General features: G+C 65.0%; 34 protein-coding genes and 1 riboswitch (1 of these 35 only partly in view). Of the genes, 17 read left to right on the forward strand and 17 right to left on the reverse strand.

Features of this window, described 5'->3' with window-relative positions:
- A protein-coding gene (locus FJ956_RS21330; protein ID WP_140678926.1) for an ABC-F family ATP-binding cassette domain-containing protein crosses the window boundary here: on the reverse strand, positions 1 to 151 show its 5' portion. It extends 1,664 nt beyond the left edge of the window; only the first 151 of its 1,815 coding nucleotides appear in the window; the start codon lies at positions 149 to 151; its stop codon lies beyond the left edge, outside the window.
- Position 152: 1 nt separating this feature from the next.
- Positions 153 to 797, reverse strand: a complete 645-nt coding sequence (locus FJ956_RS21335) for a thiamine diphosphokinase (RefSeq protein ID WP_140678928.1) — start codon at positions 795 to 797, stop codon at positions 153 to 155.
- A gap of 137 nt (positions 798 to 934) precedes the next feature.
- Positions 935 to 1,040: riboswitch (TPP riboswitch) on the forward strand.
- 43 nt (positions 1,041 to 1,083) lie between these two features.
- Between FJ956_RS21335 and thiB the strand changes: the two genes are divergently transcribed.
- The 4 genes from thiB to FJ956_RS21360 all read left to right on the forward strand — a co-directional run bounded on the left by thiB (position 1,084) and on the right by FJ956_RS21360 (position 6,360).
- Positions 1,084 to 2,094, forward strand: coding sequence for a thiamine ABC transporter substrate binding subunit (thiB, locus tag FJ956_RS21340; protein WP_140678930.1), 1,011 nt, complete (start codon positions 1,084 to 1,086; stop codon positions 2,092 to 2,094).
- 238 nt (positions 2,095 to 2,332) lie between these two features.
- Positions 2,333 to 3,961, forward strand: coding sequence for a thiamine/thiamine pyrophosphate ABC transporter permease (thiP, locus tag FJ956_RS21350; RefSeq protein ID WP_140678932.1), 1,629 nt, complete (start codon positions 2,333 to 2,335; stop codon positions 3,959 to 3,961).
- Positions 3,958 to 4,740, forward strand: a complete 783-nt coding sequence (thiQ, locus tag FJ956_RS21355; protein WP_140678934.1) for a thiamine ABC transporter ATP-binding protein — start codon at positions 3,958 to 3,960, stop codon at positions 4,738 to 4,740. The genes thiP and thiQ overlap by 4 nt, the downstream gene beginning before the upstream one ends.
- Positions 4,741 to 4,893: 153 nt before the next feature.
- Entirely contained in the window at positions 4,894 to 6,360 is a 1,467-nt protein-coding gene (locus tag FJ956_RS21360) for a M48 family metalloprotease (RefSeq protein ID WP_140678936.1), read from the forward strand.
- A 72-nt stretch (positions 6,361 to 6,432) separates the two neighbouring features.
- Here FJ956_RS21360 and FJ956_RS21365 read toward each other — a convergent pair whose 3' ends face one another.
- Positions 6,433 to 8,418 carry a caspase family protein gene (locus tag FJ956_RS21365; RefSeq protein WP_140678938.1) on the reverse strand — a complete coding sequence of 662 codons (1,986 nt, stop codon included), beginning with the start codon at positions 8,416 to 8,418 and terminating at the stop codon, positions 6,433 to 6,435.
- Positions 8,419 to 8,587: 169 nt separating this feature from the next.
- Complete coding sequence (locus FJ956_RS21370) at positions 8,588 to 9,451, reverse strand: RNA polymerase factor sigma-32 (protein ID WP_140678940.1); 864 nt, start codon at positions 9,449 to 9,451, stop codon at positions 8,588 to 8,590.
- A 304-nt stretch (positions 9,452 to 9,755) separates the two neighbouring features.
- Here FJ956_RS21370 and FJ956_RS21375 point away from each other — a divergent pair, with 304 nt between their 5' ends.
- The 3 genes from FJ956_RS21375 to FJ956_RS21385 all read left to right on the forward strand — a co-directional run bounded on the left by FJ956_RS21375 (position 9,756) and on the right by FJ956_RS21385 (position 12,180).
- Entirely contained in the window at positions 9,756 to 10,529 is a 774-nt protein-coding gene (locus FJ956_RS21375; RefSeq protein WP_140678942.1) for an amino acid ABC transporter substrate-binding protein, read from the forward strand.
- 206 nt (positions 10,530 to 10,735) lie between these two features.
- Entirely contained in the window at positions 10,736 to 11,416 is a 681-nt protein-coding gene (locus tag FJ956_RS21380) for an ABC transporter permease subunit (protein ID WP_140645830.1), read from the forward strand.
- The gene (locus FJ956_RS21385; RefSeq protein WP_140678944.1) at positions 11,413 to 12,180 is read left to right on the forward strand and encodes an amino acid ABC transporter ATP-binding protein; all 768 of its coding nucleotides are present in this window, start codon (positions 11,413 to 11,415) and stop codon (positions 12,178 to 12,180) included. Before FJ956_RS21380 ends, FJ956_RS21385 begins: the two co-directional genes overlap by 4 nt.
- A 273-nt stretch (positions 12,181 to 12,453) precedes the next feature.
- Here the strand turns inward: FJ956_RS21385 and FJ956_RS21390 are convergent, their stop codons facing one another.
- The 6 genes from FJ956_RS21390 to FJ956_RS21415 form a co-directional block, all read right to left on the reverse strand.
- The gene (locus tag FJ956_RS21390) at positions 12,454 to 13,035 is read right to left on the reverse strand and encodes a CarD family transcriptional regulator (RefSeq protein ID WP_140678946.1); all 582 of its coding nucleotides are present in this window, start codon (positions 13,033 to 13,035) and stop codon (positions 12,454 to 12,456) included.
- A 372-nt stretch (positions 13,036 to 13,407) separates the two neighbouring features.
- Entirely contained in the window at positions 13,408 to 13,746 is a 339-nt protein-coding gene (fdxA, locus tag FJ956_RS21395) for a ferredoxin FdxA (protein WP_112101550.1), read from the reverse strand.
- A 151-nt stretch (positions 13,747 to 13,897) separates the two neighbouring features.
- Positions 13,898 to 14,284, reverse strand: coding sequence for an RNA-binding S4 domain-containing protein (locus FJ956_RS21400; protein ID WP_140678948.1), 387 nt, complete (start codon positions 14,282 to 14,284; stop codon positions 13,898 to 13,900).
- 151 nt (positions 14,285 to 14,435) lie between these two features.
- Positions 14,436 to 17,966: a helicase-related protein gene (locus FJ956_RS21405; protein ID WP_140679018.1), complete on the reverse strand. Its 3,531-nt coding sequence runs from the start codon at positions 17,964 to 17,966 to the stop codon at positions 14,436 to 14,438.
- A 714-nt stretch (positions 17,967 to 18,680) separates the two neighbouring features.
- On the reverse strand, positions 18,681 to 19,406 hold the full coding sequence (gene phbB / locus FJ956_RS21410; RefSeq protein WP_140678950.1) for an acetoacetyl-CoA reductase: 726 nt from the start codon (positions 19,404 to 19,406) through the stop codon (positions 18,681 to 18,683).
- A gap of 109 nt (positions 19,407 to 19,515) precedes the next feature.
- The gene (locus FJ956_RS21415) at positions 19,516 to 20,700 is read right to left on the reverse strand and encodes an acetyl-CoA C-acetyltransferase (protein ID WP_140678952.1); all 1,185 of its coding nucleotides are present in this window, start codon (positions 20,698 to 20,700) and stop codon (positions 19,516 to 19,518) included.
- A gap of 305 nt (positions 20,701 to 21,005) precedes the next feature.
- Between FJ956_RS21415 and phaR the strand changes: the two genes are divergently transcribed.
- Positions 21,006 to 21,599, forward strand: coding sequence for a polyhydroxyalkanoate synthesis repressor PhaR (phaR, locus tag FJ956_RS21420; protein WP_140678957.1), 594 nt, complete (start codon positions 21,006 to 21,008; stop codon positions 21,597 to 21,599).
- A 152-nt stretch (positions 21,600 to 21,751) separates the two neighbouring features.
- Here the strand turns inward: phaR and FJ956_RS21425 are convergent, their stop codons facing one another.
- Positions 21,752 to 22,909 (reverse strand): citrate synthase, encoded by a 1,158-nt coding sequence (locus FJ956_RS21425; protein WP_140678966.1) that lies wholly within the window; start codon positions 22,907 to 22,909, stop codon positions 21,752 to 21,754.
- An 89-nt stretch (positions 22,910 to 22,998) separates the two neighbouring features.
- Here FJ956_RS21425 and FJ956_RS21430 point away from each other — a divergent pair, with 89 nt between their 5' ends.
- From FJ956_RS21430 to FJ956_RS21455, 6 genes are all read left to right on the forward strand, one after another.
- Positions 22,999 to 24,099, forward strand: coding sequence for a citrate synthase/methylcitrate synthase (locus FJ956_RS21430; RefSeq protein WP_140678982.1), 1,101 nt, complete (start codon positions 22,999 to 23,001; stop codon positions 24,097 to 24,099).
- A gap of 455 nt (positions 24,100 to 24,554) precedes the next feature.
- Positions 24,555 to 25,685 (forward strand): patatin-like phospholipase family protein, encoded by a 1,131-nt coding sequence (locus FJ956_RS21435; protein WP_140678984.1) that lies wholly within the window; start codon positions 24,555 to 24,557, stop codon positions 25,683 to 25,685.
- Positions 25,686 to 25,807: 122 nt separating this feature from the next.
- Positions 25,808 to 27,229 (forward strand): coniferyl aldehyde dehydrogenase, encoded by a 1,422-nt coding sequence (locus tag FJ956_RS21440; protein ID WP_140678986.1) that lies wholly within the window; start codon positions 25,808 to 25,810, stop codon positions 27,227 to 27,229.
- 343 nt (positions 27,230 to 27,572) lie between these two features.
- Complete coding sequence (locus tag FJ956_RS21445; protein WP_140678988.1) at positions 27,573 to 28,775, forward strand: efflux RND transporter periplasmic adaptor subunit; 1,203 nt, start codon at positions 27,573 to 27,575, stop codon at positions 28,773 to 28,775.
- Between the two features lie 73 nt (positions 28,776 to 28,848).
- Positions 28,849 to 32,025: an efflux RND transporter permease subunit gene (locus FJ956_RS21450; protein WP_140678991.1), complete on the forward strand. Its 3,177-nt coding sequence runs from the start codon at positions 28,849 to 28,851 to the stop codon at positions 32,023 to 32,025.
- A 198-nt stretch (positions 32,026 to 32,223) separates the two neighbouring features.
- A complete protein-coding gene (locus FJ956_RS21455) occupies positions 32,224 to 32,382 on the forward strand; it encodes a DUF3309 family protein (RefSeq protein ID WP_140678993.1) in 159 nt (52 codons plus the stop codon).
- A 357-nt stretch (positions 32,383 to 32,739) separates the two neighbouring features.
- Here FJ956_RS21455 and FJ956_RS21460 read toward each other — a convergent pair whose 3' ends face one another.
- Positions 32,740 to 33,696: an SDR family oxidoreductase gene (locus FJ956_RS21460; RefSeq protein ID WP_140678995.1), complete on the reverse strand. Its 957-nt coding sequence runs from the start codon at positions 33,694 to 33,696 to the stop codon at positions 32,740 to 32,742.
- Between the two features lie 97 nt (positions 33,697 to 33,793).
- On the opposite strand from FJ956_RS21460, the gene FJ956_RS21465 reads away from it, so the two are divergent.
- Positions 33,794 to 34,708 carry a LysR family transcriptional regulator gene (locus FJ956_RS21465; RefSeq protein WP_140678997.1) on the forward strand — a complete coding sequence of 305 codons (915 nt, stop codon included), beginning with the start codon at positions 33,794 to 33,796 and terminating at the stop codon, positions 34,706 to 34,708.
- On the opposite strand, the gene FJ956_RS21470 is transcribed toward FJ956_RS21465, so the two are convergent.
- The 3 genes from FJ956_RS21470 to FJ956_RS21480 all read right to left on the reverse strand — a co-directional run bounded on the left by FJ956_RS21470 (position 34,666) and on the right by FJ956_RS21480 (position 37,358).
- A complete protein-coding gene (locus FJ956_RS21470; protein ID WP_140678999.1) occupies positions 34,666 to 35,847 on the reverse strand; it encodes an MFS transporter in 1,182 nt (393 codons plus the stop codon). The genes FJ956_RS21465 and FJ956_RS21470 overlap by 43 nt on opposite strands.
- A gap of 376 nt (positions 35,848 to 36,223) precedes the next feature.
- On the reverse strand, positions 36,224 to 36,532 hold the full coding sequence (locus FJ956_RS21475; protein WP_140679001.1) for a DUF1244 domain-containing protein: 309 nt from the start codon (positions 36,530 to 36,532) through the stop codon (positions 36,224 to 36,226).
- Positions 36,533 to 36,560: 28 nt separating this feature from the next.
- Positions 36,561 to 37,358, reverse strand: coding sequence for an N-formylglutamate amidohydrolase (locus FJ956_RS21480; RefSeq protein ID WP_140679003.1), 798 nt, complete (start codon positions 37,356 to 37,358; stop codon positions 36,561 to 36,563).
- A gap of 235 nt (positions 37,359 to 37,593) precedes the next feature.
- On the opposite strand from FJ956_RS21480, the gene FJ956_RS21485 reads away from it, so the two are divergent.
- Both FJ956_RS21485 and pyk read left to right on the forward strand, forming a co-directional pair.
- The gene (locus FJ956_RS21485; RefSeq protein ID WP_095767317.1) at positions 37,594 to 38,082 is read left to right on the forward strand and encodes a DUF1036 domain-containing protein; all 489 of its coding nucleotides are present in this window, start codon (positions 37,594 to 37,596) and stop codon (positions 38,080 to 38,082) included.
- The gene (pyk, locus tag FJ956_RS21490) at positions 38,079 to 39,506 is read left to right on the forward strand and encodes a pyruvate kinase (RefSeq protein WP_140679005.1); all 1,428 of its coding nucleotides are present in this window, start codon (positions 38,079 to 38,081) and stop codon (positions 39,504 to 39,506) included. Before FJ956_RS21485 ends, pyk begins: the two co-directional genes overlap by 4 nt.
- Before the next feature lie 16 nt (positions 39,507 to 39,522).
- On the opposite strand, the gene FJ956_RS21495 is transcribed toward pyk, so the two are convergent.
- Positions 39,523 to 40,005 (reverse strand): hypothetical protein, encoded by a 483-nt coding sequence (locus tag FJ956_RS21495; protein WP_140679007.1) that lies wholly within the window; start codon positions 40,003 to 40,005, stop codon positions 39,523 to 39,525.
- Complete coding sequence (locus tag FJ956_RS21500; protein WP_140679009.1) at positions 40,005 to 41,066, reverse strand: alpha/beta hydrolase; 1,062 nt, start codon at positions 41,064 to 41,066, stop codon at positions 40,005 to 40,007. The genes FJ956_RS21495 and FJ956_RS21500 overlap by 1 nt, the downstream gene beginning before the upstream one ends.
- Between the last annotated feature and the right edge of the window lie 39 nt (positions 41,067 to 41,105).

Genomic DNA, 41,105 nt, shown 5'->3' on the forward strand with positions numbered 1-41,105 from the left:
CGATCTTGAGCAGCGTCGACTTGCCCGAGCCGTTGCGTCCGACCAGCGCGATCTTCTCGCCGGCGGATGCGCTAAGCGCCGCGCCGTCGAGCAGCGGGGTGCCGCCGAAGGTCAGTTTAATGCCGTCGAGATTGAGGAGTGGCGGCGCCATGTCAGCTTTCGGGAAGAGGATAGGGGTGGGCCAGAAGCAGCGCTCGGCCGCGCTCCAGCGCGATGCCGAGCCGCCCTTTGACCTCGTTTGATATAGTGAGCGAGGAGCCGAACGCCACCTCGACGCGGTCGAGCGGCCATTTGGCGCCGGTCACCGTCAGGCCGGCGAGATCGGAGAAGCCGAGCACCGAAAACAAGGTGCCGTCGGCATAGTCGAAGGCGGCTCCGCCCGGCAGGATGGGAACGCCTTCCTGCGCGCCGCTGGTCAGCAAGACCTCGGTGCCGGCCTCTGCCAGCCGAAGCGCAAGCGCCAGGTGCAGGAAAGCATGGTCGGCGCGCTTGCCGCCGAAGGCGCCGGCCAACACCAGGCTGGTGGCGCCGCGCTGGAGCGCTTCCGCTATGGCGAGCTCGCCATCGGTCATGTCCTTCTCGGCCGGAAAGACTTTTCGCGGCACGGCGGCGAGATCATCCGGCAGGTTCGCCGGCACCGAGTCGAAATCGCCGACCCAAAGCTCCGGCACCAGGCCAAGCATCCGGGCATGGCCGATGCCGGCGTCGGCGGCGATGACGCGCGAACCTTCGATCTGGCGTTCGAGCCGGGGTGTGCGGGTAAGCTCGCCGCCAAGCAGGATGGTGAATGTGCCCATGGCCGTGGCCCTTACCAGCCCTCCAAGCGAAACGGAAGCCGGACGGCCCGCGCTTCGGTTGCGCGCCTGCTGCCGCGAACATTAGCTGCCCGGCAAACTTCCGCTTGCGCGCCGCTTCGGCGGGGCCTATCTGTCGAAACGCTCTAACGGGGTGCCGGACGTGATCCGGCTGAGAGGCGATCAAGCCAACCCGCTGAACCTGATCCGGTTTGTACCGGCGGAGGGATTAGACGTTTCGGACCATCCGGCGCCTCAATTCCTTGTCACTCGAACGAAGGAGGCGCCGATGCGCTCGATACTGTCTCGTCTAGTTCTGGCAACCGGTCTTGTCTCGCTTCTGGCGGGCGTCGCGCCTGCCGAGGCCAAGGACAAGCTCACCGTCTATACCTATGAGAGCTTCACCGCCGATTGGGGGCCCGGCCCGGCCGTCAAGAAGGAGTTCGAGGCCGAATGCGGCTGCGATCTCGAATTCGTCTCGGTCGCCGACGGTGTCGCCCTGCTCAACCGCGTCAAGCTCGAAGGCGCCGGCACCAAGGCCGATATCGTGCTCGGCCTCGACACCAACCTGACGGCGGACGCCAAGGCGAGCGGCCTGTTCGCGCCGCATGGCGAAGTCTCCGGCATCAGTGTGCCTGGCGGCTGGAGCGACGACACTTTTGTGCCCTTCGACTATGGCTACTTCGCCGTCGTCTATGACACACAAAAACTGAAGACCCCGCCCAAGAGCCTGAAGGACCTGGTGGAGGGCGCCGACACGGACAAGATCGTCATCCAGGATCCGCGCACCTCGACGCCCGGCCTAGGCCTGCTCTTGTGGGTGAAGTCCGTCTATGGCGACAAGGCGCCGGAGGCCTGGGCAAAGCTCAAGACGAAGGTGCTGACGGTGACACCGGGCTGGAGCGAGGCCTATGGCCTGTTCACCAAAGGCGAGGCGCCGATGGTGCTCTCCTACACCACCTCGCCGGCCTATCACATGGTGGCCGAGAACACCGAGCGCTACCAGGCGGCCTCGTTCGAGGAAGGCGAGTACCTGCAGATCGAGGTTGCCGGCATCACCACGACGGGCGCGAAGAACCCGCTGGCGCAAAAATTCATCGCCTTCATGACCGGACCGAAATTCCAGGACGTCATTCCGGAGACCAACTGGATGTTCCCGGCCGGCAAGACGGACAAGCCGCTCAACCCGGCCTTCGACAAGCTGGTCAAGCCGACCAAGACCTTGCTGTTCAGCCCGCAGGAGGTTGCCGCCAACCGCAAGGCGTGGGTGGATGAGTGGCTGGGTGTGATGAGCAAGTAGGCTGCGAGATGGCGCTTGAACACCCCCCTCTGGCCTGCCGGCCATCTCCCCCGCAGGGGGGGAGATCAAGCGCTCTGTCGGTTTCGCCAAACTCCCACGCTGCAAGAGTGGCGCGGCGATCGAAGCTGCCAATCTCCCCCCTTGCGGGGGAGATTGCCGGCAGGCCAGAGGGGGGTGGGCGGGAACACGACGCCGATAATCGTTCCGTTCAAACCAAACTGCTGTTTGGTTAGGCGGAATGCCATCGCCTCATCTCAGGGACTCCCGCGTCAACGCCGGCGTCATCGCACTAGCAGCCATTGCCATCCTCATTGGCGGCGCCTTCGCCGGCCTCGTCCTCGAAGGCGCGCAGGATCTCTCCGGCGCTGCCGCCGCCTTCGACAGTTATCTCTTGCGCGTCGCCCGCTTCACGCTGTGGCAGGCGGCTCTCTCGACGCTGCTGTCGGTCGCGCCCGCGCTGCTGGTCGCGCGCGCATTGTCGAGACATCCGGCTTTTCCCGGGCGTCGCCTTATCCTGCAATTGTTCACCGTGCCGCTGGCCTTGCCGGCGATCGTCGCCGCGCTCGGCATATTGGCGCTCTATGGTCGCGCCGGGTACTTTGCCGGCGTCTTCGCCGGGCTTGGCGGCGGGGATTGGCCGGGGATCTACGGCCTCTCCGGCATCCTTGTGGCGCATGTCTTCTTCAACCTGCCCTTGGCTACGCGCCTCTTCCTCGAGGCGCTGGGCACCGTTCCCGCCGACCAGTGGCGGCTGGCGAGTCAGCTCGGCATGGGCGCCCGGCCGGCCTTCCGGCTGGTCGAATGGCCGGTGCTGCGCGCGGCTTTGCCGGGGATCGCCGGGCTGGTCTTCATGCTCTGCACCACCTCCTTCACCATCGTGCTGACGCTGGGCGGAGGTCCGGCCGCGACGACGCTGGAGGTCGCCATCTACCAGGCGCTGCGCTTCGATTTCGATCCCGCGCGCGCCGTGGTGCTGACGCTGCTGCAGATCGCGCTCACCTTCGTCGTGGTGGTCGCGCTCACGCGGCTCGGCGCCAACACAGTCGGCGATGCCAATCTGCCGGTGGCGCCACGCCGCTACCTTTCGGCGGGACGGACCGAAAGCGTGCTGAACGCCGGCCTCATCGCGCTGGCCCTGTTGTTCGTCGCCGGACCGATGCTGGCGATCGTGCTTTCGGGCTTTCAGGCCGATCTCGGCCGATTGGCGGGTGAAGCGGCGGTGCGCCGCGCGACGTTGACCAGCGCGGGCCTCGCCCTGCTTGCGGCGCTGCTCAGCGTGACGTTGTCGCTGGCGCTGATCGCGGCGCGGCGCGCGCTGGCCCTGCGGCGCCAGGCAGGCGGCGCCGTGGGCCTGCTCGAACATGCCGCCGACACCGGTGCCGGCTTCGTGCTGGTCGTGCCGCCGATCGTCCTTGGCGCCGGCTGGTTCCTGGCGCTGCGCCACGTCACCGATGTCTTCGCCGTCGCGCCGGCCATGGTCGTCGCCGTCAACGCGGTGATGGCGATGCCTTTCGCCATCCGCGCCATTCGCCCGGCCTATGACGCGGCGAGCGAGCGCCACGAGCGGCTTTGCCTGGCGCTCGGCATATCCGGCTGGACCCGGCTCAGCCTGGTCGACTGGCCGTCGCTTAGGCGGCCCCTGGCCACCGGCTTTGCCTTCGCCATGGCGCTGTCGCTCGGCGATCTCGGCGTGATCGCGCTGTTCGGCAGCGATTCCGTGCAGACCTTGCCCTATCTGCTTTTGGCGCGCATGGGCAGCTACCGGACAGCCGACGCCGCGGGACTTGCCTTGCTGCTCGGCCTCGTCTGCCTGATGCTGGTGGTCGCCGCCGACTGGCTGGGGCGGGAAGGAAAGTCACGACAATGAGCATCGACGGCGCCGCCGCGCAAAAGGGCCTTACCGTCGCTCTGGATGGCGTCTCGTTCAGCTATGGCGAATCCTCCTTCAGTTTCGACGCCGAATTCGCGGCCGGCAGGATCACCGCCATCATGGGACCGAGCGGCTCCGGCAAGTCGACGCTGCTCAATCTGATAGCCGGCTTCGAAACGCCCGATGCGGGCAAGGTGCTGATCGGCGGCGCCGATCTCGGCAACTCGCCGCCTTCGGCGCGGCCGGTGTCGATGGTGTTCCAGGAAAACAATTTGTTCGCGCATCTTTCGGTCGAAGCCAATGTCGGGCTCGGCCGCTCGCCATCACTCAAACTCGGCGATGCCGATCGCGCCGCCGTCGCCAAGGCGCTGGCGCGGGTCGGTCTTGCGGGCAAGGAAAGGCGGCTGCCGCGCGAGCTCTCCGGCGGCGAGCGGCAACGCGTGGCGCTGGCGCGGGTGCTGCTGCGCGACCGGCCCGTCTTGCTGCTCGACGAACCTTTCGCGTCGCTCGGTCCGGCGCTGCGCGACGACATGCTCGACCTCATGGCCGGCATCCATGCCGAGCGCGACATGACGGTGCTGTTCGTCACCCATCAGCCGGAAGATGCGCGCCGCATCGGCCAGGACGTGGCATTTCTCGACGAAGGCACGATCGCGGCAACCGGGCCGGCCGATGATTTCTTCGATCGGTCTGGACCGGACGCCTTCCGGCGCTATATCGGCGATCGAGGCGGCACCGTTGCCGGATCACAACATATTGCCCGGAAGCGGACATAATTTACGGCCAAACCGGCTGCGGGCGATCCGGCGTTTGCTTGCCTTGTCCGGGGGAGTGTGGCTAGGTCCGGCCATGCTGGTCCGGCTGGGCCGCGATTTGCCGAAAGAGTTCGAAAGGAAGCCGATCTGTCGACCGGCGCTGAGAAGGTTTGGATGAGGCCGCTGGCACGATTTCTCGCGCTGGCGAGCGTTGCCGTGCTGGCCAGCTGCCAGATGTTCACGCCGCCGGACGTGCAGGAGAGCGGCTTCCAGCCTTCCGACAAGCCGATCACCGTCGACAATGTCGTCGCCAACGCCAAGCTCGCCGAGATGGCGAAGGCGCAGCATCCGCGGATTCTCGCCACCTATGGCGGCGAATATTCCGACCCCCGGCTCGAACGCATGGTGGCCAAGGTCGTCGGCAATCTGACGGTGGTGTCGGCGAACCCTACCCAGACCTATCGCATCACCATCCTCAACTCACCCAACGTCAACGCCTTCGCGCTGCCGGGCGGCTATCTCTATGTGACGCGCGGCTTGCTGGCGCTGGCCAACGATTCCTCGGAGCTTGCCGCCGTCATCGCGCATGAGATGGGCCACGTCACCGCGAATCACGGCCTGCAGCGGCAGCAGCTCGAAGCCGAGGAAGGCCTGGCGACCAAGGTGGTCTCCGATGTGCTCGGCGACAGCCCGACGGCCAAGGCGGCGCTCATCCGCGGCAAGCTCAGGCTCGCGCAATTCTCGCGCAACCAGGAACTGCAGGCCGACGCCATCGGCATCAAGTCGATCGGCGAGGCGGGCTACGATCCCTATGCGGCGGGTCGCTTCCTGCAGTCGATGTCGGCCTATACGGATTTCCGCTCGGTCAGCGGTGCCACCGACGCCAGCCTCGACTTCCTGGCGACGCATCCCAACACGCCGCAGCGCATCGAGCTGGCGCAGCGCCTCGCCCGCAATTTCGGCCCGCCCGGCTTCGGCACGCGCGACCGCGACGCATTTCTGGCCGGCATTGACGGCCTGCTTTACGGCGACACGCCGGAAGAAGGCTATGTGCGCGGCCAGACCTTCATGCATCCCAATCTCGGGGTGTCCTTCACCGTGCCGGACGGTTTCGTCATCGACAATTCGGCGGCCGCCGTCACCGCGACCGGGCCGGGCGACATCGCCATCCGTTTCGACGGCGTGGCGATCGACAAGTCGGTATCGCTCACCGATTACATCCGCAGCGGCTGGGTGGCGGGTCTCGAAGACGCCAGCGTGCGTCAGGAGACGGTCAACGGCAACGAGGCGGCGATGGCGCATGCCAGCGCGCAAGGCTGGCAGTTCGACATCGCGGTGATCCGCGCCGGCGGGCAGGTCTACAGGCTGCTGACGGCCGCGCCGTCGGCCAGCACCGCGCTGGACCCGGTGGCGCGCTCGGTCAGCGGTTCCTTCCGCGTGCTGAGCCCAGCCGAGAAGGCGGCGCTGAAGCCGCTGCATATCAGGGTCGTCACGGTCCAGGCCGGCCAGACCATGGGCTCGCTCGCCGCGCAGATGGTCGGCGTCGACCGCAAGCTCGACCTGTTCCGCGTGCTCAACGCCATGTCGCCGGGCGCGACAGTGTCGTCCGGCGACAAGGTCAAGATCGTCACCGACAGGTAGGGGCCCGCGAATTCGGACCAACCAGGCGCCGTCGGCTATTTGAACAATCGCCCGGGCCGGGAGCCGTTGTCCTCACAAGCCGTCACTACCGGTGTCGCCACCGTCACCTTCGCCATCGCCATCGCCGGTATTGCCGCCGCCGGTGGGGGCAGCGTGGCTGCTGCCAGTCCAGGATGCCCTCCCGGTTTCCGTCGGCATCGGCTTGACCTTTGGTGCTTTCGGAATTGTCCGTATGACGGTCTTCGGTTTCGACACGGGCACGCGGACCACTTTTATCTTCGTGATGACCTTCGGGGCCTTGCACGCCATGACCACGGGGGTGGTGCGCGCGGGAAGACCGAGAATGCCCATCGAATAGACGTCTTGCCGCTCCATGCCGGCTTTGAGGAAAGCCAGGGCGCGGGCCGGGTCGGCGGGCACGCCGTTGCGGCCTTCCTTGAAGATCACGGCGAGCTCCTTCATGGCGTCGACATTCCCCATCGCCGCTGCCTGGAGCAGCAGGTCGAGGCCCTTGCCGGTGTCGCGCTCGACGCCGAGGCCATTGAACAAGGCGCGTCCCCAGGAGGCCAGGGCGTAGGGGTCTCCCTTGTCCGACGCCTTCGAATAGAGGTCGTTCGCCTTCGATGTATCGACAGCCGTCCCTGTTCCGGACGAGGCGATGGAGCCGAGCGCGAACAGGGCGCGGATATGTCCCTTGTCCGCGGCTTCCTGGATCGCTTGCCTGGCCTCGTCGATCCTGCCCGCAGCCAGCAGCGCCCGCCCGAGCTCGTAACGGAAGCGCGCAATGTCGGGGTAGGACTTCACCGCCGCCTCGCAGGTATCGAGAGCCCCGCCACCGATCTCGTTCGACAACCGTCCGGGGACGACGCCTTGCAGGTCGAGCGGCTCGCCGGCGGCCTGGTCGCAAGGGTCGACATCCGGCGACAGTTTAATCGTCGCCCGCTTCGCGGCGTTGCCCACGCGGACCTCGAAGCCGACTTCGACGGGAGCTGCCGAGCCGATCTGCGGCTCGTAGCGCAGATTGTCGGCCTCGGCGGCCATCAGGCTCGATTGCGGCGACAGGACGCGACCGGGCAAGGACAGCGTTCCGGTCGCCGGGTAGCTCGCAAGCTTGAGGCTGATCGATGCATTCTTGGCCGGAAGCTCCAGTTTCAATGGAACCGGGCCGACGCCGACCGGGACGCGGATGTCACGACTTCCAATCGCTTCGGCGGCATCGGCAACCTGGATTCCGCGCTCCGCCGCCTGCTCGTTCTGCTGCGCGTCGGGCGGCGACGGCTCTGGTTGCTCCGTCCCGCGCATCAGCACGACATCGTCGAGCAGCGAGGAGTTCTCCCACGGGACCTGCTTGCCGTTGGTGGCCTTGACCACGTCGCGGCGCACGGCCGCCATGACCGAGCGTATCTCCTGGTCCGGCGCCAGCGCGCGGCGGGAAAAGGACGACGAGAACGGGCTGAGATCGCCTGAGCCGTCATAGGCGACCGCCCCCGGCTCGGTGGCATAGGCAATCAGCGTGTTCTGCGAACCTGTTAACTGCGCAAGTCCGCTGTCGCCGGCGACGATCAACTGGTCGCGCAGCCAATAGTCCTTGCGCGGGAAGGGATTGTTGCGACAAGCGTCGAGGATGATCATCTGGATCTTCGATCTCGAGCGCAGTTGCCGCAGTATGTCGTCGACCTTGATGGCCTGGACCTCCATGTCGGCCGAATCTTTCAGCGACGCATCGACCGGAATCAGGAAATTCTCCCCGCCGATCTGAAAGCCATGTCCCGAATAGTAGACGACCGCGAGATCGGCACCGTCGGCTGCCGCCAGATAGTTGCGGAACCGCTCTTCGAACTGAAGCCTGGTCAGGTCCTTGGCGGCGAACACCTCGAAGCCGGCCAGCCGGAACGTGTTGGACACGTCGTCCGCGTCCTTGTCCGGATTCTTGAGCGCCGGGATCTCGCGATACTCGGAATTGCCGATGACGAGGGCAACCCTTCGATCGGCGTGCGCTTCGAATGTCGTGAGGCCCATGAAGAACAGAGCTGCAAGGAGCGCGCAGCATCGCAGCATGGCAAATCCCCCATATGTTGTGATCTGGAGGCGTCAAAAAGCCCGATTGCGGCGCAGCGGTCTGTTAAAGAGCTCACAATCAATACGCATTATCGAGGAAAGATAGCCTCGACGGCGATATATTCTTATTTAATTAATTTCTCATCTTTGATTTTTGATTACATTGACTTCAGGCCGCTTCCGCCAAAAATTCCGGGTTCTGCTTCACAAGGGCCAGCTTCAGCTTTTCCATGGCGCGGGCCTCTATCTGGCGGACGCGCTCCTTGGAGATGCCGAGCTGCTCGCCAAGCGATTCCAGCGTGGCGCCGTCGTCGCTCAGCCTGCGCTCCTCGATGATGCGAAGCTCGCGGGCGTTAAGCGCGCCGAGCGCGCTCTTCAGCCAGACGGCCCGGCGCTGGATATCGATCCGGTCGCCGACGATCTCGTCGGGGAGCGGGTCCTCGGAGACCAGGAAATCCATCCGCTCGGCGGCGCCGTTCTCGTCGGCCAAAGGCGCGTTGAGCGAGCTGTCGGGCGAGGACAGGCGTGAATCCATCATCGCCACGTCGGCTTCCGGAACGCCGAGCGCGGCCGAGACCTCGCGGTAGAGCGAGGCGTTTGAGAGCGGCTCGGCGCCGTTGGCGAGACGGGCGCGCAGACGCCGCAGGTTAAAGAACAGCGCCTTCTGCGCCGAACTCGTGCCGCCGCGCACGATCGACCAATTGCGCAGGATGTAATCCTGCATGGAGGCGCGGATCCACCAGGTGGCATAGGTCGAGAAGCGCACTTCGCGCGCGGGCTCGAAGCGGGCGGCAGCCTCGAGCAGGCCGACATGGCCCTCCTGGATAAGATCGCCGAGCGGCAGGCCGTAATGGCGGAATTTCGAGGCCATCGAGATGACCAGGCGCATATGGGCGACGGTGATCCTGTGCAACGCGTGCTGGTCGTTCTCTTCCTTCCAGCGCAAGGCGAGGACATGCTCCTCGTCGCGCTCGAGATAAGGAGCCTTCATTGCCGCCCGGACCAGTGTCCGTCCTGCCGCGTCCTCGATCATGCCGGCTCCTTTTGGCGGTGAGTGCGCTTACGGCAGTTGAAAAGACGCCGCCGCGCCCTACAACTGCCATGCAACGTGTCAGGCGCATCGATGGTTCCGCCGCCCGCGGGACCGATGCTGCCGGCGGGAACATTTTGTTATCGGCCCGGAAATGTCGCTTGGCGGATTGTCGGGTGATTTGAGAATCAGATTTCTGGCAGAGCCGATTTTTGAAATCTGGTTCCTTATTTCGTGGCCTTCTATCTGTCAGTTTCCGGCTCTCACAATCGCGCCGGGGCACCGGTCAAAACGGGATCACAGAAAAATGAAATGGCTCAAATCGCTCCTTGTCGCTGGAACGTTGCAGATTCTGGCGGTCACGGCCGGGCATGCCGGCGCCAATCTCGACCAGATCAAGCAGGCGGGCGTCATCAAGGTCGGCACCGAAGGCACCTACGCGCCCTTCACCTATCATGACGAATCCAACGCCCTGGTCGGCTTCGATGTCGAGATCGCCAAGGCCATCGCCGAAAAGCTCGGCGTCAAGGTCGAGTTCCTCGAAGGCAAGTGGGACGGGCTGATCGCCGGCCTCGACGCCAACCGCTACGACGCCGTCATCAACGAGGTCGGCATCACCGATGCGCGCAAGGCCAAGTATGACTTCTCCGATCCCTACATCGCCTCGAAGGCGGTGCTGATCGTGCGCGGCGACAACACCGACATCAAGACCTTCGCCGACCTCAAGGGCAAGAAGTCGGCGCAGTCGCTGACCTCCAACTTCGGCAAGCTCGCCGAGTCCAATGGCGCCGAGCTCGTCGGCACCGACGGCTTCGACCAGTCGATCCAGCTTCTGCTCACCGGCCGCGCCGACGCCACCATCAACGACAGCCTGTCCTTCCTCGACTTCAAGAAGCACAAGCCGGACGCCAATGTGAAGATCGCCGCGCAGGAAGAGAATGCCGACTATTCCGGCGTCATCGTGCGCAAGGGCGATCCGGAGCTGGTCGCGGCCATCAACAAGGCGCTGGCCGACATCAAGGCCGACGGCACCTACCAGAAGATCGCCGACAAATATTTCGGCCAGGACGTTTCGAAGTAAGGCAATCGTCCTCTTGTTCGGAAACCGGCGGGCCGTCTTTGACGGCCTGCCTTTGTTGCGTGGTATCCATGGGGGCCGTCAAAGACGGCCCGTTGTTTTTTGCACGATATTCGTGCGCCGCCGTCTTTGACGGCCCGCCGGGTTTTGCATGATAGTCAGTCCATACGGGGGAACGCGCCGCCGTATCTGGAAGGGAGAAGCGCTCCGTGCCGCACTGGCTGCAATTGATGCTGGAATCGTTGCCGACGCTGTTGTGGGCGGCGCTGATCTTCACCGTGCCGCTGACGCTCCTGTCCTTCGCGCTCGGGCTCATCGCCGGACTGGCGACGGCGCTGATCCGGCTGTTCGGTCCAAAGCCGCTGGTCGCGCTGGTTCGCTTCTATGTCTGGATCTTTCGCGGCACGCCGCTGCTCGTCCAGTTGTTCCTGATCTTCTATGGCCTGCCGTCGGTCGGCATCCTGCTCGATGCCTTTCCCGCCGCGCTGATCGGCTTCACGCTGAACATCGGCGCCTACACGTCGGAGATCATCCGGGCCGTCATCGGCTCGGTGCCGAAGGGGCAGTGGGAAGCTTCCTATTCGATCGGCATGACCTGGAGCCAGGCGATGCGGCGCACCATCCTGCCGCAAGCCGGCCGCGTCGCGGTGCCGCCGCTTTCCAACACCTTCATCTCGCTGGTCAAGGATACCTCGCTGGCGGCGGCGATCACGGTGCCCGAGATGTTCCAGGCGGCGCAGCGCATCGTGGCCACCACCTATGAGCCGCTGATCCTCTATGTCGAGGCGGCGGCGCTCTATCTCGCATTGAGCTCGGTGCTGTCGGCGCTGCAGGCGCGGCTAGAGGTGCGGCTCAACCGCTATGGCGGGTTCCTGGAGGCCAACGCATGATCGGCCTCACCGACATCGAAAAGCGGTTCGGCGACAATCTGGTGCTGAAGGGTGTCACCGTCAGCCTGGACGAGGGCAGCGTGACGGCGCTGGTCGGCCCTTCGGGCGGCGGCAAGAGCACGCTCTTGCGCTGCATCAACCTGTTGGAGATCCCGACCTCCGGTTCCTTGCGCATCGGTGAGGAAGCGCTCGACTTCCATCCGGGCGGCAAGGTGCCGGCCAAGGACATCCAGCGCATCCGCCTGCAGACCGGCATGGTGTTCCAGAATTTCCAGCTCTTCCCGCACCGCACTGCGATCGAGAATGTCATGGAAGGGCTGGTGACGGTGCTGAAGTGGCCGGAGCCAAGGGCGCGCGAGCGGGCGCTGGCGCTGCTCGAAAAGGTCGGCATGGCGCACAAGGCCGATGCCTGGCCGGCGACGCTGTCGGGCGGTCAGCAGCAGCGCGTGGCGATCGCCCGGGCGCTGGCGCCGTCGCCGCGCGTGCTGCTCTGCGACGAGCCGACCTCTGCGCTCGATCCGGAACTGGCACAGGAGGTGGTAGACGTGCTTGGACAGCTTGCACGCGAAGGCACGACCATGGTGATGGCCACGCATGATCTCAGGCTCGCCTCCAAGATCGCGCAGGAGGTGGTGTTCCTGGACGCCGGCGCCATCGTCGAGAAAGGCCCGGCTTCGGTGATGTTCGACAATCCGGAGCGCGAGCGGACGAAGCGGTTTATAGCTTCGCTGAGGCAAGAGGCAGCACGCGAAGGCGGCGGGTGAGTTGTTACCTTCCTTAAGGGGGAAGACAGCCCGAAGGGCCAGCTGATAACGCAACCCGCGCCGCCGTCATTCTCGGGCTTGTCCCGAGAATCTGCCGAGTTACCCGGACTGACGGCGATCCTGTTTCATGAGGCGGTAGATCCTCGGGACAAGCCCGAGGATGACGGCGCGGGATGGGGAAGCTGAAAAGGTGCCCCAATGGCCTCGCAAGCCGCGGGAGACAAAAAACCCGGCGCGAGGCCGGGTTCTTCGTAAACTCAAAAGCGAAAAAGCTCAGGCAGCTTCTTCCTGCTCGGCTTCCTCGTTGTCGGCCTTGGCGCCGCGCTTCGGACCCTTGTTGAGGTTGACCTCGATGAGGCGAACCGCTTCGGTCTCCGACATGCGGTTTACCGCGGCGATCTCGCGGGCCATGCGGTCGAGCGCGGCTTCATAGAGCTGACGCTCGGAATAGGACTGCTCCGGCTGGTTGTCGGCGCGGTAAAGGTCGCGCACCACTTCCGAGATCGAGATCAGGTCGCCGGAATTGATCTTGGCATCATATTCCTGGGCGCGGCGCGACCACATGGTGCGCTTGACGCGGGCGCGGCCCTGCACGACCTTCAGCGCGCGGTCGACATAGTCCTCTTCCGACAGCTTGCGCATGCCGATCGAGGTCGCCTTGGCGACCGGCACCTTCAGCCGCATCTTGTCCTTCTGGAAATCGATGACGAACAGTTCCAGCTTGTGACCCGCAACTTCCTGCTCGTCGATCGCCACGATCTGGCCGACGCCATGCGCCGGATAGACGATGAACTCGCCGGTCTTGAACCCGTGGCGGGCCGCGTTGGACTTCTTCTGCGGGGTGATCGTTGCCATTACGCCCTGAACTCCTTAGTTGTGCAGCCGGCATCATGCCGGCTCGAACCGATGGGGTCGGCAATAGCCGACCATTAGCCGCGCAACAGGATGAACCCACCGGAAAAGCAGGGACCGGCATACCGCACGAATGCGACCGCCTGCCCCAGATCGCTCTGGTCCGGATCTAAAAGCTCACCTTTCAGTGATTTGGGGCGTTAGCGCCATAAATCGACGTTGTGTCACCGGCATGTTTCGCTGATGTAACACAAAAAGTCGGAAGAATCAAGGTTTTGCTGCGTTCGCTAACGTCAAACGGGGTCGCTGCCTGTCAAGACAGCAATTGTATCGGTCGCGTTACGTCGCGTCATGCCGGCGTCGCCGGCGCCAGCATCAATCGCCTTCACCGGGCTCCGCCGAGAAATATTTCTCGAACTTCCCGGTCTCGCCGTCGAAGGTCTTGGCGTCCGCGGGCGGCTCTTTCTTGGCGGTGATGTTGGGCCACTTCTCGGCGTATTCGGAATTGACCTGCAACCATTTGTCGAGGCCGCCCTCGGTGTCCGGCTTGATCGCGTCGGCCGGGCATTCGGGCTCGCACACGCCGCAGTCGATGCACTCGTCGGGGTGGATGACGAGCATGTTCTCGCCCTCGTAGAAACAGTCGACCGGACAGACCTCGATGCAGTCCATGTATTTGCATTTGATGCAATTGTCGGTCACGACGTAGGTCATTGCAGGCTCCGGAACGTCCCGATTTGCTCGGCTTTTTCACGTTGAGGTAACGCCTTTGCCGGCTGCTTGCAAGGGCAGGGCATTCGGGCACTGCCGGCCCCGGGGAATAGAATTCCAGCGGTCTCGCCACTGGCGGTCCGGCTGGCCCAATTCAATCATCGCCGAGCAGACGGTCGGTCTGCCGCCGCTCGCGTTTGGTCGGGCGCCCGCTGCCGGCCTCGCGCAGGGCTGGAATGGCATCCGGAACCGCCTCGCCCTTGGGTGTTGGCGCAGGCGACATATCCTCGTAAAGCAGCCGCGCCTCGTCGGCCGGACCGCGTCGCGTGCCGCAATTCAGCACCTTCCAGACCAGGATACGGCCCTCGAGCGTGATGGTGAGAACGTCGCCGGGCTTGACCAGATCGGAGGCCTGCGCTGCTTTGTCGCGATTGATGCGGACGCGCCCGGCGACGACGACTTTCGCCGCCAGGGACCGCGATTTCACCGCGCGCGAGAAGAACAGCCATTTGTCGATGCGCTGGCGGCCCTCTCCAACCATCGGGGCTAGCTTTGTTGGAGCATGATCTCGCCCGAAAATCGGTTCCCACTTTTCGCTGACGCGGTCCTTCGGTTCGGGATCATGCTGTCTCTTTGTTGGAGCATGATCTCGCCCGAAAACCGGTTCCCACTTTTCGGGATCATGCTCCAGCCTATTTCTTCAGCTGGTCGCGCAAGGCGGCGAGCTTGGCGAAGGGCGAATCCGGATCGAAGCGCTGCGGGCGTTCCTCGCGCGGCTTACCCTGGAAGGCCGGCTTGCCGCCCTGGGCGTTGCCCTTGCCATCCTGCCTGTTGCCCTTCCAGTCGGGCCGGCCCTCGCGGCGGTCCGGCCGCTCGCCTTGCGGTCTGCCTTCGCGCCGGTCGCCTGTCTCCGGCCTGGGCTTGAACTTCGAGCGGTCGAAGCGCGGCTTGCCGGCGCCGTCGCGCTGCTCGCGGCGGCCTTCCTGGGCCGGCCGATCGCCGGGCTGGCCGGTAGCGGCGCCGGGCTGGCCATCGCGCGCGGGCTGGCCGCCGCGCGGGCGATTGTCGCGACGGTTGTCGTGGCGATGGCGCGGACGCTGATGATCGAAGCGCGCCTGGCGCCACAGAAGGACAGGCTTCGGCTCTTCAGCCTCGGCCGCGGTTTCGCCGGTGGCGGCTTCCGTCGTCATTTCGGTCGATGCAGGGGTCTCGCTCGTGGCCGGGGTTTCGGTCTGCAAGGACTCGGCCTGAGCTGAGGGCACGCCTTCCTTCGTCACGGCCTCGCCGGCCGGCTCATCGCTTTGCACTGCCGGTTCGCTTGCCGCGGCGGTTTCCGTGGCCACGGTCTCCTGTCCAGCTGTGTCGTCGACAGGCTCCGCCGCGCTCGTGGCCGGGGTTTCGGTCTGCGAGGACTCGGCCTGAGCCAAGGGCAGGCCTTCCTCCGTCACGGCCTCGCCGGCCGGCTCATCGCCTTGCGCTGCCGGTTCGCTTGCCGCCGCGGTTTCCGTGGCTTCCGCGGCCAGTGTCTCTTGTCCGCTTGTTCCGTCGACAACCTCAGCCGCGCTCTCGGCCGGGGTCTCCGCGGCATGGATTTCGGTGCTGTCCGTCTCCGGGCTCTCGCCGGACGTTGCCAAGGTGGTGGCCTCGGGGGCGGGCGCCTCCTTCGCCTGCGCGGCGCGAGCGGCCTCTTCCGCGGCGAGCTTGGCCACGGCCGCTTCGCTGGCGGCGTCGTCCAGCGCGTCGAGCTTCGCCTTCACCTCGGCGGCCGGCTTCGCCTCGGAGCGATAACCGAGACCCTTGAGGATCTCCTCCATGTCGTCGGCCGTGGCGCCGAGGATCGACATCATCGGCGGCGTCACCATGAAGGCGTGGCCGTCATAGGCGCCGTCCGGACGCTGGCCGAGGCCGGGCTTCCAGTTGGTCGCCGGGCGGATGAGGTCGGCGAGCCTTTCCAGGATGTCGACGCGCACGGCGCGGCGGCCGAGATTGCGGTAGCCGGCGAGCTTGTAGAAGGTCTTGTCGAAGGCCGGGTCGATGACCACGGAGGTGCGGCCAGAAGCCAGCGCATGCACCACGTCGCCGAAGCCGGGCTTGTCCTTGCCGTCATTCTTCAACGCCCAGAGCAAGGTCACCAGGCCCGCCGGTGCCGGCTTGATCAGCGCCGGCACGAAGACATGGTAGGCGCCGAAGCGCACGCCGAGGCGGCGAAGCGCTGCGCGGCCTTCCTGGTCGAGCGACTTCATCTCCTCCGCGATGTCGCGGCGATTGATCAGGCCGAAATGCTCGACCAGCTGGAAGGCGATGCCGCGCGCGATGCCGGCGAGCTGGTCGGCATTCTTCAAATCGACCAGCGGCTTCAAAAGCGTTTCGATCTGGAAATTGACGAAACGCTCGGCGCGCGCCGCGACCTTGTCGCGGGCAGGGCCCGTCAGCTGCTCGTCGGCAAGCAGGACCAGGCGCGGCTTCAACGCCTCGTCGCCGGTGACCAGCGTGCCGATCGGCGCGCCGATCCAGCGCAGGACGCCGTCCGAGCCCAAAGCCAGGTCGCCATTGGCGCAAGCGGCAAAGCGCTCGGCGCGCGCCTCGAACTCGGCCGCGAGCGCCTTCTGGGCGGCGGTGCGCACCGCCTTGGCGTCCTCGCCGCCGGCGCTTTGGTCGGCAGTGAAGCGGAACCCTTGCAATTCGCCGACATGATGGCCTTCGACGAGGACGGTTCCGGTAGGGCTGATTTCGGCTTCAGGCATGGTATTTTCTCTAAGGCGCCGCATGAGGACGGAAGTCCTGCGGTCTACGAAGCGTTTCGTCAACCGCTCATGCAGCGCATCCGACAATCTGTCTTCGATTTCGCGCGTCTTTTCCTGCCAGTGTAGCTGATCGGCCAGCCAGCCAGGCCGGTTGGAGACGAAAGTCCATGTGCGGATCTGCGCGATCCGGTGCGAGAGCGTGTCGATATCGCCGTCGGTCGTGTCGGCGCGCCGCACCTGCTCGGCCATGTAATTCTCATCGACATGGCCATGGCGCGCAAGGTCCATATAGATAGAGGCGACAAGGTCGGCATGCTGGGCCGGCGCGATCTTGCGGTAGTCGGGCAGCGCGCAGGCTTCCCACAGCAGTGCCACGCGCTCCTTGCCGGCGGCCAGAGCGCGGATCTCGCCATCGCGCGACAGCTGCTCCAGCGCCTGCGCGTCCACGGCCGGCAGCGCGCGGGTCAGCCCTTCGACCGGCGCATTGGCCTCGATCGAGCGCTTCAGCGCATCGAGGCTGGAAAAGTCGAAATCGGCGGTGCGCCACTGCAGCACCTTCACCGGGTCGAAGTCGTGTCCCTCGATCTTGGCGACCAGATCCTCGTCGAACGGATCGACCTGGCCGGTGACGCCGAACGTGCCGTCGCGCAGGTGCCGGCCGGCACGACCGGCGATCTGGCCAAGCTCGGCGGCGGTCAGGTTGCGGTATTGGTAACCGTCGAATTTGCGGTTCTGGGCGAAGGCGACATGGTCGAGGTCGAGGTTCAGTCCCATGCCGATGGCGTCGGTGGCGATGAGATAGTCGACATCGCCGGACTGGAAGATCTCCACCTGCGCGTTGCGGGTGCGCGGCGAGAGCGCGCCGAGGACGACGGCGGCGCCGCCCTGCTGGCGGCGGATCAGCTCGGCGATGGCATAGACCTCGTCGGCGGAGAAAGCGACGATGGCGGTGCGCCGCGGCAGCCGGGTGAGCTTCTTCGAGCCGGCATAGGCAAGGTGCGAAAGCCGCGGCCGCGTCACCACCGACACGCCCTTCAACAGGCGCTGCAGGATGCCGTGCATGGTGGCGGCGCCCAGCAGCAGCGTCTCCTGGCGGCCGCGCAGATGCAGGATGCGGTCGGTGAAGATATGGCCGCGCTCGAGATCGCCGGCGAGCTGCACCTCATCAATGGCGACGAAGGCGGCGTCGGTTTCGCGCGGCATCGCCTCGACGGTGCAGACCGAATATTTCGCGCCGGCCGGCACGATCTTTTCCTCGCCGGTGATCAGCGCCACCTTGTGGGCGCCGACCTTCTCGCAGACCCGGGCATAGACCTCGCGGGCGAGCAGCCTGAGCGGCAGGCCGATGACGCCGGTCTCATGCGCGACCATGCGCTCGATGGCGAGATGGGTCTTGCCAGTGTTGGTGGGGCCCAGCACGGCCGTCACGTCGCGGCCCGAAAGGATCAGCGGCTGGGAGTGTTTCGGCTGGATGTTCATCGGCTCGGAAATAAGGTTTCTGCCGCTTGTAGTCTGAAGCACGGCGGTGCCGCCGCGTGTGACAGGCGACACATAGGGACTTCGGGCGTGAAGCGAAAGCGGAATGTTCCTTTGGGAACAGGCTGAGCGGCCGGGGTGGCCAAAATCGGGTCGTTGTTAACGGCTGGAACGAGTCTGGAACGAATCGGCGACGAATCGCTTACTCGCTCTGATTCAGGTTTTGTTCACGGCTATATGTGGGTTTTTTGACGGTGAGTCTCACCACATGCTGAATCGCTGAATTGGCCCGATTCCTGCCTGGCCCCGTCGGGCCGAGATCGTCGTTAACTTTTGCCGGGCAACGGTCGCGGTCGACTTGAGCCCTGTCCTCAAAGTTATGAAATTGTTTATTTTTCTTAATCGCCTTTAACGAATTCGGTGACGTTTGCGCTGTCCGCCGTTAACTTTCCGGCCAAAGCCAGAACGAATCGGCGACGAATCAGCGATCCGGTTATTTTCCCGGTTTGTTCACCCCTAGATATGGTGTTATCCACAGCTTGCCCACCGAGAATTCACAGCTTGTTGGCGGAGTTGCGCACAAGGGGGCCGTTGCCGTTAACCTTTGCGTGCCGAATTGAGGCAAGGTGTCGCGCCGAGCTTGTCGACGGTGGCAAAAAGGCGGCTCCGATGTCGGGGCCGCCTCAGCGCAAAAAGGGTATCAGGCGAAGTTGGGTATCAGGCGAAGTACTGGCCGCCATTGGCGGTAATGGTCGAGCCGGTGATGAAGCCGGCCTCGTCGGAAGCCAGGAAGACGACGCAGCGCGCGATCTCGTCCGGCTCGCCGAGGCGGCCAACCGGGATCTGCGGGATGATGCGCTCGTTGAGCACCTTTTCGTCGATCGCCTTGACCATCTCGGTCGCGATATAGCCGGGGCAGATGACGTTGACGGTGATGCCCGCGCGAGCGCCTTCTTGGGCAAGAGCCTTACTGAAGCCGATGTCGCCGGCCTTGGCGGCCGAGTAGTTGACCTGGCCGGCCTGGCCCTTCTGGCCATTGATGGAGGAAATGGTGATGACGCGGCCGAACTTGCGGTCGCGCATGCCGCTCCACAGAGGATGCGTCATGTTGAAGACGCCGGAGAGGTTGGTGTCGATGACTTCCTTCCACTGCGCGGGCGTCATCTTGTGGAACATGGCGTCGCGGGTGATGCCGGCATTGTTGACCAGCACCCCGACCGGGCCGAGATCGGCTTCGACCTGCTTGATGCCGGCGGCGCAGGCCTCGTAGTCGGCGACCGACCATTTGTAGACCGGGATACCTGTCTCGGCCTTGAATTTCTGGGCCGCCTCGTCATTGCCGGCATAGTTCGCCGCGACGGAATAGCCGGCGTTCTTCAAGGCGATCGATATCGCCGCGCCGATGCCGCGCGATCCGCCGGTGACGATTGCTACCTTGGTCATTGGGTTCCTCCTCCCTGTTCTGGTGAATGGTCAATCGTGAATGGTGAATGGTCGAAGAGGGTCGGCTATCCGGCCATTCACCATTTGCCATTCACCATTCACTCTTTTTTCAGAGCGCTTCCACGCACATGGCGACGCCCATGCCGCCGCCGATGCACAGCGTGGCGAGGCCCTTCTTGGCGCCACGGCGGCGCATCTCGTGGACCAGCGTGTTGAAGACGCGGGCGCCCGAAGCGCCGATCGGATGGCCGATGGCGATGGCGCCGCCATTGACGTTGACGATCGAGGGATCCCAGCCCATGCCCTTGTTGACGGCGCAGGCCTGCGCGGCGAACGCCTCGTTGGCCTCGACGAGGTCGAGGTCCTTGACCGACCAGCCGGCCTTCTCCAGCGCCCGCTTCGAGGCAGGGATCGGCCCCGTGCCCATGATCGCCGGATCGACGCCGGCGGTCGCCCAGGAGGCAATGCGCACCAGCGGGGTGATGCCGCGGCGGGCAGCCTCGGCCTCGGTCATCAGCAGCGCGCCGGCGGCGCCATCATTGATGCCGGACGCGTTGGCGGCGGTGACCGTGCCGTCCTTGTCGAAAGCGGGCTTCAGCTTGGTCATGGCGTCGAGCGTCGCGCCGTGGCGGATGTACTCGTCCTGGTCGACGACGGTGTCGCCCTTCTTGCCCTTGATGGTGAAGGCGACGATCTCGTCCTTGAACCTGCCGGCCTTCTGCGCGGCCTCGGCCTTGTTCTGCGAGGCCAAGGCGAACTCGTCCTGGGTTTCGCGGGTGATCTGGAACTGGCGGGCGACGTTCTCGGCGGTGTTGCCCATATGATAGCCGTTGAAGGCATCCCACAGGCCGTCCTTGATCATGGTGTCGATCATCTTGTAGTCGCCCATCTTGACGCCGGCGCGCAGGTGCTCGGCGTGCGGCGACATCGACATCGATTCCTGACCGCCCGCGACGATCACCTTGGCGTCGCCGGTGGCAATCTGCTGCATGCCGAGCGCAATCGCCCGCAGGCCCGAGCCGCAAACCTGGTTGAGGCCCCAGGCGGTGGTCTCCTTCGGCAGGCCGGCATTGATCGAGGCCTGGCGGGCCGGGTTCTGCCCTTGCGCGGCGGTCAGCACCTGGCCGAGGATGACCTCGTCGACTTCCGTCGCCTCGACGTTCGCACGCGCGAGCAATTCCCTGATGACGACGGCACCGAGCTCATGCGCCGGCGTGGCGGCGAAACTGCCGTTGAAGGATCCGACCGCGGTGCGGGCGGCGCTGGCGACGACGATGGAATTGGAAGCGGACATTTTCTTCTCCAGACTTCGAGGTGTCGTATTTTCGAGATCGCTTTAGGACTTTCTTGCCCGTTCGAAACCCTGAGTCAAACCGGAAATGGGCATGACCGCCATGCGCGGCAAGCAGAGCGCGCGCCAGTCGCGGCAACGTGACGTTGGCCGTACAGCGGATTTTGCGATGGCTGTGCAGCATTAATTGATGCCGCAGTGCACAAACCGCTTGGAATTGTGACGCTTTTGCGCGTATCCTCGATAAAGGGCGCAATCGTTACCGGCCGCTTACTCCTAAAGGTGCCGGTGTCCTGGGGAGGATACGGATGGCCGCAAAAGACGACCCGATCGTCATCAAGAAGTATGCCAATCGCCGGCTCTACAATACCGGCACAAGTACCTATGTGACGCTCGAGGACTTGGCCGAGATGGTCAAGAAGGGCGAGGAGTTCACGGTCCAGGACGCAAAGACCGGCGACGACATCACGCACCCGGTGCTGACGCAGATCATCTTCGAGCTGGAGAACAAGGATGGGCAGAACATGCTGCCGATCCCGTTCCTGCGCCAGCTCATCTCCTTCTACGGCGATCAGATGCAGATGATCGTGCCGAGCTTCCTCGAACAGTCGATGATCGCCTTCTCCAAGGAGCAGGAGCGGTTTCGCGAGCAGCTCAAGGGCGCCTTCGGCAAGACGCCGATCGACTTGATGAAGACGCCGATGAAGGCGCTCGAGGAACAGACGCGACGCAATGTCGAGATGTTCCAGAACGCCATGCGCATGTTCACGCCGTTCCCGACGGCGGGCGGCAATTCGGCAGCACCGGCCGAGCCGCCGAAGAAGGAAGAAAAGGGCGACGATCTGCAGGAATTGAAGGCGCAGATCGCGGCCATGCAGCGCAAGCTGGACACGATGTCCTGACGGGCGTGTCGATATTCAGGTGAGGCCGGCCTGCGAACGGCGGCTTCCTGCGCTTCCGGTGCTCACGTACTTTAAGTACGCTCCGCTCCGGTTCTCGGAAGCCATCGTTCTCGACTCGGCCTGACCTGAATCTCGACACACCCTATCGCGCTTTATCCGTCGCCCACCGCTCTCTCGACCGGCCCGTCATAGCGGGCGCGGGGCCTGATCGGCCTGTTGCTGGCCGCCTGCTCGATGGCATGCGCCGTCCAGCCGACGCTGCGGCCGAGCGCGAACAGGCGGAACGGCGCATCGGCCGGCAGGCGCAGGCTGCGCGTCATCGCGGCCAGGGCGAAATCGATGTTCGGATGCAGCCCGGTCGCGGCGAGCACGGCGTCGCGAAGATCTACGATCCCGTCATCGATCTCCAGGTCGGGCAGCAGTGCTTGCGCGCGCGGATCGCCTTCCGGGTAAAGCGGGTGGCCGAAGCTTGGCAGCGGCCGGTCATGAGCGAGCCAGCGGGCAATCGCCTCGTCCGGACCTAGCCGCTCGGCATCCTCGACAAGCGTGATCGCCGCCGCGCCGGCGCCGCCATGGCGCGGGCCGGTCAGCGTCGCAAGGCCGGCGAGCAGGCAGGCGGCGACCGGCGCGCCGGTGGAGGCCGCGACGCGGGCGGCGAAGGTCGAGGCGTTGAGTTCGTGATCGGCCAAAAGCACCAGCGCCTTGCGGATGAGTTTTGCGCCCGCGCCGTCAACCGACCAACCCTGCGCCAGTCGGTCATGCACAGGTTCCGAGCCCGGCGTCGCGCCGAACGCCGTGGCCAGCGCGCTGGTGGCGGCGGCGCCGTCCTGCTGCAGCATGGCCGGCCTGCGGCCGAGCGAGGGCCAGCCTTCGGCAGCCAGCGCCGAAAGCCTGGCGAAGGCGGTGGGCGTGCCGCTTTGCCGGGCGGCCGAAGAGGTCAGTGAAGCCAACGATACCGGACGGTCGGAGGCCCACAGCAGCTCGGCGGTCTCCTCGAGCGTCGCCGTCGCCGAGAGCTCCACCGCGTCCCTGCCGCGATAGACAAGGCGGCCATGCAGCACCGTCGAGATCGAAGTGGGAATCGCCGGCTCGCCCCAGGCGATGGCGCTTTCGGCGATTGCCCGCGGGCTCCTTCCGCGGTCGCGGCGCGTGGCAAGCGCTGCGATGTCGTCGGCGCGGTACTGGCTGCGGCGCGGGTCGGCATCGTCCGGCTTCATGCCGATGCGACCGCGGCTGACATAGGCATAAAGCGTCTGCGGCCGGACGTTCAGCCGCTCCAGCGCCTCATCCCGCGTCAGCCATTCCGTCATTCGACACCTTACATTGATTATCTTGATCAAGATTGATGCATTGATTGCGCAGCATTAATTGTCATGCACCAAAGGTCAAGGAGACGATCATGGCAAATGGGCTCGATGATGTTGTGGCGGCTGACACGGTGCTTTCCGATGTCGATGGTGTGGGCGGACACCTCACCATCCGGGGCCATTCGCTGATGGAGCTCACCGGCCGCCGGCGCTACGCGCAGGTGGTGCGGCTGCTGTTCGACGGCTTCTTCGACGATCTTCCAGGCGATGCCGAACTGGAAAAGGCGATCGGCAAGGCGCGGCGGGACGTATTTGATCGCGTGAAACCGATGCTCCCCCAGCTTGCGCCGCTCGATGTCTATAGCGGCATGCGGGCCGGCATGGCCGTCCTGCCGGATGGCGATGGACTTGCCGACGCGCTCAGGCTGATCGCGGCGCCGGCGGTGCTGACACCGGCGCTGCTGCGCCTTGGCCGGGGCGAGACGCCGATCGCTCCCGACGAAAAAGCCGATCATGCCGGCGACATGCTGCGGATGCTCTCCGGCGCCGCCTCCCCGGCGCTTGCCAAGGCGCTCGACAGCTATCTGGTGGCGGTCTGCGACCACGGGCTCAACGCCTCGACCTTCGCGACCCGCGTGGTGGCGTCGACCCACGCCGGATTGACCTCGGCGACACTGGCCGGGCTCGGCGCGCTGAAAGGTCCGCTGCATGGCGGCGCGCCGGGACCGGTGATCGAGATGCTCGACGCCATCGAGGCCAGCGGCGACGCCACCGCATGGCTGCGTGACGAGATTGCGCAGGGCGAGCGCATCATGGGCTTCGGCCATCGCATCTACCGCGTGCGCGATCCGCGCGCCGACGCGCTGAAGACGGTCGTGCGGCAGCTCGGTTCCCGCAACGAGACGAGCAGCAAGGAGATGGGTAGCCGGCTGGCCTTCGCCGAGACGGTGGAGCAGGCGGCGCTCGAAGTGCTCAGGATCGCCAAGCCGCAGCGCTCGATCCAGACCAATGTCGAGTTCTACACCGCGCTTCTTTTGGAAGCGGTCGGCTTCCCGAAAGAAGCATTTTCCAACGTCTTTGCCGCCGGCCGCGTTGCAGGCTGGATCGCCCATGCGCGCGAGCAGCAGGCAACTGGGCGGCTGATCCGGCCGCAGTCGCGCTATGTCGGACCGGTGCCCGACCTAGTGGCTTGAACCTGGTTCCTCGCCCCACTTCGTCTAGCTAGGGGATGCACACATCTTGTGTGTGACTGGCGTGACTGATCAGGCCGAGGCTTGATTGGCCACGTGGTTCCCCCAATCCGTCGCTGCTTCGCAGCGCCACCTTTCCCCCCTCCGGAGGGAAAGGAAGGGAGCGTTGCTGGACGAGCGTTGACCGCAGGAAGCTCGGCGCCTTTCCTCTACCCCGTCGATCGGGGGAGAGGTGGCTCGGCAAAGCCGAGACGGAGCGGGGGTCGACCAGCGCTACATTGGACAGTGCATGCGCCAAGCTGGACGAAGTGGGGCGAGGAAAAATCCCACGATCACGCTTGTGTGTTCGTGTTCTTGCCTTGATCCGCCCTTATATGCTGCACTGCAACATAGGCTGACTGCGCCGGCTCCGTCCAAATGACGCGGCGGTAGGCCGGCGCATCGAGACAAGGAACGCCATGGCGAAGAACGGCAAGGCGGAGGAAAAGAAGAAGATCAACATAGCCCTCCAGGGCGGCGGCTCGCACGGCGCCTTTTCATGGGGCGTGCTCGACCGGCTGCTGGAGGATGGGCGGCTGGAGATCGCGGCGGTGTCCGGCACCAGCGCCGGCGCCATGAACGCGGTGGCGCTGGCCGACGGGTTTGTCCGGGGCGGCGTGGAAGGCGCGCGCAAAAAGCTCGACGATTTCTGGCGGACGGTGGCCTCGAAGGGCCGTTTCAGCCCGGTGCAGCGCATGCCCTGGGACGTGGTCTGGGGCAACTGGTCGATCGAGAACACGCCCGGCTACGTCTTCTTCGACACGATGTCGCGGGTGTTCTCGCCCTATGTCGCCAACCCGCTCGGCCTCAATCCGCTGCGCGATGTGGTGGCCAAGGAGATCGACTTCGACAACGTGCGCGCCTGCAAGTCGATGGAACTGTTCATCTCGGCGACCAATGTCGAGACCGGGCAGTTGCGCGTCTTCTCCGATGGCGAGATCGACCTCGACACGGTGATGGCCTCGGCCTGCCTGCCGCAGCTGTTCCAGGCGGTCGAGATCAAGGGCGTGCCTTATTGGGACGGCGGCTATGGCGGCAATCCGGCGCTCTATCCGTTCTTCAAGACGGCGGCGACCGAGGATGTGCTTCTGGTGCAGATCAATCCTGTGGTGCGCGAAGGCACGCCGAAAAGCGCCAACGAGATCCAGAACCGCATCGACGAGATCACCTTCAACGCCGGGCTGCTGCGTGAATTCCGCTCGATCGCCTTCGTCAAGGAACTGATCGCGGCCGGGCGCCTGCCGCATGGCGAATATCGCGACATCCGCATGCACCGCATCGATGCCGACGAGGCCTTCAAAGACCTGTCGGCCTCGTCCAAGGTCAATGCCGAATGGGCGTTTCTCGCCTATCTGCGCGACCTCGGCCGCAGTGCCGCCAGCGACTGGCTGGAAGAGAATTACGATGCTGTCGGCCAGCGGGCCACACTCGATCTTTCAGGCGAGCTCGACGACGGCTTCAAGCCGTTGCGCGGTCCGGCGCCAGGACGTCGCGTCAAGGAATTCCTTGCCGCGCGCGTCAAGCCGGAATCCGCGCGGCGGCGGGCTTAAGGTCTCTATGCCTGTCAGCAAGTCTGTTCCGGCTGTCAGCATCTTCCCCCACGGAACCGGGGCAATGCTGGATTCGGTTGCCCTGGCGATGTAACTTACCTGAACGTAAACGGGAGGTTGCGATGCTGCAGACCAGACAGAATGCGCTCGGCGCGCTGTTCGAATTGCAGTGCAGGGCATTCGAGCGCGAACCCTTCCCGAGCCTCGACGTCCGCAAGGATCGTCTGAAGCGCCTGCTGGCGCTCACCGAAAAGCATGAGGCCGAGATTTGCGCGGCGATCGACAGCGATTTTTCCGCCCGCTCGGCGCAGGAAACGCGGCTGGCCGAATTGTTCGTCGTCCGGGCCGGGATCAGGCACGCCATTCGGCATCTGCGCGGGTGGATGCGCGAGCGCCGCGTCGGCACCAGCCTGCCGTTCCTGCCCGGGCACAACCGCCTGCTGCCACAGCCCGTCGGCGTCGTCGGCATCGTATCGCCCTGGAATTATCCCTTCCAGCTTGCCGTCGCGCCGGCAACGGCCGCGCTCGCCGCCGGCAACCGGGTGCTGATCAAGCCTTCCGAGCTGACGCCGAAATTTTCGGACCTGCTCGCGCGACTGGTCGAAAAACATTTCGGTCCCGACGAGATGAGCGTGGTGCAGGGCGACGCCGACATCGGCAAGACATTCGTGTCGATGACTTTCGATCATCTCCTGTTCACCGGCTCGACCGCCGTCGGCCGGCAGGTCGCGCTGGCTGCCGCCGCCAATCTGACGCCGGTGACGCTCGAGCTCGGCGGCAAGTCGCCGGCAATCTTCGATCCATCCTGCGATCTCGATGCAGCCGTCGCCAGTGTCGCCTATGGCAAGCTCTTGAATGCCGGCCAGACCTGCATTGCGCCCGACTATCTGCTGGTTCCGCGGGGGCAGGCCGCGACGGTCGCAACGAAACTGGCGGCGGCAATGGCGCGGCTCTATCCGAGCCTGCGCGACAATCCCGACTATACGGCCATCGTCAGCGAGCGGCATCGCAAGCGTCTCGCCGATATGATTGCAGAGGCGCGCGACAGCGGCGCCGATGTTATCGAGGTCAATCCGGCGGATGAACAACTCGGCGTCGGCGACCGCAAGATGGCGCCGGTCCTGGTCAAGAACCCCGGCGAAAATCTGCGGCTGATGCGCGAAGAGATCTTTGGGCCGGTGCTGCCGATCATCGAATACGGCACCCTCGACGACGCCATCGCTCACGTGAACCGGGCGGAGCATCCGCTGGCGCTCTACTGGTTCGGCGGCGACCGGGCCAATCGCCAAAGGATGATGCGCGAAACCCTGGCGGGCGGCGTCACGGTCAACGATTGCATGATGCATCTGGTCCAGGAAAGGCAGCCCTTCGGCGGCGTCGGCGCCAGCGGCATGGGCGCCTATCACGGCGAATGGGGGTTCCGGACATTCAGCAAAGAGAAGCCGATTTTCGTGCAGTCGAAGCTGAGCGCCGGCAGCTTGTTGCGCCCGCCTTATGGCAAGAATTTCGAGCGGCTTTTTCGACTGCTGAACCTCATCACGTGATAACAGTCTTCCAGTAACGAAGGCATTGGCACGCCGTCTGTTCGAAGACTTCCGCTCATTTTAGGACAAACTTGCGCATCATCCTGACGCCTGCTGCCATTTGCTCTCTTGAGCCGTCAGAATGCGGCGGCCGGCGCCGGAAAGTTGAGAATCGCGGGTCAACGCACCCGGTACTATAAGAAAACATCAAAGTTTCTGACTATTTTGCGGTGCAACTTTGGGGTAGAAGCGCGCTTCGCCGATCACGGCAAATTGAACATGGCTTTGCGCGCACCCATATCGGCCGCGCGCCCGACAGTCGGAAGCGCCGACTTCGCCAAGCCAGCAACGGAACAAAATGACGATGCCGAAAATCAGGTTTCACAAGCTTGCAGCCATTGTCGTGCTCATCGGCTTCGCAGCCTGGATGGGAACAGGCGAGTTCTCGTCCGTCGGCAGCGCCGCCGACAAGTCGGTTACCACCGACAAGTCGGTCACCGCCGACAAGCATGCTGACGCCGGCAAGCCGGCGCAGCCTGAAGCCGGCAAGCCGAAGACGGCCGAAGCCGAGCCGAAGGCAGCAGCGCGCACCGTCGCCGTGGTAACGCCGCCGCGCAAGACCTATGCGCGCGCCATCCGCATTTCCGGGCTGACCGAGGCCGACAAGCGGGCGGTGCTGGCAACGCGCGTCGCCGGCGTCATCGACAAGCTGCCGGTCAAGCAAGGCGACCGCGTCAAGACCGGCGACCTGGTGCTGATGCTGGCGGCGGAAGAAAAGATCTCGATGGCCGACAACGCCAAGCAGCTTGTGGCGCAGCGCCAGGCCGAGCTGGACGCCTCCCTGCGGCTGATGAAAACCGGCAATCTGCCCAAGCTGCAGCTCGATACCGCGCGCTCCAACCTGACGCTTGCACAATCGCAGCTCGACACCGCGCAGGCGGAGCTCGACCGCAATGAGGTCAAGGCGCCGTTCGACGGCGTCATCGACCGTGTGCCGGTGGAGCTCGGCAGCTCGGTGATGCAGGGCGGCGAGGTGGCGACGATCCTGAAACTCGATCCGGTCATCGCGCGCGGCGAGATCAGCGAGCGCGACCTGCGCTACGTCAAGGTCGGCGACGAGGCCGATGTGCGCCTGGTCAACGACCAGAAGGTCACCGGCACCGTGCGCTACATCAGCCGCGATGCCTCGGCGCAGACCCGTACCTTCCGCGTCGAGGTGGCGATCCCCAATCCCGACGGTTCGATCCCCGCCGGCATGACGGCCGAGATCACGCTCAGCGCCGAGCCGACCAACGCGGTCATGCTGCCGCGCTCGGTGGTGACGCTCGGCGACAAGGGCGACCTCGGCATCCGCGCCGTCGGCAAGGACGACAAGGTGGCGTTCTTCCCGATCGATCTCGTCGACGACACGCCGCATGGCCTGGTGCTGGGCGGCATCCCGCAGGATGCGCGCATCATCGTCGCCGGCCAGGAACTGGTGAAGGAAGGCGACCTGGTGAAGCCTGTCGAGGCCGACCAGGCGACCATCAACAAGCTGATCGGCGAAGCCACCGCCGGCACGCAGTAAGCACGACGCGTCCTTCGCCGGGCTCCCGGCGAAGGGGCAGTCCGCAGCCTCCGAAGCACAACAGGCCGAAGTCATGGATATCGTCAGACTCGCCATCAACAATGCGCGCCTCACCATTTCGGCGCTGCTGTTCCTGCTCGTCGCGGGCTGGGTCGCCTATCAGTCGACGCCGAAGGAAGCGGAGCCGGACGTTCCGATTCCGATGATGTATGTCAGCCTGATCTATCAGGGCATCTCGCCGGAGGATTCCGAACGCCTGCTGCTGAGGCCGATGGAAAGCAAGCTCAAGAGCCTCAAGGGGCTCAAGGAGATGCGCTCGGCCGCCTTCCAGGGCGGCGGCTACGTGCTGGTCGAGTTCCAGCCGCAGACCGACCTGGCGACGGCATTGCAGGACACGCGTTCGAAGGTGCAGGACGCCAAGGCCGACCTGCCGCAGGCGGCCGAGGAGCCGACGGTCAACGAGGTCAACGTCTCGGAATTCCCGGTCCTCGTCGTCACGTTGTCCGGCGACGTGCCGGAACGCGTGTTGACGTCGGCCGCGCGCGAATTGCGCGATCGCATCGAGGAAGTGCCAGGCGTGCTCGAAGGCTCGCTGCAGGGGGCGCGCGACGACCTCGTCGAGGTCGTCGTCGATCCGGTGAAGCTCTCTTCCTACGGGCTGCAGCTCGACCAGGTGATCCAGGGTGTCGCCTCCTCCAACAGCCTGGTTGCCGCCGGTAACCTCGAGGGCTCGGAAGGCAAATACGCGGTCAAGGTGCCGTCGCTGATCGAGACGCCGGAGGATGTCGCCAACCTGCCGGTCGTCGCGACGCCTAATGCGGTTGTGCAGGCAAAAGACATCGCCACGATCCGCTCGACCTTCAAGGACGCCGAAACGGTGACGCGCCTCGACGGCAGGCCGGCCATCGCCATCGAGGTGAAGAAGCGCATCGGCGCCAATCTGATCGACACGCTGACCCATGTCAGGGAAGTGTCGAACAATTTCATCAAGACGATGCCCGAGGGCATGCACGTCACGTACACGCAGGACAAGTCGGTCTTCGTCAACCAGCTGCTCGGCGACCTGCAGAACCATGTGATGATCGCCGTCATCCTGGTCTTCATCGTCATCCTCTACGCGCTGTCGGGGCGAGCCTCGCTGCTCATCGGCCTAGCCATCCCGTCGTCGTTCCTGATGGGCATCCTGCTGCTCGCCATGATGGGCTACACGATCAACATGATCGTGCTGTTCAGCCTCATCCTGGCCGTCGGCATGCTGGTCGACGACGCCATCATCGTCACCGAATTCGCGGAACGGCGCATGAGCGAGGGCATGCCGAAGGCGGACGCCTTCGCGCTGGCCGCCAGGCGCATGGCCGGCCCGGTCATCGCGGCGACGATGACGCGCATCGCCGCCTTCTCGCCGCTGCTGTTCTGGCCTGGCATCATCGGTGATTTCATGAAATATATGCCGATCACGCTGATCGTGACGCTGTCGGCCTCGATGCTCTACGCCCTGGTGTTCGCGCCGACTTTGGGCGCGATCTTCGCCAAGACGCCGGAGCATCACGAGGAGGGCAACCGCGACGGCTGGTACATGGCCGTAGTCAAGCAGGCGGTGCGCTTCCCGATCACCGTCATCCTGCTCACCGTCGGCCTGCTGGTCGGCGTCGGCTTCGCCTATTCGAAATATGGCGCCGGCGTCGAGTTCTTCCCCAGCGTCGAGCCGGATTACGGCCTGCTCTATGTCCATGCGCGCGGCAATCTCTCGCTGGCGGAAATGGACGCCGCGACCAAGACGGCGGAAAACCGGCTGCTCGGCTGGCCCGGCGTGAAGTCGGTCTACACCCGCGTCGGCAAGACGCAAGGCGGCGGCCAGGACATCCCGGAAGACGTGGTCGGCGTCATCCAGTACGAGTTCGTCGATTGGCGCGAGCGCAAGTCCGCCAACCAGATCCTCGACGACCTGCGCGGCGTCATGGCCGGCATTCCCGGCGTCGATGTCGAAGTGCGCGTGCCGGAAGCCGGCCCGCCGACCGGCAAGCCGGTCCAGATCAGGCTGTCGGCCGTCGACCCGGCGGGGCTCGACGACAAGGCGCGCGCGGTCGCGGCGCGCATCGCCAAGATCCCCAACGTCATCGACATTTCGGACGGCCTGCCGCCGCCCGGCGTCGATTGGGCAATCGAGGTCGACCGCGCCAAGGCGGCGCAATACGGCATCAGCCCGACTTCGGTCGGAACGGTGGTGCAACTGGTGACCAACGGCCTCAAGCTGTCGGAATACCGGCCGGCCGGCGCCGACGACGCGGTCGACATCCGGCTGCGTCTGCCGGAGGACCGCCGAACGCTGTCGACGCTGGACGAGCTTCGTGTGCAGACCTCGCAAGGTTCGGTGCCGATCTCGAATTTCGTCGTGCGCAAGCCCGAGCCGACGGTCGGCATCCTCAACCGCATCGACGGCGCGCGCACCGTGGTCGTGCAGGCCAATGTCAGCGCCGGCGCGCAGGTCGCGGCGGTGCAGGAGCAGGTGACCAAGGCGGTCGCCGACATGGATCTCGGCAGCGGCATCCGCTGGAAGCTCGCCGGTTCCAACGAGGACAGCGCTGAAGCCAGCGCCTTCCTCGGCAAGGCCTTCGGCGCGGCGATCTTCCTGATCTTCCTGGTGCTGCTTGCGCAGTTCAACAAGTTCACCAGCGTGTGGCTTGTCTTGTCCTGCGTGGTCATGGCGACGATCGGCGTGTTCCTCGGATTGCTGTTGACAGGCGAGGCCTTCGGCATCGTGATGTCGGGCATCGGCGTCATCGCGCTGGCCGGCGTGGTGGTGAACAACAACATCGTGCTCATCGACACCTATGACCGGCTGCGCGAGGAGGGCTGGGACAAGATGGACGCGGTGCTGCAGACCTGCCGCGAGCGTGCGCGTCCGGTGGTGCTGACGGCGGTGTCGGCCATCCTCGGCGTGCTGCCGATCGCCTTCGGCCTCGGCCTCGAAATCTTCCATCACGAGACGACGATCAACGCGCCGTCGACGCAATGGTGGATCTCGCTGTCCTCGGCAATCGTCTTCGGCCTGTCCTTCGCCACGCTGCTGACGCTGGTGGTGACGCCGTCGATGCTGATGGTGTTCACCCGCGCCAAGGTGAAGCCCGGCCAGCGGCGCGGCTGGCTCAGCCGCCTGCTGCGGCGCGGCAAGGGCAAGGTCACGACCGACGAGCCGGCCAGCGAGGCTGGCGCGGGGCCGGTGGAGGCTTTCCCGAAAGCCGCGGAATAGAGCGTTTCGCAACCCCAAGGACAAAAGCCGCCCGGGAACAACCGGGCGGCTTTTTGCATTGTCCCCTCGAAGTTCGATTAGTGCGTTTCAGCCTTTCGAGAAGACGGCGAAACGCCCTATCTCTTTGTTTTTGCGCAATTCCGGACGGAAAACCGCTCACACTTTTCCTGGAATTGCTCCAGACGGCGAGGGTTTCTCATGACCATCACGACACTTCTCGTAATAATCCTGATCCTGATTTTGCTCGGCGCAGTGCCGGCCTGGCCGCATTCGCGATCCTGGGGCTACGGGCCGTCCGGCATCGTCGGCGTCGTCCTGGTCGTGCTGCTGATCCTGCTCCTGATGGGGAGGATTTGATCTGTTCCTCGATCCAGGGATTTAAGAGGCTGCAGGTCAGCGCAAACGCTTGCCCAACCTCGTCATTCCAGGGCTGAGCAGCCGCGAAGCGGCGCAGAGAGACCCTGGAATCCATGCCGTGACCTTGATCCTAGAGTGCAGCGGAGCAGAATTCTGTACCGTGGCAGCGCTCATGTCTCACGGAATGGATCCTCGGGTCTGCGCGCGTCGCTTCGCTCCTTGCTCCGCCCGTGGATGACGAGGTTGGGAGGCTCCAGCCAATCTCCAAGGCATGCGACCTGCCAACGCAGACATAGCCGACCGATCCTGTAGTTCGCAGCCGGGCTGCCGGATCGGTCGCTTTTTGGCATGTTGCGATCAGGCGGCGAGGCGCGGCGGTTCCACTGCAATGCCGATATCCTGCATGGCCTCCTTCACCGCCTGGTCGAGCGGGGTGTGCGGGATTTCGCCAATGACCTGTTCCAGCCGCGTCGAGACCAGCCGGTGCGCTTCGAAGCGCAGATAGGACATCGAGACGATCTCGCGCCACATGGCCACGAACGGGCTGCCGGCGCGCAGCACCCACCAGGGCATGAAGGAGAGCTTCAGCTTGCGGCCGAGCGCCTTCTCGGCTGCGGCCTTCATGTCGAGGTCGGTGATGGCGTGGCCGGGGAAATTGATGGCTTCATAGAAGCCGAGCTTGTCGAGATTGCGCGCCAGGCCGACGAAGCCGACGGCGAAGTCCGGCAGGTAAGCCCATTCATGCACGAGATCGGCCGGGCCCGGCGCGGTGTAGACGCCTTTGTTCATCTTGGCCGCGACGATGAGGTCGAACCAGGAGCCTGAGCCGGTGCCGCCGAAGAAATCGCCCGCGCGCAGGATAATGGTGCGCACCCGGCCAGCTTCGGCCTCGCCGCGGAACAGCGCTTCCATAGCGCAACGGATGCGGCCCTTCTCGGTGGTCGGATGGAATGGCGTTGCCTCGTCGATCACCTGGGGCATCGGCGAGCCGTAGTTGTAGACGGTACCGGGGAAGAGATGCAGCGCGCCGTTTTCGCGGCAGGCGGCCATGACGTTCTCGGCCATCGGCAGGCACTTGCCCCAGTCGGTGTAGATCGGGTTCAGGCCGTTGAAGATGATGTCGACACCTTGGGTGGCACGGACGAGGGATTGGCGGTCGAGCGCGTCCCCGGCAACGGCGGTAGCGCCTTTGAGTTCCGCCGGTACCTTGCCGGTACGGGTGACGGCGCGGACGTCGAAGCCGGCGTCGATGAAGGCTTTGCCGACCACGCGGCCGAGCCGGCCATTGGCGCCGAGGATTGCGATCTTGGTCATTTGTTCTCTCCGTTGTTTGTGTTTCGCCCGGCTAATCTGATGCCTTCACAGGCGAATTGAAATTGACTGAGATCGGCGATCTGTTATTCAAAAATGAATGAAAGAATTCGACTGGAACCTGATCAGGAGCTTCGTCGCTGTCGCCGAAACCGGCAGTCTTTCAGCTGCGGCGCGCAGGCTTGCGGCCAGCCAGCCGACGCTCGGACGCCATATTGCCGAGCTGGAGCAAGCGCTTGGCGTCATCCTGTTTCGGCGCGGGCGGCGCGGCTACGAGCTGACCGAGGCGGGCAGCACGCTCTACGAGCGCGGCCGGGCGGTCAGCGAGCAGGCCAATGCGTTCTCGCTCCTGGCGCTGGGTTCGGTCGAGGCGATCGAGGGCACGGTGCGCATCGCAGCTAGCGAGGTTGTCGCGGCCTTCGTGCTGCCGGGCATGATGGCGCGTCTCGGCGAGGAAGAGCCGGGCATCGAGGTCGAGATCGTCGCCTCCAATCAGGTCGAGAACCTTTTGCGCCGCGATGCCGACATCGCCATCCGCATGGTCAGGCCGGCGCAGAACGAGCTGGTGGCGCGCAAGGTCACCGACATCGCACTCTGCCTATGTGCGGCAAGCACCTATCTCGACCGGCGCGGCCGTCCGGAAACACCCGCCGACCTTGCCGAGCACGCCTTGGTCGGCTTCGACCGCAGCGACGAGATCATTCGCGGCTTCACCGCGTTTGGCATTCCGGTCGGCCGCAGCCATTTTCGCTTCAGGACCGACAACCAGATCGTGCTGTGGGAAGCGGTGCGGACAGGCAACGGCATCGGCATCGGCCAGGAGCCGCTGGCCGACCGCGACCCGGACCTGGAAAAGCTGTTGCCCGACGTGCCTTTGCCGAACCTGCCGGTCTGGCTCGCCATGCATCGCGACGTGCGCACCAGCATGCGCATCCGCCGCGTGGCGGATTTCCTGCATGAGGAGCTGAAGCGCTATTCGGCGGGCGTAGGCTCGGGAGCGAACTCGGCCCGGTGAGCGAGGCCCGCCATCAAGAGCACGATGACCAGCAGCCCGGACAGCGCGACGAAGATCGGCCCGAAGCTCGAATGCTCGGCGACGAAGCCGATCGCCGACGGCGCCACCAGGATGCCGGAATAGCCCATGGTGGTGACGACGCTCATGCCGGTGCCGGATGACATGCCTTCCTGGTTGCCGCCGGCCGAAAAGAGTATCGGCACCATGTTGGCTATGCCGAAGCCGCAGAAGGCGAAGGCGGCGATGGCAAGGTAAGGCGAGGGCGAGAGCCCGGCGACCAGCATGCCTGCCGCGGCGACCAGCGCCGAGCCGCGCAAGGTCGCCACCGCGCCGAAGCGGTTGCGCACGCCATCGCCCAGGAAACGCATCAGCGCCATGACGCCGGAAAAAGCGGCATAGGCGAGGCCGGCGACCGCGAGATCGGCGCCCAGCTCCTGGTGCAGGAAGAGCGCCGCCCAGTCGAGCACCGCACCCTCCGAGATCATGGTGAGCAGCGCCATCAGCCCGACCAGATAGACGGCCGTGTGCCGCGGCAGCGTGAATTTCTGGTGCTCGACGGCCTGCGGCTTGTCGTCCGCGACGAGATAGCGAATGGCGAAGGCGATGACGGCAAAAGCGATCGCCGTCACCGCGACGGCATGGGGAAGATAGCCGTAGTTCTGGATCGAATAGCCGCCGAGCGCGCCGCCGGCGAAGCCGCCGAGGCTCCAGAAGCCGTGCGAGGACGACATGATCGCGCGCGAAAGCCGCCTTTCAACCACGACGGCATTCGAGTTCATGGCGACATCCATGCCGCCGATCGAGCCGCCGAAGACGAGCATGGCAATCGCCGCCAGCGGAACGTTGAGGGCGAGCGCCATGATCAGCAGGCCGAAGCTGCCGCAGATGCCGAACCAGCGCGTCACGGTGCGCGAGCCATACCGGGAGATCAGATGGCCGCACCAGCTCATGGCGATGACCGCGCCGACGCCGAACAGGAGGATCAGCAGGCCGAGGGTGAATCGGGTGATGTCCAGCCGGGCAAGGAAAACCGGAATCTGCGGCGCCCAGCTGCCGGTGAGAAAACCATTGGCAAGAAAAATGCCGGCGACGGCCCAGCGGCCGCGCGTCGCGGCCTGCATCGTGGTTTGCACGCTCATGGTTTGAATTCCGCTGGCCAGATGGCTTTGCGCGGCAAATTAGATCGATTCAATCGGCAGTCAAGAACCGCGTTGGGGAAGTGCTTGGACCAAGGGCGGGACCGATGGGTCTGCGTCGTTGGCGGCCGGCTGCTGCTTTGGAGGTTTGACATAAGCGCCTCTCCATTCGTCATCCACGGGCGGAGCAAGGAGCGAAGCGACGCGCGCAGACCCGAGGATCCATTCCGTGGCCTTCAACGTGGAGTGCAGCGGTGCAGAATTCTGTAATCGCCGCAACGCCTTAGCGTCACGGAATGGATTCTAGGGTCTGCGCGCGTCGCTTCGCTCCTTGCTCCGCCCTAGAATGACGAAGCCGCAGGGACGAGCCATAAGCCGCTCAGTGATCCTTCGGCCGCCGCGCCTCGAATTCGGCTTTCTTGGCTTCCGACGCCTCGGTCTGGTTGAGCGCCTGCCACTCGGCATAGGGCATGCCGTAGATGATCTCGCGCGCAGCGTCCTTCGACAGCGCCACGCCCTCGGCCTCGGCGGCTTCGCGATACCAGTTGGACAGGCAGTTGCGGCAGAAGCCGGCGAGGTTCATCAAATCGATGTTCTGGACATCGCCGCGTTCGCGCAGATGCGTCACCAACCTACGAAAGGCGGCTGCCTCGAAATCGCGCTTCTGGTCGTCGCTGAGTTCGGTCATGGGGAAAACTCCCGGCCTGTCGGCCATCTCACACCGGCCCGGTGCGCGAGCCGAACATTTTCACTTGGTGTATATCGGCACGGCGGTCGATGGCGTCAACGATCGGCGCCAGACGCTCGGCCCAGGCGAGAGCGCCGGCCAGGTCGGCGATCAGGTCCTGGCGGATCTCGATCAGCGCGTGGGCGTAGCCGTTGACGATGGCGTGGCGGAACATGGTGTCGCCGCGCAGCGCGCCGTCATAGGGCTCGTTGTCGCCGACGACGAGGGACCTGTCCTCGGCCAGCGTGTCGATCAGCGGCCGCGCCACGCGGTCATCGCGGTCCCACAGCACGCCGACATGCCAGGGGCGGACAAAACCCTGCATCACCGGCGTGAAGGAATGCACGGAGAAGATGAACGGCGCCTTGCCCGAGGCGTGCGCGACGGAGGCGATCATCGCGCCGACGGCGTCGTGGTAGGGCCGGTAGAAGCGGTCGAGCCGCCGCTCGCGTTCCTCCCGGGCCATCGGATAATTTCCCGGCACCACGGTCCCGTCATAGAGCTGACGAATCATGGTCGGGTCATCCTCGCCCCGGTTGGGGTCGATCAGCAGCCGCGAGAAGCCGGCAAGCACTGCCGGCACGTCGAGTGCTGCTGCGAGCTCGCGCGTCACCGTCTCGACGCCGATGTCATAGGCGATGTGACGATCGAATTCGGACGCCGGCAGACCGAGGCTGCCATACTCCTCCGGCAGGTCGCGGCGGGCGTGATCGGCCAGAAGCACGACGCCTTTCTTGCGGTCGCCCTCGACAATGTCGAACGGCGTGAAAACTGTGGATCGGGTCATCGGCTGAAAAGGGGATGGCGGCTGCGATGTGGTATCGTCATTCCACGAAGAGGACGCCGGCGCAATGCCGTTGTTTGGCCAAGGTTTCCGCAAAAAATCCCCGACGCGGGGAGAATTTGCGCGACGGGCCCTTCTAAATCGATTGGAATTGAACAAAACGGCGCGTTGACATGCGACCGGAGTTTGCTGAAAAGGGCTTCGAGAGATGCAAATGTGGTTCGCAAGGGGATCTGCGATGGGTTTTGCCGGCCGGTTGCGCAAGCGCCTGGCCGTGCCGTTGCTGATCGTCGGCGCGGGATTTTTCGCGATAGCCGCGACCTCGCCGGCCCGGGCCGACTTCCGCGTTTGCAACGCAACGCAAAATCTGGTGGGCGTCGGCATCGGCTATCGCGCCAAGGCCGGCTGGATCACCGAGGGCTGGTGGCACATCGAAGGATCGACCTGCAAGACGCTGATCGAGGGGCCGCTGTCATCAAGGTTTTACTATCTTTATGCAGAAGACGCCGAACGCGGCGGGCGCTGGGACGGCCCGATCAACATGTGCGTCGCCGAAAAAGAGTTCAAGATCGCCGGCGTGAATGATTGCGTCGCCCGGGGCTTCCAGCGCGCCGGATTTCAGGAATATGACACGGGCGAGCAGGCCAGCTGGATGGTCCAGCTGACCGACGAGCCCGCAACGGGAGGCGCGCCAGCGACCCCCGCTCCGGGAACAAACAGTCAATGAGACGTAACCGCAAGGTCAAGATCCTCGCCACCATCGGTCCGGCTTCCTCCTCCGAGGAGATGCTGAGAAAGCTCTTCGAAGCGGGCGCCGATGTCTTCCGCATCAATATGAGCCATACCGACCACGAGCTGATGCGCACGCTGGTCGGCCGCATCCGGGCGGTCGAGGCCGCGGTTGGCAGGCCGATCGGCATTCTCGCCGACCTGCAGGGCCCGAAGCTCAGGGTCGGCAAGTTCGCCAACGTCAAGGAAGCGCTGACTCCAGGGCAGACATTCACGCTCGACAACAATCCGGAGCCCGGCAATTCCAGCCGTGTCTTCCTGCCGCATGCCGAAATTCTGAGCTCGGTCGAGGCCGGTCACCGACTTTTGATCGACGACGGCAAGCTGGAGCTGAAGGCGGTCAAGAGCGACGGCAAGTCGATCACCTGCACCGTCGTCGCCGGCTCGGCCATTTCCGACAAGAAGGGCGTCAGCCTGCCCGACACCGACCTGCCGGTCGGCGCGCTGACCGAGAAGGACCGCGCCGATCTCGACGCGGTGCTCGCCACCGGCGTCGACTGGGTGGCGCTGTCCTTCGTGCAGCGGCCGGAGGACCTGGCGGAGGCGCGCAAGATCGCGCGCGGCCGCGCGCTGATCATGGCCAAGATCGAGAAGCCGCAGGCGGTGGCGCGGCTCCCCGAAATCATCGAGCTCTCCGACGCGCTGATGGTCGCCCGCGGCGATCTCGGCGTCGAGATGCCGATCGAAGCCGTGCCCGGCATCCAGAAGCAGATCACGCGCGCCGCGCGCCGCGCTGGCAAGCCGGTGGTGATCGCCACGCAGATGCTGGAATCGATGATCACCGCGCCCGTGCCGACCCGCGCCGAGGTCTCCGACGTGTCGATCGCCGTCTTCGAAGGCGCTGACGCGATCATGCTCTCGGCCGAATCCGCGGCCGGCGCCTATCCGGTCGAAGCAGTCGGCATGATGAACCGCATCGCCACCAAGGTCGAAACCGACCCGACCTATGCCGGCATCATCAACGCCCAACGTTCCGAACCCGAGGCCACAGGGGCCGACGCCATTTCGCTGGCCGCGCGCGACATCGCCGAGACGCTGAAACTGGCGGCGATCATCTCCTACACCGCATCGGGCACCACCGGGCTTCGCGCCGCGCGCGAGCGTCCGCAGGTGCCGATCGTGGCGCTGTCGCCGATCCTCAACACCGCGCGCCGCCTGTCGCTGCTGTGGGGCACGCATTGCGTCGTCTCGCCGGATGCGACCGACCTCGACGACATGGTCGACCGGGCCTGCCGCATCGCGCTGGAAGAAGGCTTCGGCAAGCCAGGCGACCGGGTGATCATCACGGCCGGCGTGCCGCTCAGGACGCCGGGTTCGACCAATATGCTGCGGATTGCCTATGTGGGGTCCGACACCCATTAGCCGTTAGCCTGCGCGCCTACGTCGCGAGCGGTTTCAACGCATCGCGATTCTTGGACGCTCGCGCAGCGGCTTCGGCATGGTCTATGCGTTGAAGGAACCGGACGGCGCGAGCAACTGGGTCATGCAGATACTGATCCGGGCCGCGCATCTTTCGTCGGTTGAGCTCGGCGGTGTCGAGCAGATCGAAATCGACCGTTTCCAGGGTGCAGTGCCAGCCGGCGTTGTGCGAAGCCCAGCCCCGTTCGTGGTGTTGAAGAAGCCGCTCGCGGCGTGAATAGCCGTGATAGTCAAAAGCGATCACGCCGTTCGTCACGTAGACATGGCTTCCCGAAAAACCTTCGCCCGGAATGATCCGCTCGGCATAGAACCCGTCAATGGGTGGATGCCCGAGGAAGGTACCCGCGAGAATGTGGCAGGCGCCGTAGCCGAAGAAGACGCGGTCCGGCAGCGCCCAGAACCTTTCCGGGTTTTTCTTGATGCCGTGCTTCACGACATACATCAGGTCGGCGCCAGCTCGGCGTCGGGCAGTTTGATGTCGGGGCATTTGCCGTCGTTATAGGCATCGCCGGCGATCCGGCCTTCCACCGTTCTGGCCATCGCGTGGAGATCGACATCCTTGCCCGCAACCTTCTCGATCGCGCCGGCCACGAGGTCGGGTGCGATCCAGTCCGGCTTGTGGCCGAGATTGTGGACCCAGACCAGCTCGGCGCCGGGAATGTCGCGTTCCAGGCCGATGGAGTGGATCGTTGCGTAAACCACCTTGTCGCGATCGCCCGAGATGACGACCGTCGGCGCCTTGATCTCGCGGTAGCCGGGCGAGGCGGCGAGGACGTAGTCATACAGCTGGGCGACATCGCGGGCGTTGGCGCGGAAGGCGGACGGCCGCAGCACCAGCGGGATCGAGGTGTTGTCGATATAGAAGTTCGGCAAATCGTTGGGCGAGAAGACGCAAGCCGTCGCACTGCCGATCCGCAGCATACCGGCCGGATAAGCGAGCGTTTCGGAAAACAGCCAGCCAATCGCCGGCATGGCGGTGAGCTTGTAGTACCAGGCGGTCGCGCCGCCCGGCCAGGGATGCGTGGCGGGCGAAAGGAAGACGAGGCCGAGCGTTTTGTCCGGATGCTGGCGGGCGAAGGCCGTGGTGATCGCGCCGCCGAAGGAATGGGCGACGATGACCGCTTTTGCGATGCCGAGGCGGTCCATCAGCCCGGCAACGGTGTCCGCCTGCGCGACAAGCGTTTCATTGTCGCCACGCTCCGACCAGCCGAACCCCGGACGGTCGAGGAACAGCATTTCGGCGCGTCCCTCGAGCAGGGGCTTCAGCGGCAGCATCTGGTCTTTCAGATTGGCGCTGGCGCCATGGATGAAGACGACCGGCGGCAGATCGGCGCCGGCCGGCGCCGGGATATGGACGTAGTGGATGCGCGCGCCATTGATCTCGGCGAACGCACCGACGGGTGGATTGCGGCGCTCGATCGACCACACGCCGGCGCGCGTGACACCGGCGAGGGCAAAGAGGAGAGCGACGAGGAAGAGGAGGGCGGCGCAGATGAGGTTCATGCGGGGAGATACGGGCGAAGGGGAGTAGGGGAGTAGGGG

The organism is Mesorhizobium sp. B2-4-3 (genome assembly GCF_006442815.1).
Classification (GTDB): domain Bacteria; phylum Pseudomonadota; class Alphaproteobacteria; order Rhizobiales; family Rhizobiaceae; genus Mesorhizobium.

What these genes read in the sequence shown, in the direction of transcription:
- FJ956_RS21335 (WP_140678928.1), bottom strand. Translation starts at nt 797, where the DNA reads ATGGGCACATTCACCATCCTGCTTGGCGGCGAGCTTACCCGCACACCC.
- thiB (WP_140678930.1), top strand. Translation starts at nt 1,084, where the DNA reads ATGCGCTCGATACTGTCTCGTCTAGTTCTGGCAACCGGTCTTGTCTCG.
- thiP (WP_140678932.1), top strand. Translation starts at nt 2,333, where the DNA reads ATGCCATCGCCTCATCTCAGGGACTCCCGCGTCAACGCCGGCGTCATC.
- thiQ (WP_140678934.1), top strand. Translation starts at nt 3,958, where the DNA reads ATGAGCATCGACGGCGCCGCCGCGCAAAAGGGCCTTACCGTCGCTCTG.
- FJ956_RS21360 (WP_140678936.1), top strand. Translation starts at nt 4,894, where the DNA reads ATGAGGCCGCTGGCACGATTTCTCGCGCTGGCGAGCGTTGCCGTGCTG.
- FJ956_RS21365 (WP_140678938.1), bottom strand. Translation starts at nt 8,418, where the DNA reads ATGCTGCGATGCTGCGCGCTCCTTGCAGCTCTGTTCTTCATGGGCCTC.
- FJ956_RS21370 (WP_140678940.1), bottom strand. Translation starts at nt 9,451, where the DNA reads ATGATCGAGGACGCGGCAGGACGGACACTGGTCCGGGCGGCAATGAAG.
- FJ956_RS21375 (WP_140678942.1), top strand. Translation starts at nt 9,756, where the DNA reads ATGAAATGGCTCAAATCGCTCCTTGTCGCTGGAACGTTGCAGATTCTG.
- FJ956_RS21385 (WP_140678944.1), top strand. Translation starts at nt 11,413, where the DNA reads ATGATCGGCCTCACCGACATCGAAAAGCGGTTCGGCGACAATCTGGTG.
- FJ956_RS21390 (WP_140678946.1), bottom strand. Translation starts at nt 13,035, where the DNA reads ATGGCAACGATCACCCCGCAGAAGAAGTCCAACGCGGCCCGCCACGGG.
- fdxA (WP_112101550.1), bottom strand. Translation starts at nt 13,746, where the DNA reads ATGACCTACGTCGTGACCGACAATTGCATCAAATGCAAATACATGGAC.
- FJ956_RS21400 (WP_140678948.1), bottom strand. Translation starts at nt 14,284, where the DNA reads ATGGTTGGAGAGGGCCGCCAGCGCATCGACAAATGGCTGTTCTTCTCG.
- FJ956_RS21405 (WP_140679018.1), bottom strand. Translation starts at nt 17,966, where the DNA reads ATGAACATCCAGCCGAAACACTCCCAGCCGCTGATCCTTTCGGGCCGC.
- phbB (WP_140678950.1), bottom strand. Translation starts at nt 19,406, where the DNA reads ATGACCAAGGTAGCAATCGTCACCGGCGGATCGCGCGGCATCGGCGCG.
- FJ956_RS21415 (WP_140678952.1), bottom strand. Translation starts at nt 20,700, where the DNA reads ATGTCCGCTTCCAATTCCATCGTCGTCGCCAGCGCCGCCCGCACCGCG.
- phaR (WP_140678957.1), top strand. Translation starts at nt 21,006, where the DNA reads ATGGCCGCAAAAGACGACCCGATCGTCATCAAGAAGTATGCCAATCGC.
- FJ956_RS21425 (WP_140678966.1), bottom strand. Translation starts at nt 22,909, where the DNA reads ATGACGGAATGGCTGACGCGGGATGAGGCGCTGGAGCGGCTGAACGTC.
- FJ956_RS21430 (WP_140678982.1), top strand. Translation starts at nt 22,999, where the DNA reads ATGGCAAATGGGCTCGATGATGTTGTGGCGGCTGACACGGTGCTTTCC.
- FJ956_RS21435 (WP_140678984.1), top strand. Translation starts at nt 24,555, where the DNA reads ATGGCGAAGAACGGCAAGGCGGAGGAAAAGAAGAAGATCAACATAGCC.
- FJ956_RS21440 (WP_140678986.1), top strand. Translation starts at nt 25,808, where the DNA reads ATGCTGCAGACCAGACAGAATGCGCTCGGCGCGCTGTTCGAATTGCAG.
- FJ956_RS21445 (WP_140678988.1), top strand. Translation starts at nt 27,573, where the DNA reads ATGCCGAAAATCAGGTTTCACAAGCTTGCAGCCATTGTCGTGCTCATC.
- FJ956_RS21450 (WP_140678991.1), top strand. Translation starts at nt 28,849, where the DNA reads ATGGATATCGTCAGACTCGCCATCAACAATGCGCGCCTCACCATTTCG.
- FJ956_RS21455 (WP_140678993.1), top strand. Translation starts at nt 32,224, where the DNA reads ATGACCATCACGACACTTCTCGTAATAATCCTGATCCTGATTTTGCTC.
- FJ956_RS21460 (WP_140678995.1), bottom strand. Translation starts at nt 33,696, where the DNA reads ATGACCAAGATCGCAATCCTCGGCGCCAATGGCCGGCTCGGCCGCGTG.
- FJ956_RS21465 (WP_140678997.1), top strand. Translation starts at nt 33,794, where the DNA reads ATGAAAGAATTCGACTGGAACCTGATCAGGAGCTTCGTCGCTGTCGCC.
- FJ956_RS21470 (WP_140678999.1), bottom strand. Translation starts at nt 35,847, where the DNA reads ATGAGCGTGCAAACCACGATGCAGGCCGCGACGCGCGGCCGCTGGGCC.
- FJ956_RS21475 (WP_140679001.1), bottom strand. Translation starts at nt 36,532, where the DNA reads ATGACCGAACTCAGCGACGACCAGAAGCGCGATTTCGAGGCAGCCGCC.
- FJ956_RS21480 (WP_140679003.1), bottom strand. Translation starts at nt 37,358, where the DNA reads ATGACCCGATCCACAGTTTTCACGCCGTTCGACATTGTCGAGGGCGAC.
- FJ956_RS21485 (WP_095767317.1), top strand. Translation starts at nt 37,594, where the DNA reads ATGGGTTTTGCCGGCCGGTTGCGCAAGCGCCTGGCCGTGCCGTTGCTG.
- pyk (WP_140679005.1), top strand. Translation starts at nt 38,079, where the DNA reads ATGAGACGTAACCGCAAGGTCAAGATCCTCGCCACCATCGGTCCGGCT.
- FJ956_RS21495 (WP_140679007.1), bottom strand. Translation starts at nt 40,005, where the DNA reads ATGTATGTCGTGAAGCACGGCATCAAGAAAAACCCGGAAAGGTTCTGG.
- FJ956_RS21500 (WP_140679009.1), bottom strand. Translation starts at nt 41,066, where the DNA reads ATGAACCTCATCTGCGCCGCCCTCCTCTTCCTCGTCGCTCTCCTCTTT.